General features: G+C 42.8%; 55 protein-coding genes, 1 tRNA gene and 1 pseudogene (1 of these 57 running past the window's edge). 51 read left to right on the forward strand and 6 right to left on the reverse strand.

Annotated features, from left to right (window positions below; genetic code table 11):
* The 12 genes from mgtA to RDV49_RS04820 all read left to right on the forward strand — a co-directional run.
* Positions 1-2,252: the 3' portion of a magnesium-translocating P-type ATPase gene (gene mgtA / locus RDV49_RS04765; protein WP_003008289.1), read on the forward strand. It extends 409 nt beyond the left edge of the window; the window shows 2,252 of its 2,661 coding nt (coding positions 410-2,661); the start codon falls outside the window, past its left edge; the stop codon is at positions 2,250-2,252.
* Positions 2,253-2,471: 219 nt separating this feature from the next.
* Positions 2,472-3,101: a uracil phosphoribosyltransferase gene (gene upp / locus RDV49_RS04770; protein WP_003005574.1), complete on the forward strand. Its 630-nt coding sequence runs from the start codon at positions 2,472-2,474 to the stop codon at positions 3,099-3,101.
* A 128-nt stretch (positions 3,102-3,229) separates the two neighbouring features.
* Positions 3,230-3,820, forward strand: a complete 591-nt coding sequence (locus RDV49_RS04775; protein WP_003008286.1) for an ATP-dependent Clp protease proteolytic subunit — start codon at positions 3,230-3,232, stop codon at positions 3,818-3,820.
* A 277-nt stretch (positions 3,821-4,097) separates the two neighbouring features.
* The gene (locus RDV49_RS04780; RefSeq protein ID WP_003008284.1) at positions 4,098-4,376 is read left to right on the forward strand and encodes a DUF2129 domain-containing protein; all 279 of its coding nucleotides are present in this window, start codon (positions 4,098-4,100) and stop codon (positions 4,374-4,376) included.
* Between the two features lie 108 nt (positions 4,377-4,484).
* Positions 4,485-5,642 (forward strand): ABC transporter substrate-binding protein, encoded by a 1,158-nt coding sequence (locus tag RDV49_RS04785; RefSeq protein WP_003008282.1) that lies wholly within the window; start codon positions 4,485-4,487, stop codon positions 5,640-5,642.
* 81 nt (positions 5,643-5,723) lie between these two features.
* Complete coding sequence (locus RDV49_RS04790; RefSeq protein ID WP_037608024.1) at positions 5,724-6,593, forward strand: branched-chain amino acid ABC transporter permease; 870 nt, start codon at positions 5,724-5,726, stop codon at positions 6,591-6,593.
* Positions 6,594-6,596: 3 nt separating this feature from the next.
* Positions 6,597-7,544 carry a branched-chain amino acid ABC transporter permease gene (locus RDV49_RS04795; RefSeq protein ID WP_003008278.1) on the forward strand — a complete coding sequence of 316 codons (948 nt, stop codon included), beginning with the start codon at positions 6,597-6,599 and terminating at the stop codon, positions 7,542-7,544.
* On the forward strand, positions 7,544-8,308 hold the full coding sequence (locus tag RDV49_RS04800) for an ABC transporter ATP-binding protein (protein WP_003005595.1): 765 nt from the start codon (positions 7,544-7,546) through the stop codon (positions 8,306-8,308). The genes RDV49_RS04795 and RDV49_RS04800 overlap by 1 nt, the downstream gene beginning before the upstream one ends.
* Positions 8,308-9,018, forward strand: a complete 711-nt coding sequence (locus tag RDV49_RS04805) for an ABC transporter ATP-binding protein (RefSeq protein ID WP_003008277.1) — start codon at positions 8,308-8,310, stop codon at positions 9,016-9,018. Before RDV49_RS04800 ends, RDV49_RS04805 begins: the two co-directional genes overlap by 1 nt.
* A gap of 448 nt (positions 9,019-9,466) precedes the next feature.
* Positions 9,467-10,333 (forward strand): Rgg/GadR/MutR family transcriptional regulator, encoded by an 867-nt coding sequence (locus RDV49_RS04810; protein WP_003008274.1) that lies wholly within the window; start codon positions 9,467-9,469, stop codon positions 10,331-10,333.
* A gap of 213 nt (positions 10,334-10,546) precedes the next feature.
* On the forward strand, positions 10,547-11,785 hold the full coding sequence (locus RDV49_RS04815) for an MFS transporter (protein WP_003008272.1): 1,239 nt from the start codon (positions 10,547-10,549) through the stop codon (positions 11,783-11,785).
* A 150-nt stretch (positions 11,786-11,935) separates the two neighbouring features.
* A complete protein-coding gene (locus tag RDV49_RS04820) occupies positions 11,936-12,592 on the forward strand; it encodes a CBS domain-containing protein (protein WP_037608021.1) in 657 nt (218 codons plus the stop codon).
* Between the two features lie 366 nt (positions 12,593-12,958).
* On the opposite strand, the gene RDV49_RS04825 is transcribed toward RDV49_RS04820, so the two are convergent.
* On the reverse strand, positions 12,959-13,846 hold the full coding sequence (locus RDV49_RS04825) for a YitT family protein (protein WP_003008268.1): 888 nt from the start codon (positions 13,844-13,846) through the stop codon (positions 12,959-12,961).
* A 149-nt stretch (positions 13,847-13,995) separates the two neighbouring features.
* Between RDV49_RS04825 and tmk the strand changes: the two genes are divergently transcribed.
* The 8 genes from tmk to RDV49_RS04865 all read left to right on the forward strand — a co-directional run bounded on the left by tmk (position 13,996) and on the right by RDV49_RS04865 (position 20,052).
* Complete coding sequence (gene tmk / locus RDV49_RS04830) at positions 13,996-14,634, forward strand: dTMP kinase (protein WP_003008266.1); 639 nt, start codon at positions 13,996-13,998, stop codon at positions 14,632-14,634.
* Positions 14,631-15,524 carry a DNA polymerase III subunit delta' gene (locus tag RDV49_RS04835; protein WP_003008264.1) on the forward strand — a complete coding sequence of 298 codons (894 nt, stop codon included), beginning with the start codon at positions 14,631-14,633 and terminating at the stop codon, positions 15,522-15,524. Before tmk ends, RDV49_RS04835 begins: the two co-directional genes overlap by 4 nt.
* A 9-nt stretch (positions 15,525-15,533) precedes the next feature.
* Complete coding sequence (gene yabA, locus RDV49_RS04840; protein ID WP_003005416.1) at positions 15,534-15,854, forward strand: DNA replication initiation control protein YabA; 321 nt, start codon at positions 15,534-15,536, stop codon at positions 15,852-15,854.
* Positions 15,855-15,856: 2 nt separating this feature from the next.
* A complete protein-coding gene (rsmI, locus tag RDV49_RS04845) occupies positions 15,857-16,714 on the forward strand; it encodes a 16S rRNA (cytidine(1402)-2'-O)-methyltransferase (protein ID WP_003008262.1) in 858 nt (285 codons plus the stop codon).
* A 17-nt stretch (positions 16,715-16,731) separates the two neighbouring features.
* On the forward strand, positions 16,732-17,313 hold the full coding sequence (locus tag RDV49_RS04850; protein WP_003008260.1) for a GNAT family N-acetyltransferase: 582 nt from the start codon (positions 16,732-16,734) through the stop codon (positions 17,311-17,313).
* Positions 17,297-17,788, forward strand: coding sequence for a methylated-DNA--[protein]-cysteine S-methyltransferase (locus RDV49_RS04855; RefSeq protein ID WP_003008258.1), 492 nt, complete (start codon positions 17,297-17,299; stop codon positions 17,786-17,788). Before RDV49_RS04850 ends, RDV49_RS04855 begins: the two co-directional genes overlap by 17 nt.
* Before the next feature lie 5 nt (positions 17,789-17,793).
* Positions 17,794-18,147, forward strand: coding sequence for an arsenate reductase family protein (locus RDV49_RS04860; protein ID WP_003008257.1), 354 nt, complete (start codon positions 17,794-17,796; stop codon positions 18,145-18,147).
* A 363-nt stretch (positions 18,148-18,510) separates the two neighbouring features.
* Positions 18,511-20,052 (forward strand): ABC-F family ATP-binding cassette domain-containing protein, encoded by a 1,542-nt coding sequence (locus RDV49_RS04865; protein ID WP_003008254.1) that lies wholly within the window; start codon positions 18,511-18,513, stop codon positions 20,050-20,052.
* A gap of 33 nt (positions 20,053-20,085) precedes the next feature.
* On the opposite strand, the gene RDV49_RS04870 is transcribed toward RDV49_RS04865, so the two are convergent.
* A complete protein-coding gene (locus RDV49_RS04870; RefSeq protein WP_037608018.1) occupies positions 20,086-20,931 on the reverse strand; it encodes a peptidylprolyl isomerase in 846 nt (281 codons plus the stop codon).
* A 496-nt stretch (positions 20,932-21,427) separates the two neighbouring features.
* Between RDV49_RS04870 and RDV49_RS04875 the strand changes: the two genes are divergently transcribed.
* The 6 genes and pseudogenes from RDV49_RS04875 to RDV49_RS04900 all read left to right on the forward strand — a co-directional run bounded on the left by RDV49_RS04875 (position 21,428) and on the right by RDV49_RS04900 (position 28,659).
* Positions 21,428-21,934 (forward strand): hypothetical protein, encoded by a 507-nt coding sequence (locus RDV49_RS04875; RefSeq protein WP_230454170.1) that lies wholly within the window; start codon positions 21,428-21,430, stop codon positions 21,932-21,934.
* Positions 21,935-22,003: 69 nt separating this feature from the next.
* Positions 22,004-22,870, forward strand: coding sequence for a hypothetical protein (locus tag RDV49_RS04880; RefSeq protein WP_003008248.1), 867 nt, complete (start codon positions 22,004-22,006; stop codon positions 22,868-22,870).
* Positions 22,863-23,366 (forward strand): hypothetical protein, encoded by a 504-nt coding sequence (locus RDV49_RS04885; RefSeq protein ID WP_003008247.1) that lies wholly within the window; start codon positions 22,863-22,865, stop codon positions 23,364-23,366. The genes RDV49_RS04880 and RDV49_RS04885 overlap by 8 nt, the downstream gene beginning before the upstream one ends.
* A 1,058-nt stretch (positions 23,367-24,424) precedes the next feature.
* Positions 24,425-25,879, forward strand: a pseudogene (locus RDV49_RS10415) (DNA translocase FtsK); the annotation flags it as partial.
* 66 nt (positions 25,880-25,945) lie between these two features.
* On the forward strand, positions 25,946-26,332 hold the full coding sequence (gene gloA2, locus RDV49_RS04895; protein WP_003008243.1) for an SMU1112c/YaeR family gloxylase I-like metalloprotein: 387 nt from the start codon (positions 25,946-25,948) through the stop codon (positions 26,330-26,332).
* Between the two features lie 8 nt (positions 26,333-26,340).
* Positions 26,341-28,659 (forward strand): HAD-IC family P-type ATPase, encoded by a 2,319-nt coding sequence (locus RDV49_RS04900; RefSeq protein ID WP_003008239.1) that lies wholly within the window; start codon positions 26,341-26,343, stop codon positions 28,657-28,659.
* A gap of 298 nt (positions 28,660-28,957) precedes the next feature.
* On the opposite strand, the gene RDV49_RS04905 is transcribed toward RDV49_RS04900, so the two are convergent.
* A complete protein-coding gene (locus RDV49_RS04905; protein ID WP_003008236.1) occupies positions 28,958-29,302 on the reverse strand; it encodes a DUF3397 family protein in 345 nt (114 codons plus the stop codon).
* A gap of 160 nt (positions 29,303-29,462) precedes the next feature.
* Here RDV49_RS04905 and rplK point away from each other — a divergent pair, with 160 nt between their 5' ends.
* The 7 genes from rplK to RDV49_RS04940 all read left to right on the forward strand — a co-directional run bounded on the left by rplK (position 29,463) and on the right by RDV49_RS04940 (position 34,416).
* Complete coding sequence (gene rplK / locus RDV49_RS04910) at positions 29,463-29,888, forward strand: 50S ribosomal protein L11 (protein WP_003005369.1); 426 nt, start codon at positions 29,463-29,465, stop codon at positions 29,886-29,888.
* A gap of 97 nt (positions 29,889-29,985) precedes the next feature.
* Entirely contained in the window at positions 29,986-30,675 is a 690-nt protein-coding gene (rplA, locus tag RDV49_RS04915) for a 50S ribosomal protein L1 (protein WP_003005355.1), read from the forward strand.
* A gap of 163 nt (positions 30,676-30,838) precedes the next feature.
* On the forward strand, positions 30,839-31,570 hold the full coding sequence (gene pyrH, locus RDV49_RS04920) for a UMP kinase (RefSeq protein ID WP_003005706.1): 732 nt from the start codon (positions 30,839-30,841) through the stop codon (positions 31,568-31,570).
* A gap of 19 nt (positions 31,571-31,589) precedes the next feature.
* Positions 31,590-32,147 carry a ribosome recycling factor gene (gene frr, locus RDV49_RS04925; RefSeq protein WP_003008229.1) on the forward strand — a complete coding sequence of 186 codons (558 nt, stop codon included), beginning with the start codon at positions 31,590-31,592 and terminating at the stop codon, positions 32,145-32,147.
* Positions 32,148-32,246: 99 nt separating this feature from the next.
* Positions 32,247-33,101: an RNA-binding virulence regulatory protein CvfB gene (gene cvfB / locus RDV49_RS04930; protein ID WP_003005366.1), complete on the forward strand. Its 855-nt coding sequence runs from the start codon at positions 32,247-32,249 to the stop codon at positions 33,099-33,101.
* Positions 33,102-33,111: 10 nt separating this feature from the next.
* Positions 33,112-33,327, forward strand: coding sequence for a YozE family protein (locus tag RDV49_RS04935; protein ID WP_003008226.1), 216 nt, complete (start codon positions 33,112-33,114; stop codon positions 33,325-33,327).
* 90 nt (positions 33,328-33,417) lie between these two features.
* Entirely contained in the window at positions 33,418-34,416 is a 999-nt protein-coding gene (locus tag RDV49_RS04940) for a PhoH family protein (RefSeq protein WP_037608014.1), read from the forward strand.
* Positions 34,417-34,604: 188 nt separating this feature from the next.
* Here the strand turns inward: RDV49_RS04940 and ald are convergent, their stop codons facing one another.
* Positions 34,605-35,717 carry an alanine dehydrogenase gene (gene ald / locus RDV49_RS04945; RefSeq protein WP_037608011.1) on the reverse strand — a complete coding sequence of 371 codons (1,113 nt, stop codon included), beginning with the start codon at positions 35,715-35,717 and terminating at the stop codon, positions 34,605-34,607.
* A gap of 200 nt (positions 35,718-35,917) precedes the next feature.
* Between ald and RDV49_RS04950 the strand changes: the two genes are divergently transcribed.
* The 16 genes from RDV49_RS04950 to tehB all read left to right on the forward strand — a co-directional run bounded on the left by RDV49_RS04950 (position 35,918) and on the right by tehB (position 51,243).
* Positions 35,918-36,526, forward strand: a complete 609-nt coding sequence (locus tag RDV49_RS04950; protein WP_003008216.1) for a GNAT family N-acetyltransferase — start codon at positions 35,918-35,920, stop codon at positions 36,524-36,526.
* Between the two features lie 12 nt (positions 36,527-36,538).
* A tRNA-Thr gene (locus RDV49_RS04955) sits at positions 36,539-36,611 on the forward strand.
* A gap of 392 nt (positions 36,612-37,003) precedes the next feature.
* A complete protein-coding gene (tetA(46), locus tag RDV49_RS04960) occupies positions 37,004-38,728 on the forward strand; it encodes a tetracycline efflux ABC transporter Tet(46) subunit A (protein ID WP_003008209.1) in 1,725 nt (574 codons plus the stop codon).
* 1 nt (position 38,729) lies between these two features.
* Complete coding sequence (gene tetB(46) / locus RDV49_RS04965; protein WP_037608008.1) at positions 38,730-40,466, forward strand: tetracycline efflux ABC transporter Tet(46) subunit B; 1,737 nt, start codon at positions 38,730-38,732, stop codon at positions 40,464-40,466.
* A gap of 96 nt (positions 40,467-40,562) precedes the next feature.
* On the forward strand, positions 40,563-41,060 hold the full coding sequence (ybeY, locus tag RDV49_RS04970; protein ID WP_003008205.1) for an rRNA maturation RNase YbeY: 498 nt from the start codon (positions 40,563-40,565) through the stop codon (positions 41,058-41,060).
* A complete protein-coding gene (locus RDV49_RS04975) occupies positions 41,041-41,439 on the forward strand; it encodes a diacylglycerol kinase family protein (RefSeq protein WP_003008202.1) in 399 nt (132 codons plus the stop codon). Before ybeY ends, RDV49_RS04975 begins: the two co-directional genes overlap by 20 nt.
* A gap of 29 nt (positions 41,440-41,468) precedes the next feature.
* Positions 41,469-42,368 carry a GTPase Era gene (gene era, locus RDV49_RS04980; protein WP_003004993.1) on the forward strand — a complete coding sequence of 300 codons (900 nt, stop codon included), beginning with the start codon at positions 41,469-41,471 and terminating at the stop codon, positions 42,366-42,368.
* Positions 42,369-42,416: 48 nt separating this feature from the next.
* Positions 42,417-43,241 carry a DNA-formamidopyrimidine glycosylase gene (gene mutM / locus RDV49_RS04985; protein ID WP_037608005.1) on the forward strand — a complete coding sequence of 275 codons (825 nt, stop codon included), beginning with the start codon at positions 42,417-42,419 and terminating at the stop codon, positions 43,239-43,241.
* The gene (coaE, locus tag RDV49_RS04990; protein WP_003008195.1) at positions 43,242-43,838 is read left to right on the forward strand and encodes a dephospho-CoA kinase; all 597 of its coding nucleotides are present in this window, start codon (positions 43,242-43,244) and stop codon (positions 43,836-43,838) included.
* A gap of 16 nt (positions 43,839-43,854) precedes the next feature.
* Positions 43,855-45,054, forward strand: coding sequence for a multidrug efflux MFS transporter (locus RDV49_RS04995; RefSeq protein ID WP_277612641.1), 1,200 nt, complete (start codon positions 43,855-43,857; stop codon positions 45,052-45,054).
* On the forward strand, positions 45,044-45,193 hold the full coding sequence (gene rpmG / locus RDV49_RS05000; RefSeq protein ID WP_003005699.1) for a 50S ribosomal protein L33: 150 nt from the start codon (positions 45,044-45,046) through the stop codon (positions 45,191-45,193). Before RDV49_RS04995 ends, rpmG begins: the two co-directional genes overlap by 11 nt.
* 41 nt (positions 45,194-45,234) lie before the next feature.
* Positions 45,235-45,468, forward strand: coding sequence for a preprotein translocase subunit SecG (gene secG, locus RDV49_RS05005; RefSeq protein ID WP_003008189.1), 234 nt, complete (start codon positions 45,235-45,237; stop codon positions 45,466-45,468).
* Positions 45,469-45,564: 96 nt separating this feature from the next.
* A complete protein-coding gene (gene rnr / locus RDV49_RS05010) occupies positions 45,565-47,925 on the forward strand; it encodes a ribonuclease R (RefSeq protein ID WP_003008187.1) in 2,361 nt (786 codons plus the stop codon).
* Positions 47,888-48,355, forward strand: a complete 468-nt coding sequence (smpB, locus tag RDV49_RS05015; protein WP_003005443.1) for an SsrA-binding protein SmpB — start codon at positions 47,888-47,890, stop codon at positions 48,353-48,355. Before rnr ends, smpB begins: the two co-directional genes overlap by 38 nt.
* 175 nt (positions 48,356-48,530) lie before the next feature.
* Complete coding sequence (locus tag RDV49_RS05020; RefSeq protein WP_003008184.1) at positions 48,531-50,276, forward strand: C69 family dipeptidase; 1,746 nt, start codon at positions 48,531-48,533, stop codon at positions 50,274-50,276.
* A 106-nt stretch (positions 50,277-50,382) separates the two neighbouring features.
* The gene (gene tehB / locus RDV49_RS05025) at positions 50,383-51,243 is read left to right on the forward strand and encodes an SAM-dependent methyltransferase TehB (protein WP_003008182.1); all 861 of its coding nucleotides are present in this window, start codon (positions 50,383-50,385) and stop codon (positions 51,241-51,243) included.
* 416 nt (positions 51,244-51,659) lie between these two features.
* Here tehB and RDV49_RS05030 read toward each other — a convergent pair whose 3' ends face one another.
* On the reverse strand, positions 51,660-52,202 hold the full coding sequence (locus RDV49_RS05030) for a TetR/AcrR family transcriptional regulator (RefSeq protein WP_003008179.1): 543 nt from the start codon (positions 52,200-52,202) through the stop codon (positions 51,660-51,662).
* Between the two features lie 493 nt (positions 52,203-52,695).
* A complete protein-coding gene (locus tag RDV49_RS05035; RefSeq protein ID WP_037608002.1) occupies positions 52,696-54,042 on the reverse strand; it encodes an Nramp family divalent metal transporter in 1,347 nt (448 codons plus the stop codon).
* A gap of 170 nt (positions 54,043-54,212) precedes the next feature.
* On the opposite strand from RDV49_RS05035, the gene RDV49_RS05040 reads away from it, so the two are divergent.
* Positions 54,213-54,914, forward strand: coding sequence for an ABC transporter ATP-binding protein (locus RDV49_RS05040; RefSeq protein ID WP_003008174.1), 702 nt, complete (start codon positions 54,213-54,215; stop codon positions 54,912-54,914).
* 13 nt (positions 54,915-54,927) lie between these two features.
* On the forward strand, positions 54,928-57,651 hold the full coding sequence (locus RDV49_RS05045; protein WP_003008172.1) for an ABC transporter permease: 2,724 nt from the start codon (positions 54,928-54,930) through the stop codon (positions 57,649-57,651).
* Positions 57,652-57,671: the final 20 nt, after the last annotated feature.

Consider the following 57,671-nt stretch of genomic DNA (forward strand, 5'->3'; position numbering starts at 1 on the left):
ATGGAGCGGAACAAGAAATTCCGATCGATGAAATCGTCGTAGGAGATGTGATCAAACTAAGTGCCGGCGATATGATTCCAGCAGATGTGGTCTTGATTGATTCCCGTGACTTCTTTGTCCAACAATCTGGCCTCACAGGGGAAAGTGATGCTGTTGAAAAGGTTTGTCTCAGAAAAGCCGCCAGTCAAAATCTAGACAGTCTCTTGGAGAGTGAAAGCTTGGCCTTCATGGGAACCAATGTCATTTCTGGACGGGCGACAGCCTTGGTCTTGGTCGTGGGGGATGAAACCATGATGGGCGCCATTGAGCAAACCATCAACACCTATGACGAACCAACCTCATTTGAGAGAGAAATGAATACCATCTCTTGGCTCTTGATTCGGCTCATGTTAGTGATGGTGCCCGTTGTCTTTGTGATCAATGGCCTAACAGATGGTGACTGGTTAGAAGCGGGTGTCTTTGCCCTCAGCGTTGGGGTTGGTTTGACTCCTGAAATGTTGCCGATGATTATTACAGCGAGTCTTGCTAAGGGCTCCATCATCATGGCCAAGGAAAAAGTCGTTATCAAAAAACTCAATGCCATCCAAGACCTCGGCGCCATCGATATTTTGTGTACTGATAAGACAGGTACTTTGACCCAAGATGAAATCGTTTTGGAGTATCCGCTTGATATTCATGGCGATTTGGATCTATCAGTCCTTCGCCGGGCTTACTTGAATTCCTATTTCCAAACCGGGCTAAAAAATTTGATGGACCGGGCGATTATCAATCGGACCCAGAAAGAAGCCAAGAAACATGAGATTGTTCGCGATCTGGATCAAACTTTCCATAAGATTGATGAATTACCCTTTGATTTTGAACGTCGTCGCATGAGTGTCATTGTCAAAGACGAAGACGGTGTGGTCAGCATGGTGACCAAGGGTGCCTTGGAAGAAATGCTTTCTGTATCGACTTATGTTGAGTATAAGGGAGAGATTAAACGCCTGACAGATGAAGTCCGTCAAGAGGTCCTCGCTGAAGTTGCTCAATTAAATGAACAAGGTCTTCGTGTTTTGGGAGTCAGCTACAAAACCGACTTGGACGAAAATGACATCTTTAGTGTTGAAGATGAACGAGACATGATCCTAACCGGTTACCTTGCCTTTCTTGATCCACCAAAACCTTCTGCAGCTCCCGCTATCAAAGCTCTTGCAGAATATGGCGTAACCACCAAGATCTTAACTGGGGACAATGAAAAGGTAACCCAAGCTGTCTGTGAAAAAGTAGGGCTAGATGTAGAGCGGATTCTTTTGGGAAGCGAAATCGATACGATGACTGACCAAGAGTTAGCACAAGTTGTGGAAACAACAACGGTCTTTGCCAAATTATCACCAGATCAAAAAGCGCGGATCATCGTCTGCCTCAAGAACAATGGCCACAAGGTTGGTTACATGGGAGATGGGATCAACGATGCTCCATCTATGAAGGTGTCAGATGTCGGGATCTCTGTGGACACCGCTGTGGATATTGCCAAGGAAACAGCAGATGTCATCCTTCTAGATAAGGACTTGATGGTCCTTGAAAAAGGTTTGGTTGAAGGCCGCAAGGTCTATGCCAATATGACCAAGTATATCAAGATGACGGTCTCTTCTAACTTCGGGAATATCTTTTCTCTTCTCTTTGCCAGCATCTTTTTGCCCTTCCTTCCAATGGCTCCTGTTCATTTGATTGTGCTCAATCTTATCTATGATCTTTCTTGTATCGCCCTTCCTTTTGACAATGTCGACAAGGAATTCCTCAAGAAACCTCGTATCTGGGAAGCAAACTCCATCATGCGCTTTATGGCCTGGATTGGTCCAATTTCATCTGTATTTGATATTATTACCTACATGCTTCTTTATTTCCTTGTTGTCCCAATGATTTTAGGTCATGGCTACAACCATGGAGCAGCAGATGCAGCAGCCTTTATCATGGTGTTCCAAACTGGATGGTTTATTGAATCTATGTGGTCTCAAACCATGGTTATTCATATGTTGCGTTCACCAAAACTTCCATTTATCCAAAGTCGTCCAGCCTTCTCAGTCGTGGTGACGACTCTAGCAGCAGCCTTCTTTGTAACCTCCCTTCCATATAGTCCTTTGGCTTCTATCTTGAAGTTGAGCCAACTAAATGGATTGTACTTTGTTCTATTGTTTGCGATTATCGTCCTCTATATGCTTAGTGTGACGGTTGTCAAACGTATCTATATTAAGAAGTACAAAGAATGGTTGTAATTGATTGATAGAAAGAGTGAGTCCGAACTTAAAAAATTAAGTGTAAGGGCTCTCTTTTTTTTGTAAAATTTGGTATAATAAGAAGAATGTAAAGTTGGAAATGAAGATTTCCATGTGCTGTGAGTATCAAAGAGGGACTGAAAGAAAGAGTAGAGCTTGACTCCACTTTTATCATAGTTCTTTTTTGAAAAATAACAGCTTAGAAAGAAGGATCTCAAAATGGGAAAATTAGAAGTTATTACACATCCACTGATTCAACACAAATTGTCTATTCTCCGCCGCACGGATACCTCTACGAAGGCCTTTCGTGAATTGGTAGATGAAATTGCTATGTTGATGGGCTACGAAGTGTTGCGTGAATTGCCTCTTGAAGATGTTGAAATTGAAACTCCTATTACTAAAACCGTTCAAAAGCAAATCGCAGGGAAGAAATTGGCTATTGTCCCAATTCTTCGTGCAGGGATTGGGATGGTCGATGGTCTCTTGAGTTTGGTACCAGCTGCTAAGGTTGGCCATATCGGGATGTACCGTGATGAAGAAACCTTGAAACCAGTTGAATACTTGGTGAAATTGCCAGAAGATATTGATCAACGTCGTATCTTTGTAGTAGACCCGATGCTTGCTACGGGTGGATCCGCTATTCTAGCGATTGATTCCTTGAAAAAACGTGGCGCTAGCCATATCAAATTTGTCTGCCTGGTATCGGCGCCAGAAGGGGTGAAAGCTCTTCAAGAAGCTCACCCAGATGTTGATATCTTTACAGCAGCCCTCGATGATCATTTGAATGAACATGGCTACATTGTTCCTGGTCTTGGAGATGCGGGTGACCGTTTATTCGGTACCAAATAAGAAACCATTCATGATTCGTCCGAAAGGTGCTTAAGATTTGACCTTTTTTGACCATTGGTTTATAATAGCACATATACTTTGAACCTCACGAATTGTGAAAATGAATGGATACTAAAGGAGAAGAATAGATGATTCCAGTAGTTATTGAACAAACCAGTCGTGGAGAACGTTCTTACGATATTTATTCCCGTCTGTTGAAAGATCGAATTATCATGGTAACAGGACCAGTTGAGGACCAAATGGCTAACTCCATTATCGCTCAATTGCTCTTCTTGGATGCCCAAGATAATACAAAAGATATCTATATGTATATCAATACACCAGGTGGCTCTGTCTCGGCAGGTCTAGCCATTGTAGATACCATGAACTTTATCAAGTCAGATGTCCAAACCATTGTCATGGGGATGGCAGCTTCTATGGGAACAATTATCGCTTCAAGCGGCGCGAAGGGCAAACGCTTCATGTTGCCAAACGCCGAGTATATGATTCACCAACCAATGGGTGGTACTGGTGGTGGTACCCAACAAACCGATATGGCGATTGCAGCAGAACACTTGCTCAAAACACGGAATAACTTGGAAAAAATCCTTGCGGAAAATTCAGGTCAATCCATTGAAAAAGTGCATGCTGATGCTGAACGTGACAATTGGATGAGCGCGCAAGAAACACTTGAATATGGCTTTATTGATGAAATCATGGCCAATAATAAATTGGACTAAACCATCCTATGGGAAGGTCCGTCAAGAGGCTGGGACAAAAGTCCTAGCCTCTCAATTATTTTTGGATTGTCGAGCAAAACGCAGTGGTTGAGTGGGCTCTACTACGCTGATTTCATCAGCTTTTACAGCCCTACTCAACTGTGCGGAGGTGGGACGACGAAATCGAATTCTAACGAATTACCATTTTCTGTCCCACTCTCTTTTTTGCTCTCATAAAAGAGTAGTTCTTTTTCTTGAAATTTGATATACTAGTAACAGAACGAGAAAGGGATTGACCATGTTTGAGAAACAAGAAAGAACAGGCTTGATTGTCAAGTTGTATTACAATCGAGACGGAAAAAAATTACAATCTGTCGGAGATGTCTTGTACCATTCTAAGAAATGCCGCTATGTCCAATTGTATGTGGATAGTGACAAGGCAGACCAAGTCATGGAAGATTTAAAAAAAGAACGTTATGTTAAAAAGGTCTTGCCTTGCTATCTCAAAGATTTGGATACGGATTTTGTGGGTAGTTTAGAGCGATTGGAGACCCCATCTGTGGTCACAGAAGGATAGAAAACGCAATCATTTGATGGATTGCGCTTTTTTTATTGACAATTGTCAGATAATTCGGTATATTCTTAATGTATTTAATTTAAGATTCATTTAAGGAGATCATTACAAATGAAGAAAAAATTTGCTCTTTCATTTTTAACCATTGCAAGTGTCGCTCTTCTTGCAGCTTGTGGTGAAGTTTCTACTTCAGGTTCAAACACAACTGGTAACGAAATCGGCAAAGAATTGAAGGTCGGTTTTAACTTTGAAAAAACTGGTGAAGTAGCAGCCTACGGTAGTGCCGAACAAAAAGGTGCTCAATTGGCTGTTGATGAAATCAACGCTAAGGGTGGAGCTGACGGTAAGAAGATCGTTGTCACAGACAAAGATAACAAATCTGAAACAGCTGAAGCAGCTACAGTCACTACAAACCTTGTCACTCAATCAAAAGTGAACGCTCTTGTAGGACCTGCAACTTCAGGTGCCACTGCAGCAGCGGTTGCCAATGCTGGTAAAGCAGGTGTACCATTGGTAACACCATCAGCTACTCAAGATGATTTGACAAAAGGTCAAGATTACCTTTTCCGTGCTACCTTCATCGATAGCTTCCAAGGACAAATCATTGCTAAATACACAACTGATAACTTGAAAGCGAAGAAAGTTGTTCTTTACTATGATAACTCATCTGACTATGCGAAAGGGATTGCTGAAGCCTTCAAGAAATCTTACAAAGGTGAAATCGTAGCAACAGAAACCTTCCAATCTAAGGATACAGACTTCCAAGCTGCCCTTACAAAAATCAAAGATAAAGACTTCGATGCGATTGTTCTTCCAGGTTACTACACAGAAACTGGTAAGATCGTAAACCAAGCGCGTGGTATGGGAATCAAACAACCAATCATTGGTGGTGATGGATTTAGCGATGCTAAATTCGTTGAACAAGCAACACCTGCTGCAGCTACAGATATCTACTACGTAGCTGGATTCTCTACTGAAGGTGAAATGACTGATAAAGCCAAGAAATTCGTAGAAGCCTACAAAGCGAAATACAATGAAGAACCTTCAATGTTCGCAGCTTTGGCTTATGATTCAGTTTACATGGTTGCAGAAGCATCTAAAGGTGCGAAGAACTCTGTCGAATTGAAAGACAACCTTGCGAAGTTGAAAGACTTGGAAGGTGTGACTGGTACAATGTCAATCGACAAGAACCACAACCCGGTTAAATCAGCTCTTATGATTGGCTTGAAAGATGGTAAAGTCAAATCTGTTGAGTCTGTTAAACCATAATTATCATTTGTTGTTTGTACAAGAGGCTGGGAGAATGAAAATTCCTGGCCTCGCTCTTTATTGTTAGAAAGGATGGTTCAAATGCTCCAGCAATTAGTGAACGGTCTAATCTTGGGAAGTGTCTATGCACTCTTGGCCCTTGGTTATACCATGGTGTATGGAATTATCAAATTGATCAACTTTGCCCACGGGGATGTCTACATGGTAGGTGCCTTTATGGGATACTTCTTATTGAACTCATGGAAAGTGAACTTCTTTGTAGCCTTGCTTCTAGCTATGGTCGGGACAGCTATTTTAGGGGTTGTGATTGAATATCTGGCTTATCGTCCGCTTCGTCATTCGACTCGGATTGCTGCCTTGATCACAGCCATCGGGGTTTCCTTCTTACTCGAATATGGGATGGTCTTCTTTGTAGGTGCCAATACCCGTTCCTTCCCGCAAGTCATTGAAACGGTTCGTTACAACGTCGGTCCTATTTCAATCTCCAACATTCAGTTGATGATCTTGGGAGTGTCTATTTTCTTGATGATCGCTCTTCAATTCATTATTCAAAAGACAAAGATGGGGAAAGCCATGCGGGCTGTATCTGTGGATAGTGATGCCGCTCAATTGATGGGGATTAATGTCAATCGGACCATTAGCTTTACCTTTGCCTTGGGATCAGCCTTAGCGGGTGCTGGTGGTGTCTTGATTGGTTTGTATTACAACTCGATCGAGCCTTTGATGGGGATGACACCAGGGATCAAAGCCTTTGTCGCAGCCGTTCTTGGAGGAATCGGAATCATTCCAGGTGCTGCCCTAGGTGGATTTGTTATCGGTTTGTTGGAAACCTTCGCTACAGCGATCGGTCTTTCAGACTTCCGTGATGCCATTGTGTATGCCATCTTGATTGTGATCTTGCTCATCCGTCCAGCAGGTATCCTCGGTAAAAATGTGAAAGAGAAGGTGTAAGCCATGAAACAAAATTTAAAAGTAAATTTAGTCTGGCTTGGTCTTTTGGTCGCAGGTTTTGCCTTGATCCAAGTCTTGGTTGCAGCGGGTGTGCTCAACCTCTTCTATATCCAAATTTTAGAACAAATCGGGATTAATATTATCCTTGCAGTTGGCTTGAACCTCATTGTTGGTTTCTCAGGTCAATTCTCACTCGGCCATGCCGGATTTATGGCGATTGGTGCTTACTCTGCAGCCATTCTTGGTTCCAAATCACCAACCTATGGGGCTTTCTTTGGCGCGATGGTTTTAGGTGCTTTGATTGCTGGTGTCGTTGCCTTGATCGTTGGGGTTCCAACCCTTCGTTTGAAAGGGGACTACCTCGCGATTGCGACACTTGGGGTTTCTGAAATCATCCGGATCTTGATCGTCAATGGGGGTACTCTAACAAATGGTGCTGCTGGGATCCTTGGTTTGCCAGCCTTTACAACTTGGCAATTGGTTTACCTCTTTGTTGTCATTACAACGATCTTTACGATTAACTTCTTACGCAGTCCAATTGGACGCTCTACCCTTTCTGTTCGTGAAGACGAAATCGCAGCAGAATCTGTTGGGATCAATACGACCAAAGTCAAAGTCATTGCCTTTGTATTTGGTGCGATCACAGCGGCGATTGCGGGATCTCTCCAAGCCGGCTTTATCGGCTCGGTTGTTCCTAAGGATTACTCTTTCACCAATACCATTAATGTCTTGATCATTGTCGTGTTCGGTGGTTTGGGATCAATGTCAGGAACAGTTGTGGCAGCTATCGTCTTGGGTATCTTGAACATGGTGCTTCAAGACTTCTCAAGTGTCCGTATGATCATTTACTCATTGGCTTTGATTCTCGTGATGATCTTCCGTCCAGGTGGTCTTCTTGGAACATGGGAATTCAGCTTGAAAAAACTACTCTCAAAAAAGGAGGCTAACTAATGGCACTTCTTGAAGTAAAAAATTTAACAAAAAACTTTGGTGGTTTGACAGCCGTTGGGGATGTGACCATGGAACTCAATGAAGGGGAATTGGTTGGTTTGATCGGACCCAACGGTGCCGGTAAAACAACCCTCTTCAACCTCCTAACAGGGGTATATGAACCAAGTGAAGGGACCATTACCTTAGATGGTCAGCTACTTAATGGTAAAGCACCTTATAAAATCGCTGCAGGTGGTCTGGGACGGACTTTCCAAAATATTCGTCTCTTTAAAGATTTGAGCGTTTTGGACAATGTCTTGATTGCCTTTGCTAATCACCACAAACCACATGTCTTTGCGAGTCTTTTCCGCTTGCCAAGCTATTACAAGAATGAAGAAGCTTTGAAAGCGAAAGCCCTTGAATTGTTAGCGATTTTTGGTTTGGAAAAAGAAGCAGATACCTTGGCCAAAAACTTAGCTTACGGACAACAACGTCACTTGGAGATCGTTCGTGCCCTTGCTACAGAGCCAAAAATCCTCTTCTTGGATGAACCTGCTGCAGGGATGAACCCTCAAGAAACAGCAGAATTGACCCAATTGATTCGTCGCATTCAAAAAGAATTTAATATTACGATCATGCTGATTGAGCACGATATGAGCTTGGTTATGGAAGTAACGGAACGGATTTATGTATTGGAATACGGTCGCTTGATTGCCCATGGTACGCCAGATGAAATCAAGACCAACAAACGCGTAATCGAAGCCTATCTAGGAGGTGAAGCCTAATGTCTATGTTAAAAGTTGAAAATCTTTCTGTACACTATGGCATGATCCAGGCTGTCCGTGATGTCAGTTTCGAGGTAAACGAAGGGGAAGTTGTCTCTCTTATCGGTGCTAACGGTGCTGGGAAAACATCTATTCTTCGTACCATTTCAGGTTTGGTGCGTCCAAGTGCTGGGAAAATCGAGTTTTTAGGTCAGGAAATTCAAAAGGTTCCGGCTCAAAAGATTGTAGCAGCAGGACTCTCTCAAGTTCCAGAAGGTCGTCATGTCTTTCCGGGCTTAACTGTTATGGAAAACTTGGAGATGGGAGCTTTCTTGAAGAAAGATCGAGAAGAAAATCAAGCTAACTTGAAGAAAGTTTTCTCCCGTTTCCCACGTTTGGAAGAACGGAAGAACCAAGATGCAGCAACCCTATCTGGTGGGGAACAACAAATGCTAGCAATGGGTCGTGCACTTATGTCGACGCCAAAACTCTTGCTTCTGGATGAACCTTCTATGGGATTGGCTCCAATCTTTATCCAAGAAATCTTTGATATCATCCAAGATATCCAAAAACAAGGGACAACGGTTCTCTTGATCGAGCAAAATGCCAACAAGGCTCTTGCTATCGCAGACCGCGGTTATGTTTTGGAAACAGGGAAAGTCGTTCTTTCCGGAACAGGAAAAGAACTCTTAGCCTCAGAAGAAGTCCGCAAGGCCTACCTTGGTGGATAAGATTTCTAAAGTTCACTAGAATGTTAAAAAGAAAGGTCTTGAAGACCTTTCTTCGGATTGATGACAAAGATAATTTAGAAACTTTCCTTAGGTGAGTACGGACGTCAGCGAACTTCTACGAAGTTCCATGACTTAGTTTTGAGCCTAAGGTCTCAAAACTCCCGAGTGCTTGAAATAAACTTGTTTCAAGCACTTTTCTCACGGCGGAAAGTTTCTATATACTCCTAATGATTCAAAAATAGCATAATTTCTATTATGAAGAAACATTAATCTAATTTTATAGGAAAAACGGTTTGAATATGTTCGAAAGAAAGGTCCTGAAGGCCTTTCTTTTTTCATTTGTACTGGCTGAGATTTTTTCTTAGTAAAATAATTTAAAATATATAATTTCCTTTATTAATTTGGTAAAATAAACGTAATTACTAATGACTGAAATGGATAATAAGTTATGCATATAGATCGAAAAATTCAATTGGGTGAATTATATAAGGAACTAAGAATCGCCAGAGGCTTAAAACAAAAGGATGTTGCTAGAAAAGGATTAAGCATAGCACAATTGTCTAAATTTGAGAATGGGCAAACAATGTTAAGTGCTGATAAATTATTAATAGCGATAGAATCAATTCACATGACTTTTGAAGAGTTTGGCCATAAATTAAATAATTATGAATTACCTAAAGATATTATTTTAGGTAAGAAGATATCCACTTTATTTTTGAAACAGGATATTAAAGGATTAGAGTATCTATTAACTGAAGTATTACAGAGTGAAGAGACGGATCAATATCAAAGAATTCAGTCATTTATTATTGAAAATGCGATTCATTCATTAGATCAAAACTATGAAATAAATATAGAAGATAGAAAAGTATTGGTAGATTATCTATTTTCAATTGAATCTTGGACATGGTTTGAATTATATGTATTTGGGAATACCATGACTTTAATTTCTGATGAAGATTTATTATTTTTTGGAGATCAGCTTGCGGAAAGGACTAAAGATTATAATTTTCTTAAACACAATTTAAGTTCTTTAAAATTAACGTACATAAATTTAATTGGCGAATTAATTTTAAGAAAAATTGATACTCAAGTTCCATTGTTTATACTCGAGCTAGAAAAGCTTCTTTTCCCATATGACATGCTAGAAATCATGTTGTTAAAATTTTTAAAATTAGTAAATGGTTACTTAAATTCAAAAAATTCTAAAAAGGAAATTAAACAATTTATAGAGTCTCTTCGAGTTGTTGGTGATAGTCAACTGATTAATATTTTAGAGGTAAAATTGGACCAGTTTGGGATACATATAAATTAGGCAAAAGATCAGATGTATGAGATAGGATATTTCATATTTGAAACTCTGTTAAATATTTAAAATTTAGTAGTAAACTATATTTAGATATAACAATTAAATACTTCGATATTTTGTTAATTCATATAAAAGAAAAAGTAATTCTGAAAGACTTAAAAATATTTTTTATTTGAATGAAGTTATGTCTATCAAGTTTCTACTAGAAAGGTATAGCAGATGAAAGTTTTTTTAAGAAATATTTTTTTTAGGAATCTGGTCTTGTCTAGTTTCTTCGATGATTTAGGATCAACTATTTATAATCTTGTTTTTGTAGTTTTTGCAGCAAGTATGGCGAATAGTAAATTGGCGGTTGGTGTAGCAAGTTTTATACAATATATTCCAACGATTTGTGCTCTTTTTATTGCAATGCAGGCTGACAAAACAAAGAATAAGAAATTGTGGTTGCTATTATTAGGATATATACAAGCAGTATTATTTATTATGGTTGCGTTCTTATCGAAAGAAAATTCATGGCTAGTTTTCTCGATTGTATGTTTCATTAACATCCTATCAGATTGTATTGCAGAGTACAGAAGAGGCCTAGTATTACCTATGTTTCAGTCGCACATTCCCGAAGAAGACCTGATGGAAGCGTACTCTTTTGATCAAGTAATTAGTCAAATAACTTTGATTTCTGGTCAAACTTTAGGAGTTTGGTTACTAACGATTTCTCATAATAACTTCTTCTTTTTAGCTACGATAAATGCTATAAGTTTCTTATTATCATCGATGGTATTGCTTAAAATCCAAAGGCAATTGACACATCCAGAAGTTAATTATTCACCAGAAAATGGGTTTATCTTACAACTTAAGAACCTTTACAAAAATAGTAAAAGTATATTTAAATATCAAGAGAAAGTACGTTTTGGTCTAATGATTTTTTCAATTTTAGGATTAAATTCGCTAGGCAGTGCTATTTTAATAATGTACAATTTGAAATTTACAGAAATAACTCCTTTTGGTTTATCTTTTGCTCAGTCGGTGTTTTTACTTCAAACAATATTATTTGTTTCAGCCCTAATTGGTGGAATGACCCCTAATGATTATTTTTCTAAACTTTCACTTATTAAAATACTTCAAATAGATAGTGAATTATTAATAGTAATTGGAATATGTGGTTGGATAAATGGTTTGGAAATAATTTCTTTTAGTGTGTTGGCATTCATGATGTATCTTAGTAGTAAGGTAAATCCCAAATTAAATAGTCTCTTAATGGTAAAACTTCCACCGGATATTCTTGCACAAACTAGTAGTTTTTTTAAGGTTATATCAGTATTATCAATGCCAATAGCAACTATTTTGTTTACAAGTTTATCTATGTGGAACTCTCAGTTTGCCTGGGGTGTATTCTTATTATTATCCATTGTGGTATTTGTACTTTCCTTATTTTCTAATAAATCGGTTACTAGTGACTAAGATTAGTTTGCAAGATTTAAATGTTGCATAAAAAGTTACGTGTGTTTGATTTTTCTAAATTTTGAAAACAAGAGAAAACTGCTGAAAGCGTTTGAAATCATTCTTAAAATCAAGTATAATAAAACTAATAAAAGCATAGGAGAACTTGTTATGGCTGTTAAAGATTTTATGACACGTAAAGTGGTTTACATTAGTCCAGATACTACAATTGCCCATGCGGCAGATTTGATGCGCGAACAAGGTTTGCACCGTTTGCCAGTCATTGAAAATGATAAATTGGTTGGTTTGGTGACAGAGGGTACGATTGCAGAAGCAAGTCCATCTAAAGCAACAAGCTTGTCTATTTTCGAGATGAACTATCTGTTGAACAAGACCAAGGTCAAAGATGTCATGCTTCGCGATGTCATTACCGTCTCTAAATTTGCGAGCTTAGAAGATGCGACCTACCTCATGTATAAGAACAAGGTGGGAATTCTTCCAGTCGTGGACAATGACCAAGTGTCTGGTGTCATCACAGACCGTGATATTTTCCGTGCCTTCCTTGAAGTATCGGGCTATGGAGAAGAAGGAGTTCGTGTTCGCTTTGTGACAGAAGATAAGGTTGGCGTTCTAGAACAAATCATTCACTTGATTGTAGAAGAGGGGTATAACATCGCCAATACAGTCAATATCCCAACCAAAGACGATCGTGTGGTTATCGAAGTCCAAATTGATGGGGTGACAGATCTAGAAACAATCCGTAGTAAATTTGAAGCCAACGGTTTGAAAGTTGATGAAATCACTCGAACAATCGCAAAAGCTATTTAATAAAAAAATCAGGCTGGATGACAATCCAGTCTGATTTTTGTATAAAGTAACTTAATAAATTCTGTAAAAATAATTATGATTTTATTAATTATGACGTGTATTCTAAGATTTTCCGCCGTGAGAAAGGAGCATGAAACATACTTGTTTCATGCTCTCGGAATTTTTGAGAGTAAAACAGTTTGGGGAACTGTTTTAGCCTGAGCTTAGAAATTAAAAAGCGAAGGGGCTCAAAACTAATTGAATACGGGTCACGGATTGTATCTTGATTTAGTCATGGAACTTTGTAAAAGTTCGCTGACATCCGTACTCACCTAAGGAAAATCGTAAATAGAAAAAAAGCTAGATGAAAATCTAGCCTTATTTCTATTAACGGGTAATGGGTTGTTTTTCTTTATCTAAAGTAAAGCCTTCGCCGAGAATTTCATGGGCTTCAGAAATGGTGATGAAGGCGAATGGATCGATCTGATTGATGATGTCTTTCATTTGTTTCATCTCATTCCGTGAAACGACACAGTAGACGATATCCAGGTCCTTACGGCTGTAATAGCCCATCCCGCGGATAAAGGTAATCCCGCGACCCAGATCGTCGGATACTTTTTGGGCAATTTCTTCTGGTTTAGATGTGACGATAAGGAAGCCTTTTCCAGCAAAACCACCTTCTCCAATCAAGTCGATCACAAGGGTGTCAATCAGGATAAAGAAGAGGGTATACATAGCCGTACGGACATCTTGGAAGACAACGACAACAGTTATCAGAACAATGGCATCTACAATCAACATGAGTTTTCCCATACTGAGGGAAGTGTATTTGTTAAAGATGCGAGCGAGGATATCTGTTCCTCCAGTAGTTCCACCAGCATTGAAGATGATCCCTAGCCCCAAACCAAGCACAACCCCTGAGGCGATACAGGCAAGCAGAATATCTCCTTTAAAGGCTGTAAAGATAAAGTGATGGTAGTGGTGGCTGAGGGGCATGGCTTCAAAAATCGCCATCCAAGCCGAAACCGAGAAAGTCCCAAGTAAGCTCAGATAAAGAGATTTTTTGCCCAGCAGTTTCCAAGCCAGAACGAAGAGAGGGATATTGATCAGCAAGTTCATCAGGGATACGGGGACTTTTAAGAGGTAATAGGTGATCAAGGTAATCCCTGTCGCTCCTCCTTCATAGAAGTGAAAGGGAATGACCAAAAAATAGATCCCAAATGAAAAAATGCCGGCCCCCAAGATGATAGCCAGAATATCTTTAAATTTAAACATGATAGGTTGTCTCCTAAAACTTTATAAGAACATTGTAACAAAAAAGTGAAAAAATGAAAATGACTTTGAAAAATTTTCTCTCCTAAAATACAAGATTTTTACCCTTATTTTTGGTAAAATAAAAAGAAGAAAACTAGAAAGAGGATACTATGGTAAACGGTACATTAATTTCATTTGAAGGTCCAGAAGGAGCGGGGAAATCATCGGTCCTAGAAGCCGTTTTGCCTCTACTTGAAGAAAAAGGAATTCCTTTTATTACAACCCGTGAACCAGGCGGTGTAGACATTGCAGAAAAGATCCGCCAAGTCATTTTAGATCCAGACCATACTAGTATGGATGCCAAGACAGAGTTGTTGCTTTATATTGCTAGTCGCCGGCAGCATTTGGTGGAACGTGTCTTGCCGGCCCTTGCAGCTGGGAAAATCGTCTTGATGGACCGCTTTATTGATAGCTCGGTCGCTTATCAAGGGTATGGTCGCGGTCTGAGTGTGGAAGATATCGAGTGGCTCAATCAATTTGCGACAGATGGTCTTAAACCAGATCTCACCCTTTACTTTGATGTGGATGTCGAAGAAGGGCTCGCTCGAATTGCCAAAAACCAAGAGCGGGAAGTCAATCGTTTGGATTTGGAAGGATTGGAGCTTCACCAAAAAGTAAGACAGGGTTATTTGGCCTTGTATGAAAAGGAACCAGAGCGCATTGTGAAAATCGATGCCAGTCAATCCTTTGAAGCAGTCTTTGCGGATGTCTTGGCTGTTTTAGAAAATCGCTTGGGGATATTGAAATGAAGCTAGAAGAGATCCAACAGCTCCAGCCAGAATTGGTGGAGCGCTTCACCCAGATCTTGGAAAATAAACAGCTCAGTCATGCTTATCTCTTTACGGGTTCTTTTGCCAGTTTTGAGATGGCCCTCTTGCTAGCTCAAAGTCAATTTTGCGAAGATTTGCAGGGAGTCTGGCCTTGTGGCAAATGCCGTTCCTGCCGCTTGATTGAAGAAGAAGAATTCTCAGACGTAAAGATCGTGCGTCCAGTCAACCAGATCATTAAGACCGACCGCATTCGCTCGCTCGTTCAAGACTTTTCTCAATCAGGATTTGAAGGAAGTCGGCAGGTCTTTATCGTCCAAGATGCGGATAAGATGCATACCAATGCGGCCAATTCTCTCTTAAAAGTCATGGAGGAGCCCCAGAGTGAGATCTATCTCTTCTTGTTGACATCCGATGAAAACTTGATCTTACCGACCATCAGGAGTCGGGCTCAGCAGGTCCATTTTCCTAAAAAGCAAGCCTACCTAACCGAACTACTAGAAAAAGAAGGCTTGATCAAATCACAGGCAAATTTAGTAGCTCGTTTTAGTTTTAGTCTCGAAGAGGCAGAGCAGCAAAAAAAGAATGCTACGTTTTTTGAACTGGCAAAAGTTTGTGATCAATTCATCGAACGTTGTCAATCCAATTTAAATCGTGCTTATTTTGAAGTGACCCGCTTGGTGAGTCTAGCAGATGATAAGGAAAAACAAAGCCAGGCCTTTCGTTTGATGGAGTTGGCTTTAGAAGAGCAATTGCGCTTGAGTAGATCCCAGCAGTTGCTTGAGAAATTGAGTCTTGCTCGTAGGATGTGGAAGGCCAATGTTTCTTTTCAAAATGCTCTAGAATATATGGTTTTGAGCTTAGAAAGTTAAGGAGTCAGAATGAATAAAAAAGAATTATTTGATGCTTTAGACGGCTTTTCTCAGAATTTGTTGGTCACCTTGGCTGAAGTTGAAGCCATCAAGAAAAATTTGAAACAAGTCATCGAAGAAAATACAGCTCTTCGCTTAGAAAATGATAAATTGAGAGAGCGTTTGGGGGAAGTTGAGAAGACTTCATCCGCAAAGTCACAACACCATGGACGTGAAAATTTGCAACGCATTTACAACGACGGTTTTCATATTTGCACTTATTCTTATGGTCAACGCCGTGAGAACGATGAAGAGTGTATGTTTTGTGACGAGTTGCTATTTAGGGAGTAAGCATGCAGATCCAACGAAGTTTTAAAGGGGAAAAGAAAACAGGGGTGCTTTACCTGGTCCCAACACCGATCGGCAATCGGGAGGATATGAGTTACCGCATGGTCCAGACCTTAAAAGATGTGGACTTGATCGCAGCTGAGGATACTAGAAATACAGGCCTCTTGCTCAAGCATTTTGAGATTGCGACGCCCCAGACTAGCTTTCATGAGCACAATGCCATGGAGAAAATTCCAGATCTGATCGCCCATTTAGAATCCGGAAAGGATGTGGCGCAAGTCTCAGATGCAGGACTTCCTAGTATCTCTGACCCCGGTCATGATTTGGTCAAGGCAGCGATTGAACGAGAGATTCCTGTCGTAGCTGTGCCTGGTCCTAGTGCAGGTATAACGGGTTTGATTGCCAGTGGCCTAGCCCCTCAACCTCATATTTTTTATGGATTTCTGCCTCGCAAAGAGGGGCAACAAAAGGCCTTTTTCCAAGAAAAAGTGGCCTACCCTGAGACTCAGATCTTTTATGAGTCGCCCCATCGGGTGAAGGCGACCTTAGAGAATATGTTGGCTGTCTATGGGGATCGTTCGGTCGTCCTGGTTCGTGAATTGACCAAGATCTACGAGGAATATACTCGTGGCAGTATTTCTGAGTTAGTCGCATTTCTTGAAGAAAATCCCCTCAAAGGGGAGTGTCTCTTGATCGTCGAAGGAGCCAAGGAAGAAGAGCTAGACCTAGAAGAGGTCGACTTGATTCAAGAGATCGACACCTTGGTCCAAGAGGGCATGAAGAAAAATCAAGCAATTAAACAGGTCGCCAAACAATATGGCCTGCAAAAGAGTGAGCTCTATGCTCGTTACCATCAAGACTAGGAAAGGTTGGAAGCAGGATGGAAATTAGAATGGCTTATCCCAACGAGATTAAGCGAATTATGGAAATTATCCAAGATGCCAAGGAAAGCCTGGCTCAAAGACAGGTCGACCAGTGGCAGGATGGCTATCCAGATGAAGAGATCATTTTTGAGGATATTCTAGAAAGTCGTGGCTATGTCGCCGTTGAAGATCAGGAAGTCGTGGCCTATGCAGCTGTCTACAAGGGCAACGAAGCGGCTTACAATGAGATTTATGATGGTAAGTGGGAGCATGACAACTATATGTATGTCACTTTTCACCGGGTCGCTGTAGCCAAAGAAGCTGCTGGCAAAGGGGTAGCGCAGACCTTCCTTCAAGGTTTAATCGAAGGGGAAAAAGGGCCAGATTTCCGTTGCGATACGCACCCGGATAATCTGGTGATGCAGCATTTACTTGAAAAATTGGGCTACCATTATTGTGGAAAGGTCCCCATTGATGGCGTCCGTCTGGCTTATCAAAAGATCAAACGAAAAGCAGAAACTAGTCTATTCCAAGTGGTCTCAGAAGAGGACCGCTGGGACCAAAGAGCAGAAGCGGCCTACAATGACTCTCTATCTTAAACAATTTTATGAAAGCCCTATGGAGCTTCTTTCGATCATTGTCAGTGAAGAAGGCCTTGTTGAGCTTGATTTTTATGATCCGAAAGAGGAGGCGACTGATCCCTATGGGGCGCTGGAGCAGGTCCATCCCTTCCATGAGAAGGTGAAGGAGTGGTTGGACCACTATTTTGCGGGGGATCCAATCGCTATCAGCTTTCCACTAGCACCGCAAGGGACAGCTTTTCAAGAGCGGGTGTGGCAGTTATTGCGAGAGATCCCATATGGTGAGACCAAGACCTATGGCCAGCTGGCCCAGGATTTTTCTTGTGGTTCAGCCCAAGCCGTGGGACAGGCTGTTGGACGCAATCCCTTGACGATCTTAGTCCCTTGCCACCGCGTGATGGGAAAAGATGGACAACTGACGGGCTATGCATCTGGACTCGATCGCAAACGCTGGCTCTTACACCATGAAGGAATTACCTGGAAGGAGAAATAAAATCGATGTATACATTTATTGAATACCCAAAATGTTCGACTTGTCGAAAGGCTAAATCAGAATTGGACGGTCTCGAATGTGAGTTTCAAAGCCAAAACATCGTCACAGAAACACCGACTAGCCAAGAATTGCAAGACTGGATGGCAGCTTCTGGCCTACCAATCAAGTCTTTCTTCAATACTAGCGGAATGAAATACCGGGAACTCGGTTTGAAAGATAAGGTGGATCAACTGACAGTGAAAGAAGCGGCGGATCTCCTTGCTTCAGACGGTATGCTGATCAAGCGGCCTTTGCTTGTCAAAGACGGAAAAGTTGTTCAAGTGGGCTACCGAAAACCATACGCAGACTTAGGTTTGTAAAAGAAAAGGGAGTTGGATTTTCTTCAGATCTATAATAAAGGTATGCCAGAAGCTTTCCTTGGGTGAGTACGGACGTCAGCGAACTTCAAAGAAGTTCCATGACTTAGTTTTGAGCCTAAGGTCTCAAAACTCCCGAGTGCTAGAAACAATAATGTTTCTAGCACTTTTCTCACGGCGGAAAGTTTCGGTATATTCTTTATGAGATTCATAAGTTAGAACTTATTTTGATTTCTTGACAAAATCGCGTAACCTATCTTACTTATAATTTATTTATATATATTCTAAAGGGAGTTGGGCTCCCTTTTCATTTTGCAGTGAAGATGATATAATCATACGAGTGAAATCAATGAAAGAGAGTCAAGCATGAGTATTTTAGAAGTGAAAAATTTGAGTCACGGTTTTGGGGACCGTGCGATTTTTGAGGATGTGTCCTTCCGTTTGTTAAAGGGAGAGCATATCGGTCTTGTCGGGGCCAATGGTGAGGGAAAATCGACCTTCATGAGCATCGTGACTGGTAAGATGCAACCTGACGAAGGCAAGGTGGAGTGGTCTAAGTATGTGACGGCAGGTTACCTGGATCAGCATTCGGTCTTAGAAGAAGGACAAACGGTTCGCGATGTTTTACGGACCGCTTTTGATGAGTTGTTCACAGCTGAAGCTCGCATCAATGACCTCTATATGGCCATGGCGGAAGAGGGAGCCGATGTTGATGCTCTGATGGAAGAGGTTGGGGAACTTCAAGAGCGTCTAGAAAGTCGTGATTTTTATACCTTGGATGCCAAGATTGATGAAGTGGCGCGTGCTCTTGGGGTCATGGACTTTGGCATGGATACAGATGTGACCTCCTTGTCAGGTGGGCAACGGACCAAGGTCCTCTTGGCCAAACTCTTGCTAGAAAAACCAGATATCTTGCTACTAGACGAGCCAACCAACTACTTGGATGCAGAGCACATCGATTGGCTCAAACGCTATTTGCAGAATTATGAAAATGCCTTTGTCCTCATTTCCCACGACATTCCATTCTTGAACGATGTGATCAATATCGTCTACCATGTGGAAAATCAGCAGTTAACCCGCTATTCAGGAGACTACTACCAATTCCTTGAAGTCTATGAAATGAAGAAATCGCAATTGGAAGCGGCTTATGAGCGCCAGCAAAAAGAGATTGCTGATTTGAAAGATTTCGTAGCCCGCAATAAGGCGCGTGTGGCTACACGGAATATGGCCATGTCTCGTCAGAAGAAGCTGGACAAGATGGAACTCATTGAGTTACAAAGTGAGAAACCAAAGCCATCCTTTGAATTTAAAAATGCCCGGACTCCTGGACGCTTTATCTTCCAGGCCAAGGATCTTCAGATTGGCTATGACCGTCCTTTGACCAAGCCTTTGAACCTAACGTTTGAACGCAATCAAAAGGTAGCCATCATCGGAGCCAACGGGATCGGGAAAACCACTCTCTTGAAGAGCTTGCTTGGAATCATCCCACCGATTGCTGGAGAAGTAGAGCGGGGAGATTACCTAGAGCTTGGCTATTTTGAGCAAGAGGTCGAAGGTGGCAATCGCCAGACACCGCTTGAAGCAGTTTGGGATGCCTTTCCGGCTCTCAACCAAGCAGAAGTCCGTGCCGCCCTTGCTCGCTGTGGTTTGACCACCAAACATATCGAGAGCCAAATCCAGGTGCTATCCGGTGGAGAGCAAGCCAAGGTACGCTTCTGTCTCTTGATGAACCGTGAAAACAATGTCTTGGTACTAGATGAGCCGACCAACCACTTGGATGTGGATGCCAAAGATGAATTGAAACGGGCTCTGAAAGAGTACAAGGGATCGATTCTCATGGTTTGCCACGAGCCAGATTTCTATGAAGGCTGGATGGACCAAATCTGGGACTTTAATGAATTGACGTAAAGACAAAAAGAGAACCGTTTGGTTCTCTTTTCATTATTTCTTGAAATTGTAGTCTTTTAAGATCTCGATTTTCTCGATCTTGATATCTGTTTTTGGTTTGTCCTTATCATCGGTTTCGGCAGAGGCGATTTTATCGACCACATCCATGCCATCGATCACTTGGCCAAAGACAGTGTAGTTACCACCATCGAGGGTTGGATTTCCACCATTTTTATAAGCATCGATGATCTTAGCTGGGAAGCGGTCAGTTGGGAGTTTACTTGAAATATCATCCTTATTTTGGTTAATATAGAATTGACTACCATTGGTATTTGGACCAGAATTGGCCATGGCAAGGGCTCCACGAAGGTTGTAAAGGTATGGAGAATACTCATTCTCAAAACCAGTACCTGAATCTTTGGATTTGTCTTTGCCCTTCCAGATGGATTCGCCACCAGTACCATCTCCCTTAGGATCCCCAGTTTGGATCATAAAGTTGTTAATGACACGGTGGAAAAGTAAGCCATTGTAGTAGCCTTCTTTTGCATGGGTCAAGAAGTTTTCAACTGCAAGTGGGGCATATTTAGGGAAGAGCTTCACAGTGATATCGCCTTCAGTTGTTGTGATTTTAACCTCTGCTTCGTCTTCAGCCACTTCATTTGAGAGTTGTGGGAAGACGGCATTTTCATTGGTCATGGCATCGTTAAAATCTTTGCGCAGTTGTTCTAATTTCTTTTGTTCTTCTTCAATTTTCTTTTGATCTTTTTCACTAGAGCTAGAAGTTGCTGTCTGCTCTGTCTTTTCTTTACTTGAGCTTGAAGAGTTAGCGTCTGTTTTATTGGACGAACAAGCTGTTAAAGCCAAGCCGGAAAATAATAGTAATGCGATTAATTTTTTCATATTCTTCCTTTCCAACATAGTTGTCTTCCTCTATTGTACCTTAATTTTACGATACTTTCAAATTTAGACGGAAATCTCTCTTCACTAAAGTTGGTTAAAGATTGTCAATGCTTGATAAATCACTAATTAAGAAGGAAGTTGCGTAGAGATAGAAAATTCGGTATGATGGGAGATATGTTAATTTGTTTGAAAATGAACGAATTCCTTCAAAAACTGTATCATGAATAGGAGGCTACAAATTGGATTATAAAAATCTACGCAAAAACTATAGACTCTATATTAGATCTGCAGGCTTGTTAGCAATGCTTCTGATCTTTTGCATTGGATTAGTGGTCAGGGATACTCTTCTTCAGACTGTGGCGTTTTATTGGTCCTTGCATGCTTGATTTTATTCATCCAATTGCTCAAGAAAAGCTACACCAACAAGTGCAACACCTTGCTCCATGTAAACTTAGATTTAGCTTTTTGGCAGCAATACCTTCAGTTGAACAAGAATGTGAAAAAAGCTATTTCACAGATAGATATTAAGCTGACATCGGTTGCCTATTCTTTTATGATGGGAGATTTTGATACTGTCATAAAAGAAGCTAGGGAAGCACTTAGTCAGACGGATTATCCGCAGAAATATAAAAACTTTTTTGAAAGTTATCTCATGCGATCAACTGTCCTGACAGATCCTGATTTGTCTAGAGGAGAACTGGAGGGTCGGTTGAATGAATTGACTATCACAGACCCGACACTGGCTGAGAAAACAAGAAAGGTCTGTCTTGCCCTTTATGATTTAACCATTGCGCATCAAAGCAATGACTATTTCGAAGATTTAAGCAATGATTTCAAGTACCAGCAGTTGGAAATTATCTACTACCAAGCCTTGAATGCTACTCTTAAAGGTGATCAGCACAGAGCCAATGATCTCTTTCACAAGTTGGTTTCAGAGGATGAGTCGCTCTATATCGTTCGAAAGGCTAAGCAATACTTGGAGGATGAGGGCAGTCATCTGTAAATCCTCTAATCGAAATAGAGATTAATTGAAAGAGTCTGAACAAATACAAGGAGTTTTTGGAAGGTAAGAATGAAGAAATCAATCTTTAAGGCTAATTTTTATGAAAGCCGTCGTTTGCGTCACGATGGCTTTATCGATTATATGGTCAAGGACACAAATAGTCGAAAAATCTACACAAAGACATTTAGTATTGCGAGAAAACTATTTTCATTTTTGGGGATACTGTTCATGTTTGGATTTTCTGCATTAATGGAGACGCAAATTCATCACCCTGATCCAGAAGCACCATTTGATACCTGGGGGATCAATTTCTATCCACTTTGGCTGTTTTTCTTGTGCTGGTTTTTGTGGTTTCTTGCTTGCAGAAAAAATCTGCGTAGAAAATATGATGCAAAGATTCCTTATACTAGTATCTTGAATTTGAATCTGTATCTGATTTGGATGGTGCTTGCTCTGAATTTGTTTTTTATCACCATCATAGGTAGATACCTTACGATTTTGGGGTTGGTTTTATTCTATGTTCTTACCGGAATCATATTGTTTATGATTATCCAATCTAGAATGAAATCGCTAAAAACTCGTCTTTATGGAGTGCAGGATCCTAGTGTAACTGCTAGACAGCAAAAGATCATAGAAGTCATTACTGGACTAGGTGGAATAATTGTAGCAGGTTGGATGGTTCTGAAATTTCTTTTCCCCAAAATTGGAGAAGTAAAAGGTGATTTTTTAGGAACCATCTCATTTATAGGAATGGTATTTTTTGCAAATATTATTGTTTTGAGTATGGAAGTAGTGATGCTGTTACCATATTCACTTTACGGCTACTACCGAAATAAATATTCAGAGGAATATCGCGAGTTCGAAGGAAAATCGCTGGAAGAGTGGTATGGCAAGAAGTACTTGAACAAACACAAGGAGTTATTGAAAAATGAATAAGAATTTTAACGAGATGTCGTTTGATGAATTGAAATGTTACCGTAGAGAAGTTCTTTGGAGATCTTTGGGCTTATTACTGGTCATTATTTTAGTGATTACGGGAATGGTATTTATGGATGTGAACCATGTTTCTCCGTCCAATCAGAATCGTTTTCGGGGTATTGGTTTGACAACGGTCATTGCGCTCTTTGGCTACTTGAAGCCTCTGATGGTAGCAAATCGCGTGATGCGAGACCATCCGGATTGGGTCAAGAAATCAGGTTTCGGAGCAAAAATTCCCTTGCCTATGGCTTGGCATGTCAAAAGACTTTGCGTCCTTGGAGCGAGTCTACTGGTGATTGGAGTAGGATTTACCTCACTATATAAACCACAAGTCCAACAAACAAATGTACAAGATCAAATCGATATCATTCAAATGGATCATGACTTGGAAAGAGAGCAAAAATTCGACCAAGTTCTAGATACCATCACACCGGAGGATAAAAAATCTGAGTAAGAACCATTTTGGAATTTGAACATCATTGAATATCGTTCTAAACAGCTCTAAAGAACAGTGCCCAATCGGTGCTGTTTTTTTACTTTATTCTGAAAAATTGAGGAAATGATTTTACTAGAGAACTGGCTTAGAAATGTGATATAATAAAGGTTATGGCAAACAATAATCAATCAAAAAAAACACGGTCGACGAGACGACTGTCTAAAGCAGAATTAGAAAGAAAAAAAGCGATTCATCGCATGATTGTGACCATTCTGATCAGTCTGGTTTTAGTCTTTGCGGCCTTGAAATTGGGGGCAGTAGGGGTCTTGGCCTACAACTTAATCCGACTGTTTGTTGGGAGTTTGGCTTACTTGGCTATTTTAGCGACCTTTTTCTACCTCTATGCCTTTAAATGGCTGGACAAACACGAAGGGGTGATTTCAGGATTCCTAAGCTTCTTTGCTGGGGTTCTCTTGATGTTTCAGGCCTTCTTTGTATCCTCCCTTCATTTAGACAATAATGGGATCAAGGTCACCTTTTCAAGAATCATGGCAGACCTGATTCATCTGCGAGTGGAGAGCTTTGCTGGTGGCGGTATGATCGGTGCCCTTCTTTATGCTCCGATTTCCTTCCTCTTTTCAAATATTGGCTCTTATTTTATTGGCCTTCTCTTTATTGGATTGGGGATCCTCTTGATGAGTCCTTACTCCATCTATGATTTGTTTGAAAAGGGGTCGGAAGCCTTCCATGCTTCTATGGAAAAACGCAAAGAACGTCGCGAGCAGAAGTTCCTTGAAAAGGAAGCGAGAGCTGCTGAGGAAGCTGCTGCAGCTGAAAGAGAGCAAGAAGAAGCAAGTGCAATTCTTCCAACTCCCCTTTCAATGGAAGGGCATCCTGTAGACCCTGAAACGGGCGAGGTGTTGGCGGAGGAGCCGTTCACAGAGTCTTTCCCAGAAGCCGAAATTGTTGCACCAGCAACACCAGAGATCTACCTGCCAGATGAAGAATGGCCTGAAGAGCCTGAAGCATACGAAGAGTTTCCGAAAGCCGAAGAATTCGAGGATGATGGGGAAGAAGTTCAAGTGGATTTCACACCTAAGGAACTCCTCCAGTACAAGCTTCCAACTATTGATCTCTTCGCACCTGACAAGCCCAAAAATCAATCCAAAGAGAAAAACATCGTTCGCCAGAACATCCGCATTTTGGAAGAGACCTTTGCAAGCTTCAATATCAAGGCGACAGTGGAGCGGGCAGAGATCGGTCCTTCTGTTACCAAGTATGAAGTCAAGCCAGCTGTCGGAGTACGGGTCAACCGCATCTCCAATCTAGCAGATGATTTGGCCTTGGCTCTAGCTGCCAAGGATGTTCGGATTGAAGCACCGATTCCAGGGAAGTCTCTGGTCGGGATTGAAGTGCCTAACTCAGAGATAGCGACCGTTTCCTTCCGTGAATTGTGGGAGCAGTCCAAAACAGATCCAGCTAAACTCCTTGAGATTCCTCTTGGGAAGGCTGTAGATGGTTCAGCTCGGACTTTTGATTTGGCTCGGATGCCCCACCTCTTGGTAGCGGGGTCTACTGGATCTGGTAAGTCAGTAGCGGTCAATGGGATTATTTCGAGTATCTTGATGAAGGCCCGTCCGGACGAAGTCAAGTTTATGATGGTCGATCCAAAGATGGTGGAGCTTTCAGTCTACAATGATATTCCTCACCTTTTGATCCCAGTTGTGACCAACCCACGAAAGGCCAGTCGAGCCCTGCAGAAGGTCGTTGATGAGATGGAAAATCGCTACGAGCTCTTCTCGAAAGTGGGTGCTCGCAATATTGCTGGCTTTAATGCCAAGGTGGCTGAGTACAATGCCCAGTCTGAGATGAAGCAAGTTCCCCTTCCATTGATTGTGGTCATTGTTGATGAGTTGGCAGACTTGATGATGGTCGCAAGTAAAGAAGTGGAAGATGCCATTATCCGCCTGGGACAGAAGGCTCGTGCGGCAGGGATCCACATGATCTTGGCGACTCAGCGGCCATCGGTTGACGTTATCTCAGGTTTGATCAAGGCCAATGTGCCTTCCCGTGTCGCTTTTGCGGTATCATCTGGGACCGACTCACGGACCATCTTGGATGAAAATGGAGCAGAGAAATTGCTCGGTCGTGGGGACATGCTCTTTAAACCGATCGATGAAAATCATCCGATTCGTTTACAAGGGTCCTTTATCTCAGATGACGATGTCGAGCGGATTGTGAATTTTGTCAAAGAACAAGCAGAAGCCGATTATGATGATGCCTTTGATCCAGGAGAAGTATCCGAGTCGGACTTTGACGGAGGCATGGGTGGCTCCGATGAGGGGGATCCTCTCTTTGAAGAGGCCAAGGCGCTCGTGGTTGAAACTCAAAAAGCCAGTGCGTCGATGATTCAGCGCCGCTTATCCGTTGGCTTTAACCGAGCGACTCGCCTCATGGAAGAGTTGGAAGCAGCGGGTGTGATTGGACCTGCTGAAGGAACCAAGCCTCGGAAAGTATTGCAACAATCATAAGGATAGGGAAAAAGGGCGCTTGTCCCACTCCCTTTTCTTTTTATAGAAAATAGAAAGTAGGACCAGATGAAGTTAGACATGATTCATCATATTGCCATCATTGGACGGGATCGCGATGCCATGTTGCATTTCTATGTGGACCAGTTGGGCTTTGCGATTGTCAGTGAATTTGACCGTCCTGAACGCGGAGATATCTTGATCAATCTCCGTCAGGGCCAGCTGACTTTAGAACTCTTTATCAAACCGACGGCCCCAGAACGACCTAAGCTTCCCTTACCAGAGCATGCGGGACTGCGTCATCTAGCCTTTAAAGTGGAAGATGTAGAGGCCTATCTAGCTAGATTGGATCAGCTAGGTATTGAGAATACAGGCCTTCGCTATGATGACTTTGATGGTAAGAAAATGGCATTTTTCTTCGATCCAGAAGGATTGCCCTTGGAAATACATGAGTGAGGAACGCAATGGATAGATTAGAAGGACTCAGTCAGGAAGAAGTAGCGAAAAAGATCCAAGAGGGCAAGCAAAATAAGGTCACAATCAAGACAGAAAAAAGCCTAGGACAGATCATTCGAGACAATGTCTTTACCTACTTTAATCTGATATTTTTGATTTTGGCTATTTTGCTGGTAGCAGTGAAGTCTTGGAACAATCTCTTGTTTGTCCCGATTGTCGTGGTCAACTCCTTAGTTGGAATTGTGCAGGAAGTCCGTTCTAGACGGATCTTGCGTCAGATGCAATTTCTACACATGAGTGAGGCGATCGCTCTTCGCGAAGGCAAAGAAGTCGCTCTACCTATCGATCAGCTGGTGGAGGGGGATCTGGTTCGCTTTCAAGCTGGAGACCAAATCTATGCGGATGGGATCTTGCTGGAGGGCGACTTAAAAGTCGATGAGTCACAATTAACCGGTGAAGCTGATGAGGTTAAAAAAGGAGCGCAAGATGCGCTCATGTCAGGTAGCTTTGTGATTGCTGGTCAAGGACTGGCGCGATTGGAAAAAGTGGGGAATGACTCCTACATCAACCAATTGAGCTTGGAAGCCAAGCAGGTCAAGTCCCATGAGGAATCTGATATGGTTCATGCGGTTAACCGCATCGTAGGGATCATTGGTCTCCTTATCATTCCTATAGGTTCCCTCCTTTTTCTTCGGAGCTATGTCAGCCTAGGTGACAGCCTTAAGCTCAGTGTGACTTCAACAGTCGGAGCCTTGATCGGGATGATTCCAGAAGGTTTGTACCTCTTGATGACCTTGGCGCTGGCTCTTGGTGCTGTCAGATTGGCCAAGGAAAAGGTTCTGCTCAATAGCATGAAGGGGATTGAGACCTTATCGCGCGTGGATGTCCTTTGTGTCGATAAGACAGGGACCATTACAGAGCCGGGGATGGAAGTGACAGAGATTCGTCCGGTTAAAGGCGCTCAAGACTTGGAAGCTCTAGTTCAGTATGTCAAGGCTAGTATGGATCAAAATGACACCATGGATGCCATCCGTAAATTTCACAAGACTCCAGTCAGTCAGCCTTGGAAGACTCTAGACGTTCAGCCCTTTACATCCAAGAAAAAGTATGGGACCATTGCCTTTGAAGGCGGGATCTATGTATTAGGCGCACCAGAATTTGTTTTACGAGAGAGCTTCTCTGAGCTTGAAAAAGAGATCGCCCCAGCTACGCAGGCAGGTAATCGGGTCTTGGCCTTTGGAAAATATAGGGGAGAAGACCTTAGAGAGACGTTAGAGGCTCCTGTAGATTTGGTAGCCTGGATTATTCTCTCCAATCCTTTGAGAAAAAATGCCAAAGAAACCTTCGCCTACTTTAAAGAACAAGGTGTAACCATTAAGGTCATTTCAGGGGACAACCCTGCTACAGTCTCAGCTATTGCACAAAAAGCAGGCATTGAAGGAGCAGAAGACTTGATCGATGCCAGAACCTTGCAGACGGAAGAAGACTTGCACCAAGCGGCGAGCCAGTATACAGTCTTTGGTCGGGTGACCCCAGAGCAAAAGAAAAGCCTTGTAGAAGGCTTGCAGGCAAAAGGACACAAGGTCGCTATGACCGGAGATGGTGTCAATGATATTTTAGCCTTAAAAACAGCGGATTGTAGTATTGCGATGGAATCTGGAAATGATGCGACCAAAAAGATGGCACAAGTGGTCTTACTGGATTCCGACTTTGGGAAGATGCCGTCTATCGTGGCAGAAGGTCGGCGGGTGGTCAATAACATTCAACGATCAGCTAGTCTCTTTTTGATCAAGAATATTTTCTCCATTTTGTTGGCTATCTCAGTGACGCTCTTAGCCTTTACCTATCCCATCATGCCGTCGCAGATGTCTTTGATTAGTGGTTTTACAATTGGGATTCCAGGATTCTTCCTAGCGCTTGAGCCCAATAGCGAACGTATCAAAGGACGCTTTATCGAAACTGTCTTTAAAAATGCACTGCCTGCTGCCTTGACGGATTTTATACTAATCTTTAGTCTGGTTTTGCTCTCTTCAGCATTTGGTATCAAGTCGGAAGAGCTCTCGAGTGCAGCCATCTGCTTGATGGCCTTCGTCGGCTTTACCATCATCTATCAAGAATCCCAGCCTCTCAATCACTACAAGAGACTGGTTCTCCTAGGAAATATCCTGGCTTTTCTGATTTCAAGCAGTATCCTAGGGAGATTCTTTATCATGAGCCCCTTGAGGCTTCAAACGTTACTTATTTGTGCCGTCATGGCAGTTCTTTCTCTCTTCTTGATTCAATTCTTCAAGAAGTTAGTAGGCTGGCTCTTTCATCGAAAGAAATAAAAAAAAGACAACTCTTAAAGATAGAGTTGTCTCAGATTGAAGAAAAAGATAATTTTGAAACTTTCCTTAGGTGAGTACGGACGTCAGCGAACTTCCACGAAGTTCCATGACTTAGTTTTGAACCTAAAGTTTCAAAACTCCCGAGTGCTAGAAACAATCGTGTTTCTAGCACTTTTCTCACGTCGAAAAGTTTCAGTAAATATTTGGAGAATTTAAAATTAAAATGACTTCAGTCTATGCAGTATCATCAGGGTTATTTATAAAAAAACAACTCCAAAGATAGAGTTATCTTTTGGTATTAGATAAACAAACTAGCGGTTAGGATCAGATAGAGCAAGAAGGTGATCAGAAACCCAGCGCGCCAGAAGTATTTGATAAATTTAGGATAATAAAAACACTTTTTCTTTTTTAAGAAATAAATCGTTAGCCCCAAGGCCAAAAGCGAAAGGCTCAAGGCTAATAGTGGTAAGAGGCTGTGGTAAAAGGCGCTGTCTGAGATCAGGTAGTACTCCAAGGCAAATAAAGGAAAGGCAATATCGGTAGATCGCCATCCTCTTTTTTGGAGTTTAAAGAGGTGAATAATGATGCCGCTCAGAATCAGCGTTAAAAAAATAAATAATACAGAAGCAACTTTGATTAACATAGCTTCATTCTATCATAAAACGAAAAAAAAGTTTACTATATTTTAATTTTTTCTTGCAAAAAAAGAGAAATCGTGTATAATAGAAAGGTATGCACAAAGCATACTTGTGGGAGGTAAAAATCTGTAATTACCGCCAAAACCACAAAGGAGGATTTAAGAAATGGCTAAAAAAGTCGAAAAACTTGTAAAATTGCAAATCCCTGCTGGTAAAGCTACTCCAGCTCCACCGGTTGGTCCAGCGCTTGGTCAAGCAGGTATCAACATCATGGGATTCACTAAAGAGTTTAACGCTCGTACAGCTGATCAAGCTGGTATGATCATCCCAGTTGTTATCACTGTTTATGAAGACAAATCATTCGATTTCGTTACAAAAACACCACCAGCTGCTGTTCTTTTGAAAAAAGCTGCAGGTGTTGAAAAAGGTTCAGGTACACCGAACAAAACGAAAGTTGCAACTGTAACTCGTGCACAAGTACAACAAATCGCTGAAACTAAGATGCCAGATTTGAACGCTGCAAACATTGAGTCTGCAATGCGTATGATCGAAGGTACTGCTCGTTCTATGGGATTCACTGTTACTGACTAATTGTAACAATCCTATTTGCCCGCAATACACTTGATCAAATGACGAGTGACGTGGGAGATGAAAATCGATATGACCACATTACAAGGAGAAAGATAAAATGGCTAAAAAAAGCAAACAACTTCGTGCTGCTCTTGAAAAAATCGACAGCACAAAAGTCTACAGCGTAGAAGAAGCTGTAGCTCTTGCAAAAGAAACTAACTTTGCAAAATTTGACGCAACTGTAGAAGTTGCTTACAACTTGAACATCGACGTGAAAAAAGCTGACCAACAAATCCGTGGTGCAATGGTATTGCCAAACGGAACTGGTAAAACAGCTCGCGTACTTGTATTTGCACGTGGTGCAAAAGCTGAAGAAGCAAAAGCTGCTGGTGCAGACTTCGTAGGTGAAGATGACCTTGTTGCGAAAATCAACGATGGTTGGTTGGACTTCGACGTTGTTATCGCTACACCTGACATGATGGCTCTTGTTGGACGTCTTGGACGTGTCCTTGGACCACGTAACTTGATGCCAAACCCTAAAACTGGTACAGTAACAATGGATGTTGCGAAAGCAGTTGAAGAGTCTAAAGGTGGTAAAATCACTTACCGTGCTGATAAAGCAGGTATCGTTCAAGCGATCATCGGTAAAGTTTCATTCGATGATACTAAATTGGTTGAAAACTTTAAAGCTTTCAACGACACAATCCAAAAAGCAAAACCAGCTACAGCTAAAGGTACTTACGTAACTAGCTTGACTTTGACTACAACTCAAGGTCCTGGTATCAAAGTGGATGTTAACTCACTTTAATTGAAATGAAAAGCTGCCTTCGGGTAGCTTTTTTTGTACTCCATTTTTATTTGCTACAGTTGGTAAAACTAATCGGATGGAAAAAAGAAAATTTTGATGGATATGACTATATAAAAAACGTAATTTATGGTAAAATAATACAGATCAAAAAAGGAGAGAGAAAATGGTAGAACCTAAGTATAAACGTATCTTAATCAAGCTATCTGGTGAGGCTCTTGCTGGCGAACGTGGTGTCGGAATCGATATCAAAACTGTCCAAAATATGGCCCAAGAAATCAAGGAAGTTCATGAACTTGGAATTGAAATTGCCTTGGTGATTGGAGGGGGAAACCTTTGGCGTGGAGAACCTGCTGCTGAAGCAGGGATGGATCGTGTTCAAGCAGACTACACAGGTATGCTTGGTACTGTCATGAACGCCCTTGTGATGGCTGATTCGCTTCAACAAGTTGGCGTGGATACCCGTGTTCAAACTGCGATTGCCATGCAACAAGTTGCAGAACCATATATCCGTGGTCGTGCCCTTCGTCACCTTGAAAAAGATCGGATCGTGATCTTTGGTGCAGGGATCGGTTCTCCTTACTTCTCAACAGATACGACCGCAGCCCTTCGTGCAGCTGAGATTGAAGCAGATGCCATTCTCATGGCCAAAAATGGGGTCGATGGTGTTTACAATGCCGATCCGAAAAAAGATGCTTCAGCTGTGAAATTTGAGGAATTGACTCACCGTGATGTGATCAACAAAGGTCTTCGCATCATGGACTCAACAGCCTCTACTCTCTCCATGGACAACGACATTGACTTGGTTGTCTTTAATATGAATGAACCAGGCAATATCAAACGCGTTGTCTTTGGTGAAAATATCGGTACAACCGTATCAAATAACGTAGAAAAATAATAGAAAATAGAGGAAGATTATGGCAAACCCAATCGTAGAAAAAGCAAAAGAAAGAATGACTCAGTCTCACCAAAGTTTGGGACGTGAATTTGGTACCATCCGTGCTGGACGTGCAAACGCAAGTCTTTTGGATCGTATTTTCGTAGAATACTACGGAGTAGAGACACCATTGAACCAATTGGCATCTATCACCATTCCAGAAGCGCGTGTCTTGTTGATCACTCCATTTGATAAATCATCTTTGAAAGACATCGAGCACAGCATCAATGCTTTTGACCTTGGCATCACTCCAGCCAACGATGGATCTGTTATCCGCTTGGTTATCCCAGCTTTGACAGAAGAAACTCGTCGTGACTTAGCAAAAGAAGTGAAAAAAGTGGGTGAAAATGCTAAAGTAGCGATCCGTAACATTCGTCGTGATGCTATGGATGAAGCGAAGAAACAAGAAAAAGCAAAAGAAATCACAGAAGATGAATTGAAAGGTCTTGAAAAAGAGATTCAAAAAGTTACGGATGACGCTGTTAAGCATGTAGATGAAATGACAGCTCACAAAGAAAAAGAATTGATGGAAGTTTAATCCATCCCAACCATTACAGGAAAGATAGACTCAGTTGGCACTGCTGGCTGGGTTTTATTTCCATTATTCTTGTGAAGAGGCAAGAGGAAAGAAGGAAACATGAATACGAATCTAGCAAGCTACATCATGGGAATGGTCATTGATGAAAATGATCACTTCTATTTTGTTCAAAAAGATGGCCAAACCTACGCGCTTGATAAAGCAGAAGGCCCACACCAAGTCGGAGAAAGTGTCAAGGGCTTTGCCTATACAGATATGAAGCAAAAACTACGACTCACGACACTTGAAGTCACTGCAACTCAAGAAAGCTTTGGCTGGGGAACGGTCACGGAAGTGCGCAAGGATTTGGGAGTCTTCGTGGATACAGGGCTTCCAGATAAGCAGATTGTTGTCTCACTAGATATCCTACCGGAGATCAAAGATCTATGGCCTAAAAAGGGCGATCGTCTCTATATTCGTTTAGAAGTCGATAAGAAAGATCGGATTTGGGGGATCTTAGCCTACCAGGAAGATTTCCAGCGTTTGGCTCGTCCAGCCTACAACAATATGCAAAACCAAAACTGGCCAGCCATTGTCTACCGCTTGAAATTGTCTGGGACCTTTGTTTACCTTCCAGAGAATAATATGCTGGGCTTTATCCACCCAAGTGAGCGCTATGCAGAACCTCGTTTGGGAGAGGTCTTAAATGCTCGCGTTATTGGTTTTCGTGAGGTGGACCGGACCTTGAACCTATCTTTGAAGCCACGCTCCTTTGAGATGTTGGAAAACGATGCCCAAATGATTTTGACCTATTTGGAAGCCAATGGTGGCTTTATGACCTTGAATGATAAATCATCTCCAGAAGAGATCAAGGCAACTTTTGGGATTTCAAAAGGCCAGTTCAAAAAGGCCTTGGGTGGCTTGATGAAGGCCAAAAAAATCAAGCAGGACCAGTTTGGAACAGAGTTAATCTAAGAGGAGGCTTATGCGAAAATCGTTTTATACTTGGCTGATGACGGAGCGCAATCCTAAAAGCAATGCTCCTAAAGCCATTCTAGCAGATCTTGCTTTTCACGAGTCTGCTTTTCCCAAGCATACAGATGACTTCGACGAGGTCAGTCGCTATCTAGAAGAGCATGCGAGCTTTTCCTTTAATCTAGGAGAATTTGATGCGATCTGGGAAGAATACTTAGGTCATTAGTAACAGGAGATAGTGGTGAGCCGGGGATGGTCAATTCTCGGTCACTTTGTTATAATAGAGAAAACTTACAGAAATAGAGAGGTTCTTTATTTGAAAGAACATTCAATTGATATTCAATTAAGTCATCCAGATGATCTCTTCCATCTATTTGGATCCAATGAACGTCATTTGCGTTTGATGGAGCAAGAGTTGGATGTGATCATCCATGCTCGAACAGAAATTGTTCAGGTTATTGGGCAAGAAGAAGATTGTGAGAAAGCTAGACAAGTCATTGAGGCTTTGCTGATCTTGGTGAATCGTGGCATGACCATCGGGACACCAGATGTGGTGACCGCCATTCAAATGGTCCGTAATGATGAGTTGGATAAGTTTGTCGCCTTGTATGAAGAAGAAATCATCAAGGATAGCTACGGCAAGCCCATTCGGGTCAAAACGCTGGGGCAAAAGATTTATGTCGATAGTGTCAAGCACCATGATGTGACCTTCGGGATTGGACCAGCCGGGACAGGGAAAACCTTCTTAGCGGTGACCTTGGCCGTCACCGCCCTCAAGCGTGGTCAGGTCAAGCGGATCATTTTGACCCGTCCTGCTGTAGAAGCTGGAGAGAGCCTTGGTTTCCTTCCGGGTGACCTCAAGGAAAAAGTAGACCCTTATCTACGACCGGTCTATGATGCTCTTTACCAGATTTTAGGGAAAGACCAAACCACTCGGATGATGGAGCGGGAGATTATCGAGATTGCGCCTTTGGCTTATATGCGGGGGCGGACCTTGGACGATGCCTTTGTCATTCTCGATGAAGCGCAAAATACAACTATCATGCAGATGAAGATGTTCTTGACCCGTCTGGGGTTTAACTCCAAGATGATTGTCAATGGAGATACTAGCCAGATTGACCTCCCTCGAAATGTCAAATCCGGCTTGATTGATGCCCAGGAGAAATTGAATAATATTTCTCAGATCGACTTTGTGCATTTCTCTGCCAAGGATGTTGTTCGCCATCCGGTAGTTGCTGAAATTATCCGGGCCTACGAGCCCATCCCGAATCCAGTCCTCAAAGAAAAACTGGATGTGGAAGAAGAAGCAGAATAAAAAAGGGAGTGGGAAAGAACTCAGACTAATTAAAAAGAGTTCGTTTTCCCACCCCCGCACAGTTGATTAGGTCGTCTTTGGAGCTTTAAAAGCGAACAAAGATGCCAATCAACCACTGCGTCATGTAGTTATTACTATCATACAACGAAGGCTGGACACTTTTTGCCCAGTCTTTTAAATATTAGAAATTAAACCAATTCGTCGATTGGTGTGAAGTCACGCTCTAAACCGGTAGCAACGGGTTGGCTAGTGATGTGACCTTGGTAAGTGGTGACCCCTTGGCGCAGGCCTTCGTCGAGGGCAATGGCCTTGTGGAAGCCATTGTCAGCTAGGGATTCGACATAAGGAAGGGTCACATTGGTAAGGGCGATAGTAGAGGTACGAGCGACAGCCCCTGGAATATTTGCAACGGCATAGTGGAGCACGCCATGTTTTTCGTAAACTGGTTCCGTATGCGTTGTGACACGGTCTGCTGTTTCAATAACCCCACCTTGGTCAACGGCCACATCGACGATGACTGAACCGGGACGCATTTGTTTGACCATATCGTCTGTTACTAATTTAGGAGCTTTCGCACCAGGAATCAAGACAGCCCCGATGACAACATCAGCATCACGGACGCTGGCTTCAATGTTAAATGGGTTGGACATAAGGGTTTGGATTTGGTGACCAAAGACATCTTCCAGAACAGCCAAACGTTTAGCACTGATATCTAAGATGGTCACTTGGGCACCGAGTCCAAGGGCGATACGAGCTGCGTGGGTTCCAACGACCCCGCCTCCGATGATGGTAACTTTTCCTTTGGGAACACCTGGCACCCCACCTAGGAGGACTCCTGATCCACCTTCTTGTTTGGTCAGGAAGTGAGCACCGATTTGCACGGCCATCCGTCCAGCCACCTCACTCATTGGCACCAAGAGTGGCAATTGTCCATCTAAGTCTCGAACGGTTTCGTAGGCTACACCAGTTGTCTTGGCTGCAACCATGGCATCTGCTAATTCAGGAGCAGCAGCCATGTGCAAGTATGTGAAGAGCAAGAGGTCTTCGCGAAGGAAGCCATATTCTTCAGCGAGGGGTTCTTTGACTTTGACCACCATCTCAGCGGCCCAAGCTTCTGCAGCAGTCGCAACGATGGTTGCCCCTTGCTTCGTGTAATCTTCATCCGCAAAGCCAGAACCAAGTCCGGCATTTGTTTCCACCAAAACGTGATGACCTTTCTTCACCAAGCTTTGTACGCCTGCAGGTGTCAAACCGACCCGATTTTCGTTGTTTTTAATTTCTTTAGGAATTCCAATGAGCATTCTTGCCTCCTTGCTCAGATTTAGGTGTAAAAAGGCCATTGGTGTGAGATGGCTCTCTTGACTCAATGACCTTTTCACTCCTTATCTGATTGTTTTGATTGATTTAATTGTATAGAAAAGTGGGTTAAAAAGCAAGAAAAATTTGAGCTTGCCTTCCTTTATGTTATTTGCTAAACTAATCCCTAAAGAAGGAGAGTCAAATGGAAAATTTATATGTGAAGTTAGCGGCTTATCGAGAAATAGAGACTGAGCGCTTGCACTTGCGTCCGGTCACTCTTGAAGACGCACCGGCTATGTTTGAGTATGCTTCTGATGAGACAGTTACGCGCTATACCTTTGCAACCAATCAAAGTCTAGAAGAGACGCGTAATAATATTGCCCTCTTATACCTAGCGAGCCCACTTGGAAGATGGGGGATCGAGCTCAAAGAGAATGGAAAATTTATCGGGACGATTGATTTACTGGATTTGGATCTTTGTCTGAAGAAGGGGAGTATCGGCTATGTTCTGAATAAAGACTATTGGAACCAAGGTCTTGCGACAGAGGCTACCAAGGCAGTCATTGCCTTGGCTTTTGAACAGTTAGGGATGAACAAGCTCATTGCTGTTCATGATCAGGACAACCCAGCTTCTGGACGGGTGATGGCCAAATCAGGGATGAAATATTCTCACGAGGAGCCCTACGCGATGCTAGACTTGCATGAAGAAGGGAGAATGGTGACGAGAGTTCATTATGTCCTCACTAAAGAAGAATATTTGGCAGAAAAAATGAGTCAGGATATTGACAAAAGACCTATCTCCATGATATAGTAGATAGGTACTGCTGGTTTAGCTCAGTCGGTAGAGCGCATCCATGGTAAGGATGAGGTCGCCGGTTCAATCCCGGCAACTAGCATAGCAGAAGAGGGAAGCTTAGAGAGGGTCTAGGCTTCTTTTTTTGCGAGTCCATCTTTAAAAGTCCGGTTTTTTCAACAATTTTCAAAAAAACGTTGACAAGCAAGGAAATCCGTGGTAAAGTTAGAACAACAAAGAGAAAGGAGAAAACCATCATGAACAAAGTAGATGTTTTGATGACACAATTTAATACACAGCTTCTCCAATCTCAGTTGAGTTCGATGTAAACTATAAATGGAACCCAAGATGGAGGAGTTTGTCTTGGGTTTTTTGTATGCATTTTTACCTGCCTTAACTGAATTGGTGATAGGCATCAGAAGGCCCAAGTGTGGACTGAGCACGTACTCAGCTCCTTGCTTGGGTTTTTCTGTGCCATTTTGAAAAGGAGAATATATGATCAGAGCTATTTGGGAGTATATCAGGGAACGCAAGTGGCGATATGTGAAGATCGCTATGGTCCTGATTCTTTATGATTACACCTTATTGATCCCGACGCAAGTTATCCAGCGTTTAGTGGATCATTTGAGTCAGCAGACGCTGACGCAATCGAACTTTGTATGGGATATGGTCCTCTTGGTAGGATCAGCCATCCTCAATTACCTGACGGCTTTTTATTGGCAGTTGCGCCTCTTTCAGTCGTCAGTCCATTTCAAGGCGACCCTTCAGGGACAAGCGTTTCGTAAGCTAGTAGCTATGCGGCGTCCCTTTTTTGAGAAATTCCGTTCAGGAGATCTCTTGACGCGCTTTACGACAGATGTGGATGGGATGGCCGATATGGCTGGTTACGGGATGATGGTGCTCCTGTTTGGCGGTGGCTTGTTTGCCTTTATTATTCCGACCATGTTTTTCATTTCTTGGCAATTAACCTTGATTTCCTTTATTCCCATGATCTTCCTCGTCGTCTCTACCTATTTTTTGAGTAGAAAGCAGGAGGAGTATGTTGAGCAAAACCGGGAAGCAGTCGCTCAGTTGAACGATGAGGTCTTGGAGTCGATCGAAGGGATCCGGGTCATGCGGGCCTATAGTAGACGGGACCAGCAGGTCAAACAGTTTCAGAAAAAAACAGCCAGTCTATCCAAAACAGGGGACAAAATTGCCTCTATCCAGTATTCTTTTGGACCTTTAGCCCTGTTGTTTATTGGATTCTCGACGGTCTTGCTCCTGCTATTTGGAGGCCAGTCCCTGGCAAGCGGGCAGTTGAGCCTTGGTAAATTATTGGCTTTACAGCTGTATTTGGTCTTTTTAATTGAGCCTATGTGGATGATGGCGGACCTGATCTTGGTCTACCAGACAGGGCAAATCTCCTATAAAAAATTAAAAGAAGTGATTGATGAAACGGATGATCTGGAGCCAGATGGTTCTCACTACCTAGAACAGATTGATTTGGTGCAGTTTAAGGACTATTCTTTCAGCTATCCTGGTGCTGAGCGAAAGAGCCTGTCAGGCATTGATTGGACCATTCAGAAAGGACAGACGGTTGGAATTGTTGGTCGTACCGGTGCAGGAAAGACTACCCTGGTTCGACAATTCTTGCGGCAGTACCCAGTTGGTGAGGGAGAATTCTTGATCAACCAGCAACCGATCGTGGACTACAACCGACACTCCATTGAAGATAAAATTGGCTATGTTTCCCAAAAACATATTTTATTTTCCAAGTCTATCCGTGAGAATATAGCGCTTGGTAAAAAAGGAGCCAGCCAAGAAGACTTGGTAGAAGCAATAGCCCAGGCTGCTTTTGCGGATGATCTCGAGCGGATGTCTCATGGAATGGACACCTTGATCGGTGAGAAAGGGGTCTCTGTATCAGGAGGTCAAAAACAGCGGATTTCTCTGGCACGTGCCTTCTTAAGAGATGCAGAGCTCTTGCTGTTAGATGATTCCCTTTCTGCAGTGGATGCGAAGACTGAACAGGCCATTATTGACACGATTCAAAAGGAACGAAAAGACAAGACGACCATCATTGTTTCCCATCGCTTGTCTGCAGTTCATCAGGCGGATTGGATCATCGTCTTGGATCAAGGGCAGATTGTAGAAGAAGGCAGGGCTAGTGATTTATTAGCTCAAGAGGGCTGGTATTATGAACAATACCAACGGCAGCAAAAACAGGAAGGAGAATAAGATGAAAGTATTGAAACGATTATTATCGAGGATCACGCTTTATCCAACTGTCTTTCTTGCTGGCTTTATTTGCCTCTTACTAGCCACCATTTTTTCTGAATTGTCACCCTTTCTTCTCCAAAAGATGATCGATGGGCCTTTGACCGCACTGACCCACGGTGGCGGACAAGGGGACTTGATTCAGATGGGAGGATTCTATCTCTTGGTCTTGAGCCTGGGGCAGCTGATTAGCTACATGGGCAATCGGATCTTACTGCATGGAAGTAATCAAGTAACCGCTAGTCTGAGAGACCAAGCCTTTCAAGTCATGCAAGGACTGCCTATTTCTTATTTTGATGATAAGCCGGCTGGGAAGATCGCGACAAGAATTGTCAATGATACGGAGACCTTGCGGACCCAGTTTTATAACTCTTGTATGATTTTAGTCATCTACTTGGTGCGTTTCCTCTTTATCCTAGGGATTCTCTTTTACCTAAGTCCTATGATGGGCCTTCTCTTGTGTTTGGTCTTTCCAATTTTCTATGGGATTCAGTATCTCTACAAGGTCATGACGGACCAGCCGATGAAGGATTTCTTTGATGCGCGAAGCGAGGTCAATACCCAGGTCAATGAACTCTTGCATGGTGCCAGTATGATTCAGCTCTATCATCAAGAGCCTGGTGTGGTAGAGGAGTTTGAAGCCACTACTCAGAAGATGTTAGGAGCCAATGATCGAATCCTCCTGGCCGATTCTATCGCTTCTTGGACCTTGACGGAATTGCTCAAGTTTTTAGTGATTGCAGGCATTTTGACTATCGCTGGGATTTCTTTCCTACAGGGTAATATCGGTGTGACGGCTGGTTTCCTATTTATCAATATTAACTATGTGATTAATCTATTTGATCTCATGGCCAATCTTAGTCGTCAATTCCCAAATATTCGGCGATCCTTAGAAACGGGGAGCCGCGTCCTTGCTTTCTTAGACCAACCTTTGGAGGCCGATGGTGCATCGGAACTGAAGATAGAAAAAGCTCAAGTCGTGTTTGACGACGTTCAATTTGCCTATGATGAAGGCAAGCCAGTTCTGCGGGATATTGCCTTTCAGGCAAGTCCAGGTCAAACCATCGCTCTGGTGGGCCATACTGGATCGGGTAAGTCTTCGATTATGAACCTGCTCTATCGTTTTTATGATCCTCAAGAAGGAGCGATTTTGATCGATGGTCAAGATATTCGCCAAGTCTCTCGGGAGAGCCTACGAAGCCATATGGGGATTGTTCTGCAGGATCCTTATCTATTTACGGGGACCATTGCTAGTAATGTGGCCATGAGTCAGGATCACATTGATCGGGAGGCAGTCCAAGATGCCTTGAAAAAAGTCGGGGCTTGGCCCTTTGTAGAGCGCCTTGAAAAGGGAATCGACCATCCAGTCGTAGATAAAGGATCCGCCTTTTCAAGTGGCGAACGCCAATTGATTTCCTTTGCGCGGACGCTCTATATGAATCCGCAAATTCTGATTTTGGATGAGGCAACTTCTCACATTGATACGGAAACAGAAGAAATCATCCAGAAGGCTATGGCAGTCCTGCAAAAGGGCCGGACCACCTTTATCATTGCCCATCGCTTGTCCACTATTCAAGATGCGGATCAGATCTTAGTCTTATCTGAAGGACGCATTGTGGAACGTGGTAGACACGAGGAACTAGTCGCACAAGGCGGGATCTATGCCCAGATGAATGCTATCCAGCAAACAGTGGTGTAAGATTGTCCTGCAAAGAATAAGATTGAAAACCAGCCTGTATCTAGTATATAGGCTGGTTTTATGCTATAATGAAGTGATAATAGTGAGGTGATCCAGATGTATATTGAAATGGTAGATGAGACTGGTCAAGTCTCTGACGAAATCTTAAAACAAACGCAAGAAATTTTAGAATTTGCTGCTCAAAAAATTGGGAAAGAAGACAAGGAAATGGCTGTGACTTTTGTAACCAATGAACGCAGTCATGAACTAAATCTTGAATACCGTGATACGGATCGTCCGACGGATGTCATCAGTTTAGAATACAAGCCAGAGATGGAGATTTCTTTTGACGAGGAAGACCTTACAGAAAATCCAGAATTGGCAGAGATGATGGCTGAGTTCGATACCTATATTGGTGAGCTCTTTATTTCAATTGATAAGGCGCGTGAGCAAGCTGAAGAATATGGCCACAGCTTTGAGCGCGAAATGGGATTTTTAGCAGTGCATGGTTTTCTTCACATCAATGGCTATGATCACTATACGCCGGAAGAAGAAAAGGAAATGTTTGGCTTACAGGAAGAGATTTTGACAGCCTATGGACTCACAAGACAATAAGCGAAAATGGAAAAATCGGGACTTCACTTCAAGCCTGGAGTTTGCGATAACAGGAATTTTCACTGCGATCAAAGAAGAGCGCAATATGCGCAAGCATGCCTTATCAGCCCTCGTAGCAATTCTTGCTGGTTTGGTATTTAGGATTTCTGCGACAGAATGGCTCTTTTTATTGCTCAGCATCACCTTGGTGATTGCTTTTGAGATTATGAATTCAGCCATTGAAAATGTGGTGGATTTAGCTAGTAACTACCATTTCTCCATGTTGGCAAAGAATGCCAAAGACATGGCGGCTGGAGCAGTCCTTGTCGTATCAGGTTTTGCCCTACTAACAGGACTGGTGATTTTTGTGCCCAAATTCTGGGCCTTGGTATTTGGATAAGAGGGAGTATGCCCTCGTGAAAGGATAATATGACATTTAAATCAGGCTTTGTAGCCATTTTAGGACGTCCCAATGTTGGGAAGTCAACGTTTTTGAACCACGTCATGGGGCAAAAGATTGCCATCATGAGTGACAAGGCGCAGACAACGCGCAATAAGATTATGGGGATTTATACGACGGATAAGGAACAGATCGTCTTTATCGATACCCCAGGGATTCACAAACCCAAGACAGCGCTTGGAGACTTCATGGTGGAGTCGGCCTATAGCACCCTTCGAGAAGTGGATACCGTTCTCTTTATGGTGCCAGCAGATGAGCCACGTGGGAAGGGCGATGACATGATCATCGAGCGCCTCAAGGCTGCTAAGGTGCCGGTTATTCTGGTGGTCAACAAGATCGACAAGGTGCACCCTGACCAACTCTTGGCGCAAATCGATGACTTCCGTAGTCAGATGGATTTCAAGGAAATCGTGCCGATTTCAGCCCTTCAAGGAAACAATGTTTCGCGTTTGATTGATATTTTAAGTGAAAACTTAGAAGAAGGTTTCCAATATTTCCCTGCCGACCAAATCACTGACCACCCAGAGCGCTTCTTGGTCTCTGAAATGATACGAGAAAAGGTCTTGCACTTGACGCGGGAAGAAATTCCTCACTCTGTTGCTGTAGTGGTGGATTCCATGAAGCGGGATGAAGAAACCGATAAGGTTCATATCCGTGCAACCATCATGGTCGAGCGCGATAGCCAAAAAGGCATTGTCATCGGAAAAGGCGGGGCTATGCTTAAGAAGATCGGAACCCTCGCGCGTAAGGATATCGAACTCATGCTAGGGGACAAGGTCTTCTTAGAAACATGGGTTAAGGTCAAGAAAAATTGGCGGGATAAGAAATTGGATCTTGCCGATTTCGGCTACAACGAAAAAGAATATTAAGAAGAGGTGGGCAGAAGCCTGCTTCTTGTTTTTAGAGAAGGAGAAGCTATGCCTGAATTACCAGAAGTAGAGACCGTTCGACGCGGTCTTGAGAAATTAATTCTTGGAAAAACCATCCAGTCCGTGGAAGTAAAGTATCCTAAGATGATTCAGACGGATCTGGATGCTTTTTGTCAAGATCTTCCAGGTCAAGAAATTCGGGTCATGGGGCGCCGTGGGAAATACCTTTTATTTTATCTGACGGATCTGGTCCTCATCTCGCATTTGCGGATGGAAGGCAAGTATTTCTTTTATCCAGACGAGGTTCCTCTTCGCAAGCATGCCCATGTCTTCTTTCATTTTACAGATGGTAGCACCCTAGTCTATGAAGATGTCCGCAAGTTTGGGACCATGGAAGTCCTCATACCTGAGCTTGTCGACAGCTATTTTTTGGCGAAAAAAATTGGTCCAGAGCCGACGGAAGCGGATTTTAAAGAGCCAGCCTTCCAAGTAGCTCTTAAAAAATCAAAGAAACCCATTAAATCAGCTCTTTTAGACCAAAAATTAGTGGCTGGTCTGGGCAATATCTATGTGGATGAGGTCCTTTATCGAGCCAAGGTTCATCCAGCCCGTTTGGGTCAAAGCTTGACTGCTAGAGAAGCCAAAGCAATCCGCAATGAAACGATTGCTGTGCTTGCTCAGGCTGTTGAAAAGGGTGGCTCCACCATTCGTTCCTACAGCAATGCTTTTGGAGAAGACGGCACCATGCAGGAAGAACACCAGGTCTATGGGAAAACAGGGCAGCCGTGTTTGCGCTGCGGGACACCAATCGAGAAAATCCAGCTGGGGGGACGCGGAACCCATTTTTGCCCTCACTGCCAAAAGGAGAACTAGATGGCAAGAATCATCGGATTAACAGGAGGGATTGCTTCAGGAAAGTCCACTGTCACCTCCTATTTGAAAGAAAAAGGCTATCCGGTTATTGATGCTGATCGAGTGGTCCATGACTTGCAAGCACCAGGAGGAGCCCTCTACCGTGTCCTAGTAGATCATTTTGGTAGAGAGATCCTTACCAAAGAAGGAGAGTTGGATCGCGTCGCTTTGGGTCAGCGGATCTTTTCAGACCCTAGTGAACGAGACTGGTCCAATCGCGTCCAAGGCAGGCTTATTCGTGAGGCTCTAGCAGAGGTAAGAGATAGACAAGCTGCACAATCCGATCTCTTTTTTATGGATATTCCACTCTTAATTGAACAAGGCTATGAAGAGTGGTTTGAATCTGTCTGGTTGGTAGCTGTATCAAAAGAAACCCAGCTCAAACGCCTGATGGAACGCAACCACTTATCAGAACTGCAGGCCCAAGAACGCATCGCGTCTCAAATGCCGCTAGATGAAAAAAGAGTCCATGCAGATCTGGTCTTAGACAATAATGGCGATCTAACGGCCCTCTATGCCCAATTAGATGCAGCCCTAAAACAATTAGAAAGAAGATGATTTTATCACAAGAGAAATCAATTGGCGTAAAAATCTATATATTGCCTGGATCGGGTGCTTTTTCATCGGAGCTAGCCTTTCTTTAGTTGTCCCTTTTATGGCCCTCTTTGTGGAAGAGTTGGGTGTTACGGGTAAGGCTGTTCCCCTTTATGCTGGGATTGCCGTCGCAAGTTCTTCTGTAACCTCTGCGATCATGTCTCCCATCTGGGGGAGCCTGGCCGACCGCTATGGTCGAAAACCCATGATGCTTAGAGCTTCTATTGCCATGACGCTGACCATGGGAGGCATTGCCTTTGTTCCATCCGTCTTTTGGCTCTTGGTCCTGCGTTTGCTCAATGGGGTCTTTTCAGGCTTTGTTCCCAATAGTACAGCCCTGATTGCCAGTCAAGTTCCCAAGGACCAATCTGGCTATGCCCTAGGGACTTTGTCGACTGGTGTCGTAGCTGGAACCTTGATGGGCCCTTTGATTGGGGGACTCATTGCTGAAAATCTGGGAATGCGCAATGTCTTTCTCTTGGTCGGCTTCTTCTTATTTTTGGTTTCCCTCTTAACCTTCTGGGGTATCGAGGAAGACTATGAGCCCCTTCCAAAAGAAGAACAAAAATCCAGCTGGGAGTTGCTCATGTCTATTCAGCAAAAAGATATCCTCTTGGGCCTCTTTTTGACCAGCATGACCATTCAAATGATCGCCCAATCTATTTCTCCAATCCTGCCTCTTTATGTGCGGGCTTTGGGACAAAGAGACAACTTGATCTTTGTATCGGGGATGATTGTTTCAGCCATGGGAGTCTCCAGTATGCTCTTTTCAGGTTGGATGGGAAAACTCGGAGACCGAATTGGGAATCACAGGCTCTTATTAATCGCCCTTCTTTATAGTGGCTGTCTCTATATCCTTTGTGCCCAAGCGCAATCACCCCTTCAGTTAGGGATTTTACGCTTCCTCTTTGGGATCGGGACAGGGGCCCTACTACCAGGAGTTTCTGCATTATTGAATCGTTTAACCCCTCCTGAAGGGATTTCTCGGATCTTTAGCTACAACCAGCTCTTTTATTATTTAGGTGGCGTGTTAGGGCCAATGATGGGATCGAGTATTTTCATGCATTTTGGCTATCATTGGGTATTTTACGGTACAGCCCTTTTGGCCTTTACCGATTTGATGTTCCTCTTATTCTTATTTAGAAAGTATTTGAAAGTGAGAGACGTACGTGCGAATTAAAGTTCAATTGACCTGCACCAGCTGTGGGAGTCAGAATTATTTGACCAGTAAAAATACCAAAACCCATCCTGAAAAGATCGAGGTCTTGAAGTATTGTCCCAAGGAAAGAAAAGTAACCTTACATATTGAATCAAAATGATTTTCATGGTATAATAGTGAGGATTTTAAGGAGTTTTGAATATGAGCGGAGCATTAACAACTATTTTACTAGTATTATCAGTATTGATTATTATCGCAATTTTTATGCAACCAACAAAAAACCAATCGAGCAACGTCTTTGACGCAAGTTCAAATGACTTGTTTGAACGTTCAAAAGCGCGCGGGTTTGAAGCCGTGATGCAGCGTTTAACAGCTATTATGATCTTCTTTTGGTTATTGATCGCGATGATCTTAATGGTACTTTCTAGTAGATAAGATAGGCTCAGACAATGTCTTTGCCTATTTTTATTTTGTAAAACAAAGACACAAGTAGATAGAAAAAAGGAGGCTGGATAACCAGCAAATAAATCAATGAAAACAAGTATTAAAGAATATTTACAAGAGCATGACAAAGCCCAGATCAATGATCTGGCAGCAGCTCTAGGAAAGGAAGGGTCTAAGGATTTCCGTGACTTGGTCAAAACCATCTCTCTGATGGAACGCCGTCATGAGTTGAAATTCGAAGATGATGGCTCTCTTCGTTTGGCTCAAAAGAAGGCCCCAGCTATTACCCTCAAGGGGATCTTTCATGCGCATAAGAATGGCTTTGGCTTTGTCAGTTTAGAAGGCGAAGAAGAAGACCTCTTTGTTGGCCGAAATGATGTCAACCACGCTATCGATGGTGACACCGTTGAGATCGTCATTACCAAGGTAGCAGACCGAAACAAGGGAACGGCAGCAGAAGCTAAGATTATTGATGTCTTGGAGCATAGCATCAAAACGGTAGTTGGACAAATCGTTCTGGATGAGGAAAAGCCTAAATATGCCGGCTACATTCGTTCGAAAAATCAAAAGATCAGCCAGCTGATCTATGTGAAGAAGCCAGCCATCCAATTGGAAGGGACCGAAATCCTCAAGGTCGAAATCGATCAATACCCAAGCCGCAAGCACAATTATTTTGTGGCGACTGTGCGGGATGTGGTCGGTCATGTAACAGATCCAGGAATCGATGTCTTGGAAGTGTTAGAATCCATGGACATTGTCTCAGAATTTCCAGAAGAAGTGCTGAAAGAGGCTGAGAATGTTCCAGATGCACCGTCTAAAAAGGATTTAGAGGGACGCTTGGATCTGCGAGAGGAGATCACCTTTACCATTGATGGGGCAGATGCCAAAGACTTGGACGATGCGGTCCATATCAAGCTACTCAAGAACGGCAACTTTGAGCTGGGTGTTCACATCGCAGATGTTTCTTATTACGTTAAGGAAGGTTCAGCACTCGACAAGGAAGCTCTGAATCGGGCAACCTCTGTCTATGTGACCGACCGAGTAGTACCCATGTTACCAGAGCGTCTCTCCAATGGGATCTGTTCTTTAAATCCGAATGTGGATCGCCTGACCCAGTCTGCCATCATGGAGATTGATCCTCATGGCAAGGTTGTCAAGCATACCATTACCCAAACAGTGATCAATACAACCTTCCGTATGACCTATAGCGACGTCAATGATATCTTAGCGGGCGACGAAGAAAAGGCTCAAACCTTTAAGAAAATTGTCCCAAGTATTCATCAAATGGCCACCTTGCATGGCATTCTAGAAAGCATGCGGATTCGCCGCGGAGCCCTCAATTTTGATACCAATGAGGCTAAAATCCTGGTCAATAAAGAAGGGAAACCGGTCGATATTGTCCTTCGCCAAAGAGGAATTGCCGAGCGCATGATTGAGTCCTTTATGTTGATTGCCAATGAAACAGTGGCGGAGCACTTTACGCGACTGAAACTACCGTTCATCTACCGAATCCATGAAGATCCAAAGGCAGAAAAAGTACAGAAGTTTATCGATTATGCTTCTAGTTTTGGAATCCAAATCTACGGAACGGCTAGTGAGATGTGTCAAGAAGCCCTACAAGAAATTATGCGCAAGGTCGAAGGGGAACCCTATGCAGATGTCCTTTCGATGATGTTGTTGCGCTCGATGCAACAGGCTCGTTACTCAGAGCACAACCATGGCCACTATGGGCTTGCTGCTGAGTATTATACCCACTTTACCAGTCCCATCCGTCGGTATCCGGACCTGATGGTTCATCGAATGGTGCGCGAATATGGAAAATCCCAAGAAGTAGCTGAACACTTTGAACAAGTCCTTCCGGACATTGCCAGCCAATCCTCTAGTCGGGAACGTCGAGCTATTGATGCGGAGCGCGAAGTAGAAGCCATGAAGAAGGCAGAATACATGGAAGACTATGTTGGGGAAGAGTACGATGCCGTGGTTTCCAGTGTGGTAAAATTTGGCCTCTTTGTGGAGTTGCCAAATACGGTTGAAGGCTTGATCCATATTACCAATCTCCCTGAATTCTACCATTTTAACGAACGAGATCTAACCCTTCGCGGGGAAAAATCCGGAGTGACCTTCCGTGTCGGTCAGCAAATCCGAATCAAGGTAGAAAGAGCCGACAAGATGACCGGAGAGATTGATTTCTCTTATATTCCAAGTGAATGGGATGTCGTCGAAAAAGGCCTCAAGTCTAAAGGACGTGACCGAGATGGCAACCGCAGGGATCGCAGACGCAAGGACAAAAAAGTTTCTAAGGGATCAACCGCTAGAAAAGATGACAAGCGGAAAGATTCTTCCTCTAAAACCAAAAAGAAAAAAGGGAAGAAACCATTTTACAAGGAAGTAGCAAAGAAAGGAGCCAAACATGGCAAAGGGCGAAGGAAAGGTAGTCGCGCAAAATAAAAAGGCGAGACATGACTACACCATCGTGGATACGATTGAAGCAGGGATGGTGCTGACGGGGACAGAGATCAAAAGTGTCCGTGCAGCACGCATTAACTTGAAAGATGGCTTTGCACAAGTAAAAAATGGCGAAGTTTGGCTTAGCAATGTCCACATTGCTCCTTACGAAGAAGGCAATATCTGGAACCAAGATCCAGACCGTCGTCGCAAGCTCCTGCTTCATAAAAAGCAAATCCAAAAGCTGGACCAAGACACCAAAGGGACCGGAATGACCTTGGTGCCTTTGAAGGTCTATCTCAAGGACGGCTATGCCAAATTACTTTTGGGGCTCGCTAAAGGGAAACATGATTATGATAAGCGTGAATCCATCAAGCGTCGGGAACAAAACCGGGATATCGCACGGGTCATGAAACAATACAATACACGTTAAAGAAAAAGGCAGTTTTGAACTTTGTTTCAGAACTGTCTTTTTCATGGTTTCTACTTGTAATCGCTTGCAAAATAATTGCTTATATTATATACTAAAATTAAGGTGTTGGTATAGTTGTTTTTCTTAGGCTTGAAAGTTTTTCTAGCCTCTTTTGTAGTCAATAAGGAGAAAGACTATGAAGAAAATCCTATTCAAACTACTGTTTGGCCTCATGCTGATCGCTCTCTTCCCTGTGCAGGTCGCACAAGCCTGTTCGGCCTTCATTGTAGGGAAGGACTTAACCACGGATGGCTCTATGCTGTACGGTCGTACAGAGGACTATCCCTATGCACCAGATGGTGGACGCCACAATCAAAACTTTGTTGTAGTTCCAGCAAAGGACTACAAGGAAGGGGATAAGATCGAAGATGAGTCCAATGGCTTTACCTATCCTCATTTGAGCCATGAAATGAAGTACACAGCGACCTATGATGCTGCGCGTGGTGATGGAAGTAACGGGAATTTCGGAGCTCATGGTTTTAATGAAGTGGGCGTGTCAATGACAGCGACAGTATCAGCGACTCCTCATGACAAGATTTTGAAAGCCGACCCTTTGGTCAAGGATGGCCTACCAGAAGCTTCCATGATCGACTTGGTCTTGCCTCGTGCAAAAACTGCTCGAGAAGGAATCGAAATTGTTGCCAAGACCTTGGATGAAAAAGGTTCTGCCGAAGGGAACATTATCGTTGTAGCAGATAAAAATGAGCTCTGGTACATGGAAATCCTCTCAGGTCATCAATATGTGGCCATTAAATTCCCACAAGACCGCTATGCGATTTTTGCCAATACCTACTATCTGGGACATGTGGATCTCAAGGACAAGGACAATGTCATTGCTTCAAAAGATGTAGAAGCAGTAGCTAAGAAAGCCGACCATTACAAGACGGATAAGGATGGCAAGTTCCATATTGCGGACTCTTATGGTCCGGATGAATACACGGAACGCAACCGCTCACGGACCTATGCAGGGATTACCCTGATGGATCCAAAAGCGGATGTCAAATATGATGATCAACACTTTGATCTGCTTCGTAAACCAACGGATCCTTCTAAAAAGTATAGTCTAGAAGATGTCTTTGCAGAACAACGGAACCGTTTTGAACACCTCAAACAATTTACAGCAGATGACTTGGCCGAACCAGGTAAAAAAGTCGATACCAAAAAATACAAGTATGCTTTAGGAAATGAAAACGTCATTGATGCCCATGTCTATCAAATCAAGAAAGACTTGCCAAGTCCATTTGGTGGAATTGTTTGGTTGGGTCTTGCCCAAAGTCGGAATACCCCATATGTCCCATTCTATGGCTTGGTCAATGACACCTACGGTGCCTTTAAAGTCCGCTCTGCTAAGTACGATCCAACTTCATGGTATTGGGCTGTTTGGCATATCGACCAAATGGTCATGAAATATCCAGATCTCTTTGGCACCAGTATCCAAGATAAGTGGAAAGAAATGGAGGCTGGCTGGATCAAGGAACAAGCTGCTTTGGATCAAAAATACAGTGGCCTCACAGATGATCAAGCCAAAGCCCTTCAAGGTGAAGTCACCAAGGAATCCATGGATCGGGCAGATATGATCTTCAAACAAATCAAGGCTACTGAAAAGGAAATGGAAGATAAGATCCGTGAAGAAAAGGGCTTGGAAGCAGACTTTGTCTATGATGGCTATAATAAAGCGAACTTAATGGCTGCTGCTGAAAAAGATCCTTCAGATAAGAAGCCAGAAACTTGTCAGGAAGCTCTTGGAGATACCCCTAAAAAGGCTAGCCAAACCCAAGATTCAAGTGTGGTCTTCTCAGTCCTTCTTGGAGTATTGGCTGTTTGTGGATTTAGTTTAGCTGGATTCTTTTATAAAAAATCAAAAAATAAAGAGGATGAATAGATCCTAACAAGGAGGTTTCGCTAGAAAGCGGAGCCTCTTTTTCCAACTTGTAAAAAGGGTCTTTTTTCTGTATGATAAGGGTACTGAAAGAAAAAGGAGAAGCAGTATGACACAAAAATTGATCGCTTACAAACGCATGCCTATCTGGACCAAGGATACCATGCCAGAAGCTCTTCAAAGAAAGCACAATACCAAGGTGGGAACCTGGGGGAAGATTACAGTTTTAAAAGGTCAGTTACGATTTATTGAATTGACCGAAGAGGGGGAAGAAATCGCGAGCCACCTCTTTGAAACAGGAGCAGAGAACCCCATGGCCGAGCCCCAGGCCTGGCATCGTGTCGAAGCGGCGACTGACGATGTGGAGTGGTACCTAGAATTTTACTGTGAGCCAAAAGACTATTTCCCCAAAAAATACAATACCAATCCTGTCCATTCAGAAGTGCTAGAAGCAGTGGGAATTGTCCCCGCTGGAAAGGCATTGGATCTAGGATGCGGGCAAGGACGCAACGCCCTCTTTTTGGCCCAACATGGCTTTGACGTGACAGCTGTGGATCAAAATGAACTGGCTCTTGATATCTTACAAAGTATTGTCGCTGAGGAAGATCTAGATATGCCAGTGGGACTCTATGATATCAATGCTGCAGCTCTTACCCAAAACTATGATTTCATCGTATCGACAGTGGTCCTCATGTTTTTAGAGGCTGATCGGATTCCAGCGATTATCCGCAATATGCAAGAGCATACCAATCCAGGTGGCTACAATCTCATTGTCTGTGCCATGGATACGGAAGATTATCCCTGCCAGATGCCCTTCTCGTTCACCTTTAAAGAAGGAGAATTGGCGGAGTATTACAAGGATTGGGAGTTGGTCAAGTACAATGAAAATCCAGGCCATCTCCATCGTCGAGATGAAAATGGCCATCGGATTCAACTTCGATTTGCAACCATGTTGGCAAAGAAAAAATAAAGAAAAAGCAGGATGTTAAGATCCTGCCTTCAGATTGAAGACAAAGTCATATAAAAAACTTTCCTTAGGTGAGTACGGACGTCAGCGAACTTCTTCGAAGTTCCAAGACTTAGTTTTGAGCCTAGGGTCTCAAAACTCCCGAGTGCCTGAAATGTTATTGTTTCAGGCACTTTTCTCACAGCGGAAAGTTTCGGTATTTTCTTGAATCGATTTAAAAATTGGAACTCATTTTTATTTTTTTTTGCAAAATCGCTTAACTTATTTTACTTTAAAGTAATTTGTCTACATTCTAAAAGTAGGATGTTAGGATCCTGCCTTTTTGCTTTCTACAAACAAGTTGGACAAGGTGATCTGAATGTTGTTTATTTGCCAAAAAGAAAAACCTTCTCCATAAAGGAAGGAAAAGGTTGGGGAATTTAGTTCCAGTTAGCAAAGTCGCAGACGCTAAGAATGATCGTCCCGATTTCGATTGGCTCTTCCTTGGCACCAGATTCTAACCAGGTCACAATCACAGATTCGATTGTAGCGATGAAAATTTCTAGCCCATACTTGTATGGAACTTGAAAGTCTGAAATGATGTGTTCTTTCGCATGGGGAGTATCGTCTAATGCATGGAGGGTAAAACTTCTTATTAGTTTACGGAAGTCTGAGCAGCAGGATTGGGACAATGCATAAATAAAATCATAATTCTCTTTAATAGCAGTCAAGACATTGAGAAAGTTTACCTTGACAGGGCTTCCTTCAACGAAGAGGCTATCCAATTCTTGCATCATGTCCATTTTCATTTGCTCAAACATATCGTATTTATCGACATAGTGCAAGTAGAAGGTCCCGCGGTTAATCCCAGCGGTTTCAGTTAATTGTCGAATAGTGATGCTTTCAAAAGGTTGTTGCAAGAGGAGTTTTGAGAGCGCATTTCGTAAGTCTGACTTGGTTGTTGTTTGTCTTTGGCGTACCATATGTTCCTTTCTGTAGTTGTATCAATCTGTTTATATTTATTTGACGTTAAAATAATTTATATGTTAAATAATTTTACGGCACTAACAAATAGCATTATACTCCAAAAGAATAAATTAGACAACAATTCTAATTTTTGTACAGATAACGGAAAGTGTACAAAAATTTTACAAGTTTATGAATGACGGGCACTGACAAGATTTTGTGAAAATCTCACAATAATTAGTGATTTAAAATAATTCCCTCCTAAAAAAATGGTCAGGAAATTTTTAGGAAATGGAGGAGCAAGATGGAAAAGGGAGTGTAATAAACCAAAAGAGGCTGGGACAAAAGTCCTAGTCTCTCAATTATTTTTGGATTGTCGAGCAAGATGCAGTGGTTGAGTGGGCTCTACTACGCTGATTTCATCAGCTTTTACAGCCCTACTCAACTGTGCGGAGGTGGGACGACGAAATCGAATTCTAACGAATTACCGATTTCTGTCCCACTCTCTCTTTATTTGATAAAAGTTGTCACGATCAAATTGAAATTTAAGATGGTTAAGACAATCGCAACGAGATAGCCTAAGAACGTATTCCATTTCGCATTGACATGTTCTCCCATGATTTCCTTGTTGGAGGTGAAATAAACCAGAGGGAAGATGGAGAAAGGAAGGGCCACTGATAGGAAGACTTGAGAATATACCAGAAGGTCATCGAGGACATGTTCTTGGTCACCGAATAAAATTGCGACAATGATAACGGGAAGGAGGGCAATGATCCGAGTCATGAGACGCACCACCCATTGTGGTAGTCTAAATCGCAAGAAACCTTCCATAACGATTTGACCGGTTAGGGTCCCAGTAATGGTTGAATTTTGACCACTAGCTAACAAAGCGATGGCAAAGAGAGTGGACAAGAAAGGACTTGCGATGGCACCAGCAATATGGTTATCTTTGAGGGCATTGTACATGCTAGAGAAAGCACCAATCTTATCTCCGTGCCCGAAGAAGAGGGCCGCTCCAAGAATCAAGAGGAGGGAGTTGACGACAAAAGCCAAACTCAATTCAATATTTGAATCCCAGGTCATAAAGCGCACTGCCCGTTTGATATCTGCTGGATCCTTATAATCAACTTTTCGCGTTTGCGAAATGGAAGAGTGGAGGTAGAGGTTGTGGGGCATCACCGTTGCTCCGATGATTCCAAGTGCCAAGGTCAGGGCTTCATTTCCTTTTGGAAGCCCAATTCCCAGCACCTCTTTTTGAGGGAGGAAGCCAGCGAAGATTCCCCCGATATCTGGCTTCGAAAGAAAGACGAGATAACCAAAAATCGCAAGGATTGTGAGGATCAGGGTTGATACGATGGCCTCGATCTTTCGGAATCCTAGATGCATAAGGCCCAATAAGAGGAAAACATCAAAGATGGTGATCAGAATGGAAAAGAGCAAAGGCCAACCAAAGAGGAGGTGGAGGGCAATCCCTGAGCCGATGACTTCCGCTAAATCTGTCGCCATCAAGGCAAGTTCGATCACAATCCAAAGGGTATAGCGAAGCCATTTTGGCAAGTGATGGGCGGTTGTTTGGGCCAGGTCCTTACGATGGACAATCCCTAATTTCCCAGCCATTTGTTGCAACTGCATGGCGATTAAAGAGGAGAGAAGAACCACTGATAAGAGGAGGTAGCGGTATTGTGCCCCTCCGACCACACTGGTAATCCAGTTTCCCGGGTCCATATAGCCGACAGCTACCAGACTTCCTGGTCCTGAAAAGAGTAGAAGAGTCTTCCAAAAGGGGATGCCTTTTGGCACGTCAATAGACTGGTTGATTTCTTGAAGAGATTTCCTTTCAAACTGTTGTAAACTCATGATGAGCCTTCTTTCTAAGAATAAATCAAATTTCTCTCTAATTATAGCATAAAATTTATAATAGTTCATGATAATGAGGAAGAATCACTATTGGTGATGCCTCGATTTCTTTGTAATCTATACGAAAAGGACTATAATATAGATAGGAAATAGGAGGGAGGAGAGAAAAAATGGCCTACATCGAAATGCAGCACTGTTACAAGCGATACACTAGTGGAGAAACGGAGATTCTCGCTAATCAGGATGTTTCTTTTGAGATTGAAAAAGGCGAATTGGTCATTATTTTAGGGGCGTCAGGAGCTGGAAAATCAACAGTTCTCAATATCTTAGGAGGGATGGACACGAATGACGAAGGACAGGTCCTGATTGATGGGGTGGATATTTCTAAGCTCAATTCCCATCAACGAACGGATTATCGACGAGATGACGTTGGCTTTGTCTTTCAATTTTATAATTTAGTAGCCAATCTGACAGCCAAGGAAAATGTCGAATTGGCTTCAGAAATCGTCTCTGATGCCTTGGATCCGGAAGCCGTTTTAAGAGAAGTAGGACTTGGCAATCGTCTTGATAATTTTCCTGCACAATTGTCAGGTGGAGAGCAACAACGGGTGGCGATTGCTCGGGCAGTGGCGAAAAACCCTAAAATTCTCCTTTGCGATGAGCCTACAGGAGCCTTAGACTACCAGACAGGTAAGCAAGTATTGGGGATTTTACAGGCCATGTCTCGTAAAAAGGGAGCGACGGTCATCATCGTAACCCATAATGCTGCTTTAGCCCTGATTGCAGACCGTGTGATTCGCATGCATGATGCCAAGGTCAAGTCGGTAGAAATCAATGAGCTTCCTCAAGATATTGCTACACTAGAGTATTAGAAGAGGTGCTAGCATGAAACGAAAAGTCTATTGGAAGGATCTGTTTGGTTCTTTTACACATTCAAAAGGACGTTTTCTCTCCATCTTAACCTTGATGTTGTTGGGAAGCTTGGCCTTGGTAGGCTTAAAGGTGACTACTCCAAATATGCATCGAACGGCTAACCAGTTTATTCAGCAACAAAAGATGCTAGATCTTGCTGTCATGGGGGACTTGGGATTAGACCAGGTAGACCAAGAGGAGCTTTTAGGACTCAAAGGGACGCGTGTCGAATTTGGTTCACTGCTGGATCTGACGTTGAAAGGAACAGGAAAGGCAATCCGACTTTTTTCTCCCCCAAAGAGTCTCTCTTCTTTTCGTGTGACCAAGGGGCGTCTGCCTCAAAAAGAAGGGGAATTGGCCCTAGCGAGTTTTTGGGAGGATCGTTATCGATTAGGGGATACCCTCACACTTGAAGAAAAGGCGGGAACTAGGTCTAGTTTAAAGCAAAAGCAATTCACCATTGTTGGCTTTGTTCAATCCTCTGAGATGTGGTCTCAAAAGAATTTAGGCACTGCCATGAGTGGCAGTGGGAATCTGGATGCCTATGCTCTGGTTTCAAAAGAGGTCTTTACGACTAAACTCCCTGTGATGGCGCGGATCCAGTTTGATGATCTGAGATCTTTGGATTCTTTTTCGCAAGCCTACCAAAAACGGCTCGAAGCTCACCAAGAAGAGTTAGAAAAACTTCTGAAAGACAATGGAAAGGCTCGCTATCAAAGACTCAAGAAGGAGGCGGATGGGCAGATCCAAAAAGGCCAGAAAGAACTCAGTCGTGCCAAGGAAACCCTCCAGTCAGCCAAGAATCAGATCGATCAGGCTCAAAAGCAATTAGACTTGCAGGAGACGCAACTCAGTAAACTAGCTCCATTTCTGCCAGCTAAAGAGCATCTAGCCAGTCAAGAAAAAATCCATCAAGCTAAAGAACAACTGGATCAGAAAAAGAAGGACTGGACCGAAGGTGAAACGGAGCTTGCAAAAAAAGAGGAGGAGCTAAAAAAAGCCCAAACCGAGCGAGATCAGCTGGAAATTCCAACTTATCATGTCTATGACCGCAAGACCATGCCAGGCGGACAAGGTTACCTGATGTATAGCAATGCTAGTAGCAGTATCTCTGCTGTCGGAAATATTTTTCCGGTCGTTCTTTATCTGGTAGCAGCCATGGTAACCTTCACCACGATGACGCGCTTTGTCGATGAAGAGCGGACCAATGCAGGCGTTTTTAAGGCGTTGGGCTATCGAACCAAGGACATCATTCTCAAATTTGTCCTCTATGGATTCTTTGCTGGTACGATTGGAACCCTTCTAGGAACCTTGTTGGGGCATTATTTCCTATCGGGAATCATCTCCAACATTATTACGCAAGGGATGGTTATAGGAGAGAGCAGAGAGTATTTTTATAGGGATATAACTCTGATTGCTCTCGGACTATCTTTCATCGCGAGTGTGCTTCCAGCTTACTGGGTTGCTCGTAAGGAATTAAAAGAAGAAGCCAATCTTTTATTACTGCCCAAACCACCAGTATCTGGTTCGAAAATTTTTCTGGAGCGTATCCATTTTATTTGGAAACGTCTGAATTTCACGCACAAGGTTACTGCTCGTAATCTCTTTCGTTACAAACAAAGGATGATGATGACTATTTTTGGAGTGGCGGGTTCTGTTGCTCTTCTCTTTGCAGGGCTAGGGATTCAATCTTCTGTAGGAAGTGTTTCCAAACGCCAATTTCAAGAGATCCTATCTTATGAGTTGATTGTAGCCAAAAAAACGAATGCCTCCTACCAAGAAAGCAAAGAACTAACCAATCGTCTGGCAAAATCAGACATCAAGGATTATCGAGCTATCTATAGTAAGGTCATTGAAGCTTCTTTAAAAAATGGACACGACAAACAGACCGTTACGATGTTGGTTACGGATCGTGCAGATTTTTCTCCCTTTGTCAGCCTGCGTTCTTTCAAGCAAGGGGAGTCCTTGTCTCTAAAGAAAGGGGTTATCATCAGTAGCAAACTGGCACAACTAGCCCAGATTACAGTTGGGGATCGACTGACCCTAGATGGCCACTCTTTTAAGGTGGCAGGAATCACTGAAAATTATGTCGGCCATTTTATCTATATGGATCAGGCAAGTTACCAAAAAATCTACGGAGAGCGGACTTCAGAAAACAGCTATTTGGTACAGCTGCGAAATTCATCCACACAACAAGTGCAAGCAGTTAGTCGGGACATGATGGCTCTTGCAGCTGTGAAGGCAGTCAGTCAAAATGCTTCGATGATTTCCCTCTTTAACTCAGTTGCCAAATCGTTGGACACCACCATGATGATTCTAGTAGTTGTATCGGTTTTGTTAGCTATCGTGATCTTGTATAATTTAACCAATATCAATGTGGCAGAACGGATCCGTGAATTATCGACCATCAAGGTCTTGGGATTCCATAATAAGGAAGTGACACTCTATATTTACCGCGAAACCATCTTATTGTCTATCATAGGGATCCTCATGGGGTTAGTGGGGGGCTATTATCTTCATCAATTTCTTATTGCCATGATTGCACCAGATGCCATTCTCTTTTACCCCAAAGTAGGACTTGGTGTTTTCCTCTTCCCTGTAGGGGGACTGATCCTTCTTTTGGTCCTGTTAGGAATTTATGTTGACCATTATCTCCGAAAAGTAGACATGCTCGAAGCCCTCAAATCAGTAGACTAAGATACAAAGCCGTTAAGCAA

The sequence above is a fragment of the Streptococcus parasanguinis genome (assembly GCF_031582885.1).
GTDB lineage: Bacteria > Bacillota > Bacilli > Lactobacillales > Streptococcaceae > Streptococcus > Streptococcus parasanguinis_M.

Coding starts and splice junctions, on each gene's coding strand:
- upp (WP_003005574.1), top strand. CDS start 2,472: ATGGGAAAATTAGAAGTTATTACACATCCACTGATTCAACACAAATTG.
- RDV49_RS04775 (WP_003008286.1), top strand. CDS start 3,230: ATGATTCCAGTAGTTATTGAACAAACCAGTCGTGGAGAACGTTCTTAC.
- RDV49_RS04780 (WP_003008284.1), top strand. CDS start 4,098: ATGTTTGAGAAACAAGAAAGAACAGGCTTGATTGTCAAGTTGTATTAC.
- RDV49_RS04785 (WP_003008282.1), top strand. CDS start 4,485: ATGAAGAAAAAATTTGCTCTTTCATTTTTAACCATTGCAAGTGTCGCT.
- RDV49_RS04790 (WP_037608024.1), top strand. CDS start 5,724: ATGCTCCAGCAATTAGTGAACGGTCTAATCTTGGGAAGTGTCTATGCA.
- RDV49_RS04795 (WP_003008278.1), top strand. CDS start 6,597: ATGAAACAAAATTTAAAAGTAAATTTAGTCTGGCTTGGTCTTTTGGTC.
- RDV49_RS04800 (WP_003005595.1), top strand. CDS start 7,544: ATGGCACTTCTTGAAGTAAAAAATTTAACAAAAAACTTTGGTGGTTTG.
- RDV49_RS04805 (WP_003008277.1), top strand. CDS start 8,308: ATGTCTATGTTAAAAGTTGAAAATCTTTCTGTACACTATGGCATGATC.
- RDV49_RS04810 (WP_003008274.1), top strand. CDS start 9,467: ATGCATATAGATCGAAAAATTCAATTGGGTGAATTATATAAGGAACTA.
- RDV49_RS04815 (WP_003008272.1), top strand. CDS start 10,547: ATGAAAGTTTTTTTAAGAAATATTTTTTTTAGGAATCTGGTCTTGTCT.
- RDV49_RS04820 (WP_037608021.1), top strand. CDS start 11,936: ATGGCTGTTAAAGATTTTATGACACGTAAAGTGGTTTACATTAGTCCA.
- RDV49_RS04825 (WP_003008268.1), bottom strand. CDS start 13,846: ATGTTTAAATTTAAAGATATTCTGGCTATCATCTTGGGGGCCGGCATT.
- tmk (WP_003008266.1), top strand. CDS start 13,996: ATGGTAAACGGTACATTAATTTCATTTGAAGGTCCAGAAGGAGCGGGG.
- RDV49_RS04835 (WP_003008264.1), top strand. CDS start 14,631: ATGAAGCTAGAAGAGATCCAACAGCTCCAGCCAGAATTGGTGGAGCGC.
- yabA (WP_003005416.1), top strand. CDS start 15,534: ATGAATAAAAAAGAATTATTTGATGCTTTAGACGGCTTTTCTCAGAAT.
- rsmI (WP_003008262.1), top strand. CDS start 15,857: ATGCAGATCCAACGAAGTTTTAAAGGGGAAAAGAAAACAGGGGTGCTT.
- RDV49_RS04850 (WP_003008260.1), top strand. CDS start 16,732: ATGGAAATTAGAATGGCTTATCCCAACGAGATTAAGCGAATTATGGAA.
- RDV49_RS04855 (WP_003008258.1), top strand. CDS start 17,297: ATGACTCTCTATCTTAAACAATTTTATGAAAGCCCTATGGAGCTTCTT.
- RDV49_RS04860 (WP_003008257.1), top strand. CDS start 17,794: ATGTATACATTTATTGAATACCCAAAATGTTCGACTTGTCGAAAGGCT.
- RDV49_RS04865 (WP_003008254.1), top strand. CDS start 18,511: ATGAGTATTTTAGAAGTGAAAAATTTGAGTCACGGTTTTGGGGACCGT.
- RDV49_RS04870 (WP_037608018.1), bottom strand. CDS start 20,931: ATGAAAAAATTAATCGCATTACTATTATTTTCCGGCTTGGCTTTAACA.
- RDV49_RS04880 (WP_003008248.1), top strand. CDS start 22,004: ATGAAGAAATCAATCTTTAAGGCTAATTTTTATGAAAGCCGTCGTTTG.
- RDV49_RS04885 (WP_003008247.1), top strand. CDS start 22,863: ATGAATAAGAATTTTAACGAGATGTCGTTTGATGAATTGAAATGTTAC.
- gloA2 (WP_003008243.1), top strand. CDS start 25,946: ATGAAGTTAGACATGATTCATCATATTGCCATCATTGGACGGGATCGC.
- RDV49_RS04900 (WP_003008239.1), top strand. CDS start 26,341: ATGGATAGATTAGAAGGACTCAGTCAGGAAGAAGTAGCGAAAAAGATC.
- RDV49_RS04905 (WP_003008236.1), bottom strand. CDS start 29,302: ATGTTAATCAAAGTTGCTTCTGTATTATTTATTTTTTTAACGCTGATT.
- rplK (WP_003005369.1), top strand. CDS start 29,463: ATGGCTAAAAAAGTCGAAAAACTTGTAAAATTGCAAATCCCTGCTGGT.
- rplA (WP_003005355.1), top strand. CDS start 29,986: ATGGCTAAAAAAAGCAAACAACTTCGTGCTGCTCTTGAAAAAATCGAC.
- pyrH (WP_003005706.1), top strand. CDS start 30,839: ATGGTAGAACCTAAGTATAAACGTATCTTAATCAAGCTATCTGGTGAG.
- frr (WP_003008229.1), top strand. CDS start 31,590: ATGGCAAACCCAATCGTAGAAAAAGCAAAAGAAAGAATGACTCAGTCT.
- cvfB (WP_003005366.1), top strand. CDS start 32,247: ATGAATACGAATCTAGCAAGCTACATCATGGGAATGGTCATTGATGAA.
- RDV49_RS04935 (WP_003008226.1), top strand. CDS start 33,112: ATGCGAAAATCGTTTTATACTTGGCTGATGACGGAGCGCAATCCTAAA.
- ald (WP_037608011.1), bottom strand. CDS start 35,717: ATGCTCATTGGAATTCCTAAAGAAATTAAAAACAACGAAAATCGGGTC.
- RDV49_RS04950 (WP_003008216.1), top strand. CDS start 35,918: ATGGAAAATTTATATGTGAAGTTAGCGGCTTATCGAGAAATAGAGACT.
- ybeY (WP_003008205.1), top strand. CDS start 40,563: ATGTATATTGAAATGGTAGATGAGACTGGTCAAGTCTCTGACGAAATC.
- RDV49_RS04975 (WP_003008202.1), top strand. CDS start 41,041: ATGGACTCACAAGACAATAAGCGAAAATGGAAAAATCGGGACTTCACT.
- era (WP_003004993.1), top strand. CDS start 41,469: ATGACATTTAAATCAGGCTTTGTAGCCATTTTAGGACGTCCCAATGTT.
- mutM (WP_037608005.1), top strand. CDS start 42,417: ATGCCTGAATTACCAGAAGTAGAGACCGTTCGACGCGGTCTTGAGAAA.
- coaE (WP_003008195.1), top strand. CDS start 43,242: ATGGCAAGAATCATCGGATTAACAGGAGGGATTGCTTCAGGAAAGTCC.
- secG (WP_003008189.1), top strand. CDS start 45,235: ATGAGCGGAGCATTAACAACTATTTTACTAGTATTATCAGTATTGATT.
- rnr (WP_003008187.1), top strand. CDS start 45,565: ATGAAAACAAGTATTAAAGAATATTTACAAGAGCATGACAAAGCCCAG.
- smpB (WP_003005443.1), top strand. CDS start 47,888: ATGGCAAAGGGCGAAGGAAAGGTAGTCGCGCAAAATAAAAAGGCGAGA.
- RDV49_RS05020 (WP_003008184.1), top strand. CDS start 48,531: ATGAAGAAAATCCTATTCAAACTACTGTTTGGCCTCATGCTGATCGCT.
- tehB (WP_003008182.1), top strand. CDS start 50,383: ATGACACAAAAATTGATCGCTTACAAACGCATGCCTATCTGGACCAAG.
- RDV49_RS05030 (WP_003008179.1), bottom strand. CDS start 52,202: ATGGTACGCCAAAGACAAACAACAACCAAGTCAGACTTACGAAATGCG.
- RDV49_RS05035 (WP_037608002.1), bottom strand. CDS start 54,042: ATGAGTTTACAACAGTTTGAAAGGAAATCTCTTCAAGAAATCAACCAG.
- RDV49_RS05040 (WP_003008174.1), top strand. CDS start 54,213: ATGGCCTACATCGAAATGCAGCACTGTTACAAGCGATACACTAGTGGA.
- RDV49_RS05045 (WP_003008172.1), top strand. CDS start 54,928: ATGAAACGAAAAGTCTATTGGAAGGATCTGTTTGGTTCTTTTACACAT.